At 68.3% G+C, this 56,973-nt stretch carries 52 protein-coding genes and 3 pseudogenes (1 of these 55 only partly in view); 38 read left to right on the forward strand and 17 right to left on the reverse strand.

Annotated features, from left to right (window positions below; translation table 11 throughout):
* The 7 genes from DZA62_RS26315 to DZA62_RS26345 form a co-directional block, all read left to right on the forward strand.
* Window positions 1–1,537 (forward strand): LamG domain-containing protein (locus DZA62_RS26315; RefSeq protein ID WP_198664212.1); only part of this gene is annotated, 1,537 nt, incomplete at its 5' end.
* A 166-nt stretch (window positions 1,538–1,703) separates the two neighbouring features.
* The gene (locus DZA62_RS26320) at window positions 1,704–2,741 is read left to right on the forward strand and encodes a LacI family DNA-binding transcriptional regulator (protein WP_198664213.1); all 1,038 of its coding nucleotides are present in this window, start codon (window positions 1,704–1,706) and stop codon (window positions 2,739–2,741) included.
* 248 nt (window positions 2,742–2,989) lie between these two features.
* Entirely contained in the window at window positions 2,990–5,056 is a 2,067-nt protein-coding gene (locus tag DZA62_RS37005) for an alpha-galactosidase (RefSeq protein ID WP_408619708.1), read from the forward strand.
* On the forward strand, window positions 5,056–5,964 hold the full coding sequence (locus DZA62_RS26330) for a carbohydrate ABC transporter permease (protein WP_116951932.1): 909 nt from the start codon (window positions 5,056–5,058) through the stop codon (window positions 5,962–5,964). Before DZA62_RS37005 ends, DZA62_RS26330 begins: the two co-directional genes overlap by 1 nt.
* Before the next feature lie 10 nt (window positions 5,965–5,974).
* Window positions 5,975–6,928, forward strand: a complete 954-nt coding sequence (locus DZA62_RS26335; protein ID WP_116951933.1) for a carbohydrate ABC transporter permease — start codon at window positions 5,975–5,977, stop codon at window positions 6,926–6,928.
* A gap of 106 nt (window positions 6,929–7,034) precedes the next feature.
* Entirely contained in the window at window positions 7,035–8,360 is a 1,326-nt protein-coding gene (locus tag DZA62_RS26340; protein WP_116952063.1) for an ABC transporter substrate-binding protein, read from the forward strand.
* A gap of 212 nt (window positions 8,361–8,572) precedes the next feature.
* On the forward strand, window positions 8,573–11,938 hold the full coding sequence (locus DZA62_RS26345) for an OmpL47-type beta-barrel domain-containing protein (protein WP_116951934.1): 3,366 nt from the start codon (window positions 8,573–8,575) through the stop codon (window positions 11,936–11,938).
* A gap of 125 nt (window positions 11,939–12,063) precedes the next feature.
* Here DZA62_RS26345 and DZA62_RS26350 read toward each other — a convergent pair whose 3' ends face one another.
* The 6 genes from DZA62_RS26350 to DZA62_RS26375 form a co-directional block, all read right to left on the reverse strand.
* A complete protein-coding gene (locus DZA62_RS26350; protein ID WP_198664215.1) occupies window positions 12,064–13,644 on the reverse strand; it encodes an ABC transporter ATP-binding protein in 1,581 nt (526 codons plus the stop codon).
* A 2-nt stretch (window positions 13,645–13,646) separates the two neighbouring features.
* Window positions 13,647–14,456, reverse strand: a complete 810-nt coding sequence (locus DZA62_RS26355) for an ABC transporter permease (RefSeq protein ID WP_116951936.1) — start codon at window positions 14,454–14,456, stop codon at window positions 13,647–13,649.
* Window positions 14,453–15,460, reverse strand: a complete 1,008-nt coding sequence (locus DZA62_RS26360) for an ABC transporter permease (RefSeq protein ID WP_116951937.1) — start codon at window positions 15,458–15,460, stop codon at window positions 14,453–14,455. Before DZA62_RS26360 ends, DZA62_RS26355 begins: the two co-directional genes overlap by 4 nt.
* Window positions 15,461–15,487: 27 nt before the next feature.
* Window positions 15,488–17,080 (reverse strand): ABC transporter substrate-binding protein, encoded by a 1,593-nt coding sequence (locus DZA62_RS26365; RefSeq protein WP_116951938.1) that lies wholly within the window; start codon window positions 17,078–17,080, stop codon window positions 15,488–15,490.
* Between the two features lie 69 nt (window positions 17,081–17,149).
* A complete protein-coding gene (locus DZA62_RS26370; RefSeq protein ID WP_116951939.1) occupies window positions 17,150–17,578 on the reverse strand; it encodes a hypothetical protein in 429 nt (142 codons plus the stop codon).
* A gap of 33 nt (window positions 17,579–17,611) precedes the next feature.
* Window positions 17,612–18,151 (reverse strand): cucumopine synthase-related protein, encoded by a 540-nt coding sequence (locus DZA62_RS26375; RefSeq protein ID WP_116951940.1) that lies wholly within the window; start codon window positions 18,149–18,151, stop codon window positions 17,612–17,614.
* 258 nt (window positions 18,152–18,409) lie between these two features.
* Between DZA62_RS26375 and DZA62_RS26380 the strand changes: the two genes are divergently transcribed.
* Entirely contained in the window at window positions 18,410–19,105 is a 696-nt protein-coding gene (locus DZA62_RS26380; protein WP_198664216.1) for an IclR family transcriptional regulator, read from the forward strand.
* Window positions 19,106–19,119: 14 nt separating this feature from the next.
* Here the strand turns inward: DZA62_RS26380 and DZA62_RS26385 are convergent, their stop codons facing one another.
* On the reverse strand, window positions 19,120–19,602 hold the full coding sequence (locus tag DZA62_RS26385; RefSeq protein WP_269813934.1) for a Scr1 family TA system antitoxin-like transcriptional regulator: 483 nt from the start codon (window positions 19,600–19,602) through the stop codon (window positions 19,120–19,122).
* On the opposite strand from DZA62_RS26385, the gene DZA62_RS37335 reads away from it, so the two are divergent.
* Window positions 19,568–19,693 (forward strand): hypothetical protein, encoded by a 126-nt coding sequence (locus DZA62_RS37335; protein ID WP_269813937.1) that lies wholly within the window; start codon window positions 19,568–19,570, stop codon window positions 19,691–19,693. The two genes, DZA62_RS26385 and DZA62_RS37335, sit on opposite strands and share 35 nt — an antisense overlap.
* Before the next feature lie 25 nt (window positions 19,694–19,718).
* On the opposite strand, the gene DZA62_RS26390 is transcribed toward DZA62_RS37335, so the two are convergent.
* On the reverse strand, window positions 19,719–20,633 hold the full coding sequence (locus tag DZA62_RS26390; RefSeq protein WP_116951943.1) for an MmyB family transcriptional regulator: 915 nt from the start codon (window positions 20,631–20,633) through the stop codon (window positions 19,719–19,721).
* A gap of 132 nt (window positions 20,634–20,765) precedes the next feature.
* Here DZA62_RS26390 and DZA62_RS26395 point away from each other — a divergent pair, with 132 nt between their 5' ends.
* Together DZA62_RS26395 and DZA62_RS26405 are read left to right on the forward strand one after the other, a co-directional pair.
* Window positions 20,766–21,962, forward strand: a complete 1,197-nt coding sequence (locus DZA62_RS26395; RefSeq protein WP_116951944.1) for an MFS transporter — start codon at window positions 20,766–20,768, stop codon at window positions 21,960–21,962.
* Between the two features lie 843 nt (window positions 21,963–22,805).
* The gene (locus DZA62_RS26405) at window positions 22,806–23,192 is read left to right on the forward strand and encodes a hypothetical protein (RefSeq protein WP_157987924.1); all 387 of its coding nucleotides are present in this window, start codon (window positions 22,806–22,808) and stop codon (window positions 23,190–23,192) included.
* A gap of 1,005 nt (window positions 23,193–24,197) precedes the next feature.
* Here the strand turns inward: DZA62_RS26405 and DZA62_RS26410 are convergent.
* Window positions 24,198–26,162: a PAS domain S-box protein gene (locus tag DZA62_RS26410; RefSeq protein WP_116951947.1), complete on the reverse strand. Its 1,965-nt coding sequence runs from the start codon at window positions 26,160–26,162 to the stop codon at window positions 24,198–24,200.
* A 73-nt stretch (window positions 26,163–26,235) separates the two neighbouring features.
* Window positions 26,236–26,460 (reverse strand): DUF7218 family protein, encoded by a 225-nt coding sequence (locus tag DZA62_RS26415; RefSeq protein ID WP_116952064.1) that lies wholly within the window; start codon window positions 26,458–26,460, stop codon window positions 26,236–26,238.
* Between the two features lie 185 nt (window positions 26,461–26,645).
* Between DZA62_RS26415 and DZA62_RS26420 the strand changes: the two genes are divergently transcribed.
* Together DZA62_RS26420 and DZA62_RS26425 are read left to right on the forward strand one after the other, a co-directional pair.
* Window positions 26,646–27,458 (forward strand): SigB/SigF/SigG family RNA polymerase sigma factor, encoded by an 813-nt coding sequence (locus DZA62_RS26420; RefSeq protein WP_116952065.1) that lies wholly within the window; start codon window positions 26,646–26,648, stop codon window positions 27,456–27,458.
* A gap of 97 nt (window positions 27,459–27,555) precedes the next feature.
* A complete protein-coding gene (locus tag DZA62_RS26425; RefSeq protein ID WP_116951948.1) occupies window positions 27,556–27,816 on the forward strand; it encodes a GlsB/YeaQ/YmgE family stress response membrane protein in 261 nt (86 codons plus the stop codon).
* 566 nt (window positions 27,817–28,382) lie between these two features.
* Here DZA62_RS26425 and DZA62_RS37700 read toward each other — a convergent pair.
* The gene (locus DZA62_RS37700) at window positions 28,383–28,553 is read right to left on the reverse strand and encodes a CsbD family protein (RefSeq protein ID WP_116952066.1); all 171 of its coding nucleotides are present in this window, start codon (window positions 28,551–28,553) and stop codon (window positions 28,383–28,385) included.
* Between the two features lie 913 nt (window positions 28,554–29,466).
* On the opposite strand from DZA62_RS37700, the gene DZA62_RS26435 reads away from it, so the two are divergent.
* Window positions 29,467–30,333: a sigma-70 family RNA polymerase sigma factor gene (locus DZA62_RS26435; protein ID WP_198664217.1), complete on the forward strand. Its 867-nt coding sequence runs from the start codon at window positions 29,467–29,469 to the stop codon at window positions 30,331–30,333.
* A gap of 6 nt (window positions 30,334–30,339) precedes the next feature.
* On the opposite strand, the gene DZA62_RS26440 is transcribed toward DZA62_RS26435, so the two are convergent.
* A complete protein-coding gene (locus DZA62_RS26440) occupies window positions 30,340–30,798 on the reverse strand; it encodes a hypothetical protein (protein WP_157987925.1) in 459 nt (152 codons plus the stop codon).
* Window positions 30,795–33,254 carry a molybdopterin oxidoreductase family protein gene (locus DZA62_RS26445; RefSeq protein WP_116951951.1) on the reverse strand — a complete coding sequence of 820 codons (2,460 nt, stop codon included), beginning with the start codon at window positions 33,252–33,254 and terminating at the stop codon, window positions 30,795–30,797. The genes DZA62_RS26440 and DZA62_RS26445 overlap by 4 nt, the downstream gene beginning before the upstream one ends.
* A gap of 84 nt (window positions 33,255–33,338) precedes the next feature.
* Between DZA62_RS26445 and DZA62_RS26450 the strand changes: the two genes are divergently transcribed.
* The 13 genes from DZA62_RS26450 (at window position 33,339) to DZA62_RS26510 (ending at window position 40,228) form a co-directional block, all read left to right on the forward strand.
* Window positions 33,339–34,547 carry a cytochrome P450 gene (locus tag DZA62_RS26450; RefSeq protein WP_157987926.1) on the forward strand — a complete coding sequence of 403 codons (1,209 nt, stop codon included), beginning with the start codon at window positions 33,339–33,341 and terminating at the stop codon, window positions 34,545–34,547.
* Window positions 34,547–34,969 carry a DUF6098 family protein gene (locus DZA62_RS26455; RefSeq protein ID WP_116951953.1) on the forward strand — a complete coding sequence of 141 codons (423 nt, stop codon included), beginning with the start codon at window positions 34,547–34,549 and terminating at the stop codon, window positions 34,967–34,969. Before DZA62_RS26450 ends, DZA62_RS26455 begins: the two co-directional genes overlap by 1 nt.
* A gap of 92 nt (window positions 34,970–35,061) precedes the next feature.
* The gene (locus tag DZA62_RS26460; protein WP_116951954.1) at window positions 35,062–35,283 is read left to right on the forward strand and encodes a hypothetical protein; all 222 of its coding nucleotides are present in this window, start codon (window positions 35,062–35,064) and stop codon (window positions 35,281–35,283) included.
* 103 nt (window positions 35,284–35,386) lie between these two features.
* Entirely contained in the window at window positions 35,387–35,941 is a 555-nt protein-coding gene (locus DZA62_RS26465) for a hypothetical protein (protein ID WP_116951955.1), read from the forward strand.
* Window positions 35,942–35,946: 5 nt separating this feature from the next.
* Window positions 35,947–37,017 carry an SRPBCC family protein gene (locus DZA62_RS26470; protein WP_116951956.1) on the forward strand — a complete coding sequence of 357 codons (1,071 nt, stop codon included), beginning with the start codon at window positions 35,947–35,949 and terminating at the stop codon, window positions 37,015–37,017.
* Window positions 37,014–37,433, forward strand: coding sequence for a gas vesicle protein GvpJ (gene gvpJ / locus DZA62_RS26475; RefSeq protein WP_116951957.1), 420 nt, complete (start codon window positions 37,014–37,016; stop codon window positions 37,431–37,433). Before DZA62_RS26470 ends, gvpJ begins: the two co-directional genes overlap by 4 nt.
* Window positions 37,430–38,224 (forward strand): GvpL/GvpF family gas vesicle protein, encoded by a 795-nt coding sequence (locus DZA62_RS26480; RefSeq protein ID WP_116951958.1) that lies wholly within the window; start codon window positions 37,430–37,432, stop codon window positions 38,222–38,224. Before gvpJ ends, DZA62_RS26480 begins: the two co-directional genes overlap by 4 nt.
* The gene (locus DZA62_RS26485; RefSeq protein ID WP_116951959.1) at window positions 38,212–38,430 is read left to right on the forward strand and encodes a gas vesicle protein GvpG; all 219 of its coding nucleotides are present in this window, start codon (window positions 38,212–38,214) and stop codon (window positions 38,428–38,430) included. Before DZA62_RS26480 ends, DZA62_RS26485 begins: the two co-directional genes overlap by 13 nt.
* A gap of 11 nt (window positions 38,431–38,441) precedes the next feature.
* The gene (gvpO, locus tag DZA62_RS26490; RefSeq protein ID WP_198664219.1) at window positions 38,442–38,681 is read left to right on the forward strand and encodes a gas vesicle protein GvpO; all 240 of its coding nucleotides are present in this window, start codon (window positions 38,442–38,444) and stop codon (window positions 38,679–38,681) included.
* 3 nt (window positions 38,682–38,684) lie between these two features.
* Window positions 38,685–38,978 carry a gas vesicle protein gene (locus tag DZA62_RS37015; protein ID WP_232827607.1) on the forward strand — a complete coding sequence of 98 codons (294 nt, stop codon included), beginning with the start codon at window positions 38,685–38,687 and terminating at the stop codon, window positions 38,976–38,978.
* Window positions 38,971–39,756 carry a GvpL/GvpF family gas vesicle protein gene (locus DZA62_RS26500; RefSeq protein ID WP_116951961.1) on the forward strand — a complete coding sequence of 262 codons (786 nt, stop codon included), beginning with the start codon at window positions 38,971–38,973 and terminating at the stop codon, window positions 39,754–39,756. The genes DZA62_RS37015 and DZA62_RS26500 overlap by 8 nt, the downstream gene beginning before the upstream one ends.
* On the forward strand, window positions 39,753–39,938 hold the full coding sequence (locus DZA62_RS26505) for a gas vesicle protein (protein ID WP_198664220.1): 186 nt from the start codon (window positions 39,753–39,755) through the stop codon (window positions 39,936–39,938). The genes DZA62_RS26500 and DZA62_RS26505 overlap by 4 nt, the downstream gene beginning before the upstream one ends.
* Window positions 39,935–40,228, forward strand: a complete 294-nt coding sequence (locus DZA62_RS26510; RefSeq protein WP_232827608.1) for a gas vesicle protein K — start codon at window positions 39,935–39,937, stop codon at window positions 40,226–40,228. The genes DZA62_RS26505 and DZA62_RS26510 overlap by 4 nt, the downstream gene beginning before the upstream one ends.
* 39 nt (window positions 40,229–40,267) lie before the next feature.
* Here the strand turns inward: DZA62_RS26510 and DZA62_RS37705 are convergent.
* Together DZA62_RS37705 and DZA62_RS26520 are read right to left on the reverse strand one after the other, a co-directional pair.
* Window positions 40,268–40,609 (reverse strand): annotated as a pseudogene (locus DZA62_RS37705) (VOC family protein); the annotation flags it as partial.
* Between the two features lie 21 nt (window positions 40,610–40,630).
* Window positions 40,631–40,855 (reverse strand): DUF7218 family protein, encoded by a 225-nt coding sequence (locus tag DZA62_RS26520; protein WP_116951962.1) that lies wholly within the window; start codon window positions 40,853–40,855, stop codon window positions 40,631–40,633.
* A 128-nt stretch (window positions 40,856–40,983) separates the two neighbouring features.
* On the opposite strand from DZA62_RS26520, the pseudogene DZA62_RS37710 reads away from it, so the two are divergent.
* From DZA62_RS37710 to DZA62_RS37715, 5 genes and pseudogenes are all read left to right on the forward strand, one after another.
* Window positions 40,984–41,328, forward strand: a pseudogene (locus DZA62_RS37710) (hemerythrin domain-containing protein); the annotation flags it as partial.
* A gap of 321 nt (window positions 41,329–41,649) precedes the next feature.
* Window positions 41,650–42,108, forward strand: a complete 459-nt coding sequence (locus DZA62_RS37020; protein ID WP_232827609.1) for an SRPBCC family protein — start codon at window positions 41,650–41,652, stop codon at window positions 42,106–42,108.
* 319 nt (window positions 42,109–42,427) lie between these two features.
* Entirely contained in the window at window positions 42,428–42,808 is a 381-nt protein-coding gene (locus DZA62_RS35960) for a hypothetical protein (RefSeq protein WP_157987928.1), read from the forward strand.
* A 255-nt stretch (window positions 42,809–43,063) separates the two neighbouring features.
* On the forward strand, window positions 43,064–44,563 hold the full coding sequence (locus DZA62_RS26530; protein WP_116951964.1) for a lanthionine synthetase LanC family protein: 1,500 nt from the start codon (window positions 43,064–43,066) through the stop codon (window positions 44,561–44,563).
* 438 nt (window positions 44,564–45,001) lie between these two features.
* Window positions 45,002–45,256, forward strand: a pseudogene (locus DZA62_RS37715) (transposase); the annotation flags it as partial.
* A 522-nt stretch (window positions 45,257–45,778) separates the two neighbouring features.
* Here DZA62_RS37715 and DZA62_RS35965 read toward each other — a convergent pair.
* Window positions 45,779–46,597, reverse strand: coding sequence for a chymotrypsin family serine protease (locus tag DZA62_RS35965; protein WP_157987929.1), 819 nt, complete (start codon window positions 46,595–46,597; stop codon window positions 45,779–45,781).
* Between the two features lie 254 nt (window positions 46,598–46,851).
* Here DZA62_RS35965 and DZA62_RS26540 point away from each other — a divergent pair, with 254 nt between their 5' ends.
* Window positions 46,852–47,406: a hypothetical protein gene (locus DZA62_RS26540; protein WP_198664221.1), complete on the forward strand. Its 555-nt coding sequence runs from the start codon at window positions 46,852–46,854 to the stop codon at window positions 47,404–47,406.
* A 2,111-nt stretch (window positions 47,407–49,517) separates the two neighbouring features.
* On the opposite strand, the gene DZA62_RS26555 is transcribed toward DZA62_RS26540, so the two are convergent.
* Window positions 49,518–50,933 (reverse strand): hypothetical protein, encoded by a 1,416-nt coding sequence (locus DZA62_RS26555; protein ID WP_116951968.1) that lies wholly within the window; start codon window positions 50,931–50,933, stop codon window positions 49,518–49,520.
* A gap of 272 nt (window positions 50,934–51,205) precedes the next feature.
* Between DZA62_RS26555 and DZA62_RS26560 the strand changes: the two genes are divergently transcribed.
* The 5 genes from DZA62_RS26560 to DZA62_RS26580 form a co-directional block, all read left to right on the forward strand.
* Complete coding sequence (locus DZA62_RS26560) at window positions 51,206–52,273, forward strand: LacI family DNA-binding transcriptional regulator (RefSeq protein WP_198664222.1); 1,068 nt, start codon at window positions 51,206–51,208, stop codon at window positions 52,271–52,273.
* Between the two features lie 68 nt (window positions 52,274–52,341).
* Window positions 52,342–53,667 (forward strand): ABC transporter substrate-binding protein, encoded by a 1,326-nt coding sequence (locus tag DZA62_RS26565; protein WP_116951970.1) that lies wholly within the window; start codon window positions 52,342–52,344, stop codon window positions 53,665–53,667.
* Between the two features lie 129 nt (window positions 53,668–53,796).
* A complete protein-coding gene (locus tag DZA62_RS26570) occupies window positions 53,797–54,627 on the forward strand; it encodes a carbohydrate ABC transporter permease (protein WP_157987931.1) in 831 nt (276 codons plus the stop codon).
* A 59-nt stretch (window positions 54,628–54,686) separates the two neighbouring features.
* Window positions 54,687–55,535, forward strand: a complete 849-nt coding sequence (locus tag DZA62_RS26575) for a carbohydrate ABC transporter permease (RefSeq protein ID WP_157987932.1) — start codon at window positions 54,687–54,689, stop codon at window positions 55,533–55,535.
* A gap of 27 nt (window positions 55,536–55,562) precedes the next feature.
* Window positions 55,563–56,973: the 5' portion of an FAD-dependent oxidoreductase gene (locus DZA62_RS26580; RefSeq protein WP_116952070.1), read on the forward strand. 209 nt of this gene lie beyond the right edge of the window; only the first 1,411 of its 1,620 coding nucleotides appear in the window; the start codon lies at window positions 55,563–55,565; its stop codon lies off the right edge, out of view.

Below are 56,973 nucleotides of genomic sequence, written 5' to 3' on the forward strand. Positions count from 1 at the left end.
CTTCGGCAACGCCGTCCAGTTCAACTCCGGCACGGCGAGCCAGTACGCCGCGCTGCCGACCGGCGTGGTCAGCGACCTGACCGGCGACTTCACCATCGCCACCTGGATCAACCGGCCCGCCACCGGCCAGGAGTGGTCGCGGATCTTCGACTTCGGTTCGGGAACGGGCGTCAACATGTTCCTGACACCGAACGCAGGCGGGGCTCCGGGCCTGCGCTACGCCATCAAGCCACAGGGCGCCTCCGAACAGCAGGTCAGCTACAACCAGGAGGTCCCCGCCGGGTGGCACCACGTGGCGGTGACGCAGTCCGGCAACACTGCGACACTGTGGCTCGATGGCGCCGCGGTCGCGACGAACACGAACATGACGTTCAAGCCGTCCGCACTCGGCGAGACGACCCAGAACTGGCTGATTCGGTCGCAGTACGCCTCGGATCCGTACCTGAACGCGACGCTGGACGAGTTCCACATCTACAACAGCGCTCTCGGCCAGGCTCAGATCCAGGAACTCATGGCCGGGCCGGCCGGTGAAGCCGGCGGCAACGTCGTCGCCTACGACTTCGACGAGACCGGTGGCGCCACCATCGTGGACTCGTCGGGTCAGGGCAACGACGCGGCCATCGCGGTGAACAACTCGGTCGCGAACTGGACCGACGTCACCGTCGACCTCGAACCGTCCGAGGGCAGCACCCAGCTCTACCTGGTGTTCCCCGGCGCCGAGGCCAACGTGAACTGGCTGCACTTCAACGCCGGCCCCGGCGTCCAGGTGCCGACAGTGTCGGCGAGTGTGGCGCCGGCTGAGCCGGATGGTCTGGACGGCTGGTACGTGACGGCGCCGGCGGTGACGTTGTCCGCGGATGATTCCGGGGCCGACATCGAGTATCGCGTGGGCGAGGGGGAGTGGTCGGCCTATGCCGGGCCGGTGACCCTCGATCAGGACGGTACGTACTCGGTCGAGTACCGCGCGACCAATGCGGCCGGGACGTCGGAGACCGGCACGGTCGAGGTGGCGGTCGACCTGACTGCGCCGGAGACCGCGACATCGGTCGAGGGTGATCTCGACGGCGACGTCTACCTGGGGTCGGCGACGCTGACGCTCGCCGCCACGGACGCGGCGTCGGGTGCGGTCGAGACGCATTACCGGCTGGCCGGCGACGCCGAGCACACGGTGTACTCGGGCCCGGTCACGTTCGATCCGGCTGAGGTGTATGAGGTCGAGTATCGGTCTGTGGACGCGGCGGGCAATATCGGCGAGTGGGAGCAGCTGACGATCGTGGTTGCCGACACGACGGTGATCATCGGCGGCATCGACTCCGGTGTCGCGAACCGGGCGGTGTCGAGTGGCACGACGATCAATGACCTCATCCTCGACGAGCAGCCGTGGAGCAGCCGCGGCGCGTTCCTGCGGCATGTCGACGAGGTCGTTTCTCAGCTGCGGGCCGACGGCGTCATCACGGCGCGTGAGGCGAGCAGCATCCGGCGGGCCGCCGCACAGAGCGACGTCGGAAGGAGTGGCTCGGGCTTCTTCCTCGAGTGATGAGGAGCTGACCGGGCCGGCTGAGCCGGCTCGCTGACCAGATCCAGGGTGGCCCGGGGGGACTCTCCTCGCCCCGGGCCACCCTGCTGGTGCGTTCACGAGCGGGTGAGTCCGGTCCTGCCGCATGGCGCCGTCGCGGCGCTACGGCCGGGATACCCTTCTGCGCATGGTGCAGCAGGGGACGCCGTCTTCCATGCCCGCTCATCAGCCGCCTGTGCTCGCCGACGTGGCCGCGGATGCCGGCGTCAGCGTGTCGACGGTGTCCCGGGTGCTCACCGGTCGTACCCCCGTGAGCGAGAAGCTCAAAGCGCGGGTCGAGGCCGCGGTCGAGCGGCTCGGCTATCGGCCGAACGCCGCGGCGCAGACGCTCGTGAGCGGCCGCCGGTCGACGGTCGCGGTGCTGGCTCGCAACACGCTGCGCTTCGGCTACGCCGCGACGATCCAGGGCATCGAGGAGGCCGCGCGCACCGCCGGGATGGTCGTCAACATCGCCGTCGTCGAGTCCGACGACTCCGCCGAGATCCGGCGCACCATCGATCTCGTGCTGACCCAGGCGCTCGCGGGCGCCATCGTCATCGAGTTCGACTCGGTCGGCATCAAGACCCTGGAGGCGCTGCCGTCGTCGGTCCCGGTCGTCGCGGCCGCCGGTGCGCGACGCAGTGGTAGCGGTCGTCCCCATGCCTTCCTCGACGACGCCGAGGGCGGTCGCCTGGCGACGGAGTACCTGCTCGGTCTCGGGCACCGGACGGTGCACCACATCGCGATCCCGACGACGCGGGTGCGAAGTGGCCGGACGGAGGGCTGGCGCCAGGCTCTCGCCGCGGTCGGCGCGCCCGTGCCCGAACTCGTCCAGGCCGACTACTCGCCGGCCTCTGGATATCGTGCCGCCCAGCGGCTGATCGGCCGCACCGACGTCACGGCGATCCTGTGCGGCAACGACGAGCTCGCCATCGGTGTGGCGCGCGCGTTTCAGGAGAGGGGGGTCGGCATCCCCGACGAGGTGAGCCTGGTGGGCTTCGACGACCAGCCGTTCGCCGAGATGTGGATGCCGGCGCTCACGACGGTCGCACAGGACTTCACCGATCTCGGCCGCCGCACCTTCGCTCTCCTCGACGAGTGGATACAGACGGGCAGCCGTCCCGCGGACTCTGCCGTGATGCCCGATCTCGTCATCCGGGACAGCGCGGCACCTCCTCGCGGCTGACTCGGACAGGGCCGGCCGCGAATCCCTTCACGGAGTCTTGACCAACGTTTGCAGAGCCGCCTATGGTTTGACCAACGTTTGCAGGCTCTCGAAGTGGCGAGCAGGAGGCAGGGTCCCGAGTGAGCACGACTCTTCCCGATGAGGACACCAGAGGCTCACGTGACGGCGCCACTCGGCCCGAACGCGTGCAGCTCTCCGCCAGTGGTGTCGCCCTGATCCTGGCGTTGCCCGCGGACTCCCTCCCGATTGTGGTCCATTGGGGAGCGGACCCGGGCCACCTGGACGACGGGAGGCTCGCTTCGGTGGAGCAGGCGTCCTTGGCGCCGCTCGCCACGAACGGCGTCGACTCCCGGGTGTCCGTCTCGATCCTGCCGGAAGGTGCCCGCGGGTGGACGGGGACGCCGGGGCTGGTCGGCCATCGCGCCGACGGCAGCGGCTGGTCCCCACGCTTCCGAACCACCTCCGTCGACTGGGAGAGCCGCCCCGGACAGGGCGGTCACGTCGAGGTCAACGGATCCGACCCGGTCGCCGGGCTCACGGTCCGCGTGTACATCGAACTCGTGCCCGCCGGTCTGGTGCGGGCGCGGGCCGAAGTCACGAATGTGGGACCGAACCCCTACACGCTCGAGGCGTTCCAACTGGCCCTCCCGGTTCCGACGCGGGCGGCGGAGGTCGTCGACCTGGCCGGCCGGTGGGCCAAGGAGCGGGTCCCGCAACGGCGTCCGTTCACGGTGGGTGCGCACACCCGTGAGGGCCGGCACGGCCGCACGGGCGCGGACGCTCCGACGCTGCTCCTCGCGGCCGAGGACGGCGTCGACTTCGACCGTGGGGACGCCTGGGGTCTGCACGTCGCTTTCAGTGGCAACCATCGCCACAGTGCGGAACGCGGGTTCAGCGGCGAGCGCCTGCTCTTCGGCGGTGAGCTCCTGCTTCCGGGCGAGATCGTGCTCGACCAGGGCGGCTCGTATCGAACGCCTTGGTTGTTCGGCTCGTACGGTCATGGCCTCGACGAGGTCGCGGCACGGTTCCACCGTCATCTCCGCGCCCGGCCCCATCACCCGCGCGGACCACGGCCGGTCGTGATGAACGTCTGGGAAGCCGTCTACTTCGACCACGACCTCGCGCGGGTTCTCCCGCTCGTCGATCTCGCCGCTCGTGTCGGCGTCGAGCGGTTCGTACTCGACGACGGATGGTTCGGTTCGCGGCGAGACGACCGTAGCGGTCTCGGTGACTGGGCCGTGGCCGACTCGGTGTGGGGCGGCGGCCGATTCAGCGAGTTGATCGCCGCGGTGAAGTCGCGGGGCATGGAGTTCGGGCTGTGGTTCGAGCCCGAGATGGTGAATCTCGACTCCGACCTGGCCCGTGCGCACCCGGAATGGGTGCTCCAGGTCCCCGGCCGGCTTCCAGTTGAGGCGCGGCATCAGCAGGTGCTCGATCTCACCTACCCGGGGGCGTTCGCGCACGTGCGCGACAGCATCGTGTCACTGGTCCAGATGCACGGGATCGACTACATCAAGTGGGACCACAACCGCGATCTCGTCGATGCGGGATCGACCCGCAGCGGTCGTGCGAACGTGCACGAGCAGACACTCGCCGCCTACCGGCTCCTCGACGAGATCAGATCGGCATGTCCGAGTCTCGAGATCGAATCGTGTTCGTCCGGTGGCGGCCGGGTCGATCTGGAGATCCTCGAACACACCGACCGGGTGTGGGCGTCGGACTGCATCGACCCGCACGAGCGTCAGCAAATCCAGCGCTGGACGGCGCAGCTGCTGCCGTGGGAGCTGATCGGCAGTCACATCGGAGCCGAACAGGCTCACACGACGCGCCGGAAGAACGACCTCGGCTTCCGTGCAGCGACGGCGATCTTCGGCAGTCTGGGAATCGAGTGGGACCTGAGCGAAGCCTCGGAGGACGAGCTCGATCGGGTCGCCGCCTGGGTGTCGTTCTACAAGTCGGTTCGGCATCTGGTCCACACGGGCACGACGATCCGTCGTTCTCTCGAGGACGGCGATCTGTGGCTCACCGGCGCGGTCTCGCCGAACCGCGAACGCGCGCTCTACCAGGTGGTCCTGCGGCAGCGTCACGTCACGTGGCCGGTGGGTGCGGTGCGCCTGCCCGGGCTCGATCCGGACCGCTCGTACGCCGTACGCGCGGTGGGACCGGACGCCGACGTCCCGTTCGATCCGCGCATCCACCCGGAGTGGTGGGGGAGCGGCATCGAGCTGAGCGGTTCCGTGCTTGGCGCGATAGGCATTCAGATCCCCGCGCTGGATCCCGATCACGCCGTCACGTTCTCCGTGGAGGCGGTGTGATGGCGGCCGCGCCGGGCACGGCGCCACGTACCCGCGGGCGTCCACGCTCCGATCTGAGGATCGCGCTGCTGTTCATCGCCCCGGCATCCGTGGGGTATGTGGCCTTCTATCTGATGCCGGCGTTGCGGGGTTTGTGGTTCAGCTTCACCGACCAGAACCTCATCGGCACGGGCGACTTCATCGGGACCGCGAACTACGAGCGCATGTTCGGCGACGATCTGTTCTGGAACGCGCTCTGGGTCACGGTCCAGTACGTGCTGATCAACATCGGCGTCCAGATGGTGCTCGCCATCGCCGTCGCCGTGCTGCTGCACCGGCTCACGAGGTCGGTCGTGATCCGCGGCATCGTGTTGTTGCCGTACCTGGTGGCGAACGTCGTGGTCGCCCTGGTGTGGTTCTGGATGAGCGACTACTCGATCGGCATCGTCAACGTGGTGCTCGAGGAGATCGGCCTCGATCGGGTGGCCTTCTTCGGCAACCCGGCCACCGCCATCGCGACCATCGCGCTCATCAACGTGTGGCGTTTCCTCGGCTACACAGCGCTGCTGCTCTTCGCGGGGCTCCAGATGATCCCTCAGCAGTACTACGAGGCGGCGGCGCTCGACGGCGCATCGGAGTGGCGCATGTTCTGGAGGATCACGCTGCCGCTCCTGCGGCCGGTTCTGGCGCTGGTGCTCGTGATCAGCGTGGTGGGGAGCTTCCAGATCTTCGACACGGTGGCGGTCACGACCGAAGGCGGGCCCGTCAACGCCACCCGGGTCATCTACTACTACATCTACCAGCAGGCATTCGAACGGTTCGACCTGGGCTATGCGAGTGCGATCGCGGTCTTCCTCGTGGTGCTGCTCGCCGGGATCGCCTACTTCCAGCTCAAGATCATGCGCTCCGACCGTTCGGACCTGGCGTGAAGGGCTCAGGATGAGCACCACTCACCTCGTCGACGTCGAACCGACGTCCAGCGACCGGCCGAACGGCGAGCCGACGCCGCGCGCGCGACGCCGTCCCAGCTGGGGTCGCGTTCTCGCCTGGGCGGTGCTCATCGCCGTGATGATCGTGACGCTGTTCCCGTTCTACTGGATGTTGCGCACCGCGTTGTCCAACAACAACGCCCTCTACGCCGATCCCGGGAGCCTGCTCCCCGTCGACCCGACCTGGGGCGGCTTCCGCCGGGTCTTCGGGTTGGCCAGTGCGGAGGAGGCGGCGGCCGAGGGCGGGACGACCGGATCGATCCACTTCTGGTTGTACCTGCGCAACTCGGTGATCGTCGCGACGGTGATCACCGCGGGTCAGGTCCTGTTCTCCTCCATGGCCGCCTACGCCTTCGCGCGGCTGCACTGGAAGGGCAGGGACACGGTCTTCTTCCTCTTCCTCACCGCGCTGATGATCCCACCAATCTTCGTTCAGTTGCCGAACTTCATTCTCATCCGTGATCTCGGCCTCCTGAACACGCTGGCGGGCGTCATTCTGCCCTTCTTCTTCATGACGCCGTTCGCGGTCTTCTTCATGCGCCAGTTCCTGCTCGGAATTCCGCGAGAAATCGAGGAAGCCGCCATGATCGACGGCGCGGGACATGGGCGCATCTTCTTCGGAGTCCTGCTGCCGATGTCGTCGACCCCGCTGGTGACCCTCTCGCTGCTGACCTACATCACGGCCTGGGGTGAGTATTTCTGGCCGCTGCTGGTCGGGCGCGCCGACGAAGCGCGGGTCCTGACCGTCGCGCTCGGTGTCTTTCGTGCACAGACGCCACAGACCGGGCCGGACTGGGCCGGTCTCATGGCGGGCGCGCTCATCGCGGCACTCCCGGTTCTCATCCTCTTCGTCGTCTTCGGGCGGAGATTCGTGCAGAACCTCGGTTATTCCGGCATCAAGTGATTCAGGCGCCGAGCCCGAAGATCAGCTCGCGCCGACCCATCTGGGAAAGGAACGAACTGCAATGTCGCACTCCCATCCTCTCCTCGCGCGAACCGGCCGCGGAATCATGTTGGCGTCGGCCGCCGCTCTCGTCCTGGCGTCGTGCTCGAACGAATCCGATTCGTCCGAGCCCGCGGCGGAAGGCGCCGAGATCACTTACTGGCTCTGGGACTCGAACCAGCAGCCCGCGTACCAGCTGTGCGCCGACCAGTTTGAGTCCGAGACGGGGATCTCGGTCACCATCGAACAGTACGGGTGGGCGGACTACTGGCAGGGCCTCACCACCGGGTTCGCCTCCGGTACCGCGCCCGACGTCTTCGCGGACCACCTGTCCTACTATCCGGAGTTCGTCGCGCAGGGCCAGCTGCTCGACATCTCCGACCGTGTCGAGGCGGACGGCGTCGACCTGTCCATCTACCAGGACGGCCTGGCCGACCTCTGGGTGGACCAGGACGGCGGCCGGTACGGTCTTCCGAAGGACTTCGACACCGTCGCGCTCTTCTACAACGAGCAGCTGGTGACCGAGGCCGGCTACACCGCCGACCAGTTGGCCGAGCTGACCTGGAGCCCCGATGGTTCGGGCAGCTACGACGAGCTCATCGCGGCCCTGACCGTGGACGCCAACGGCGTCCGGGGGAACGAGGCGGGCTTCGACCCGGACAACGTCGCCGTGTACGGCCTGGCGCTCAGCGGGAACGGGCTCAACGCGTCCGGTCAGCAGACGTGGGCGCCGTACGCGCTCGGCAACGACTGGTACTTCGGCGACACGACGCCGTGGACGACGCAGTGGAACTTCGACAGCCCGGAGTTCGCGGAGACCATCGAGTGGTACAAGAGCCTCCAGGACCGTGGTTTCATGCCGTCGGTCGACATCGCCCTCTCCGAGCTCGACCCGCTCAACGGGTACCTCGCCGGGCGCTATGCGCTCGTCACCGACGGCAGCTGGATGAACACGTCGTACCTCGGCCAGACCGACGTCCCGACCCTTGTCGCGCCGAGCCCCATCGGCCCGAGCGGCGAGCGGGCTAGCGTCTTCAACGGCCTGTCGGACGCGATCTGGGCGGGCACGGATGAGCCCGACGCCGCGTGGGAGTGGGTCAAGTACCTCGGATCGGCGGCATGCCAGGACGTCGTGGCCGAGAGCGCGGTCGTCTTCCCGGCCGTGAAGACCTCGACCGAGATCGCCACTCAGGCATTCGCGGACAAGGGCTGGGACGTGACTGGTTTCACGGTCCAGGTCGATGAGGGGACGACCGCCCTCCTCCCGATCGCCGACCACTGGTCCGAGATCAACGACACCGTCTCGGCCGCGGTCGAGTCCTACCTTCAGGGCAGCGCCGACGCGTCCGCCTTCACGCAGGCGAACGACCAGGTGAACGCGCTGTTCGAGTGAGCCGGTGGTGGCCGGAAGCGCGCCCGGCCACCACCTCCGGAGGCCTGTGGGTGTCCGGCAGGTCCGCAGCCATCGGGACGGGTGCCGCAGCGCTCGTCCCGAGGCTGCTGGACGCTGCCTGCTCGCCGGCCGACGGGGACGCATGAAGGAAACCCCAACCCCAAAGGAGTGGAATCCCAATGCCACCAAGTACCGGAAGACGCGCAGGAGGGATGCTGGCGGCCGCGCTCGTGGCGGCAGGAAGCCTCACCTTGGCGCCGCCCGCCTCGGCGGCGGCTGAGACGATCGCCGTCGACTTCGCCGACTCGACGGGGGCGCTGCACGGAGGCGCGGCCGGTTACCTCTACGGTCTCGGCGACCCGGGCGTGCCCACCACGTCCGTCGTCGCGGGCGCGGGCGTCAAGCACGTGACCCAGATGCCCGAGGGCGGTCTGCAGCACCCCAACGGAGGCGCGCTCACGAACGCGCCGGACTTCTTCCGCTCCGGCGGCGAAGAGATCTACATCAACATCCAGGACGACTACGCCCAGTGGCCTTACAACGGGAACACCCATCCCGGCCAGGCCGCCTACCTCGAGGTCGTGGAGAAGGTCGTCCAGCGGGTCGCCGACGCGACCGACCCCGACGACTACGACCGGTACGTGTTCACGCCGTTCAACGAGCCGGACTGGATCTGGTATGGAAACTGGGCGGCCACGCGTGCGCAGTTCCTGTCCGACTGGGAGGCGTCCTACCACCTGATCCAGGAGATCATGCCCGGCGTCCGCGTCGCCGGAATCGGGCTGGCCGGCTGGAACGCCCAGCGCATGCAGGACTGGCTCACCTTCGCCCGGGACCGGAACGTGCTTCCGGACATTGTGACCTGGCACGAGCTGGACGATCCGGACCTGCGCGACTTCCCCGCGCACCTTGCGCAGTACCGCGGCATCGAGGATTCCCTCGGTATCGACGACATCCCGATCAACATCAACGAGTACGCGGGTCAGCGCGACACCGGCGTCCCCGGCCGCATGATCCAGTGGCTGTCGATGTTCGAGGGCGCGAAGGTCGATGCGCAGGTCGCCTACTGGTCGCAGTCGGGCAACCTCGACGACCACGTCGCCGAGGTCAACGGCGGTAACGGAGCCTGGTGGCTGCTGAAGTGGTACGCGGATCTCACCGGCGACACCGTCCGTCTCACCCCGCCCGTCGCGCATCAACCCGGCACCCTGCAGGGGATCGCGACGTCCGACGAGGACGCGCAGATCGCCACCGTGCTGCTGGGCGGCGGCAGCACCGATGTCCAACTGGACTTCACCGGCCTCGACGCCGCCGTCTTCGGCACCGAGGTCGACCTTCAGGTCCAGCGGACCCAGTTCTCCGGCCAGGAAGGCTTCGCCGAGCAGCCGCCGGTGATCCAGTCCGAGCGCATCACGCTCGACGGTGACGGCGGTGGCAGCGTGACGGTCCCCAACAGCGACCGCATGGACGCCTACCGCGTGCTGATCACGCCAGCAAGGGGCGCGGCTCCCCTGGTCGACGCGGCGTGGCAGATCCGCACGGAAGCCGAGGCGACCGCCCTGGCGGGAGGCGCCACGGTGACCACCCTGGCGGCGAACGCCCAGGCGACCTCCGGCCAGGCCGACGTCCGTGGCTTCACGAACGCCGGCGCCTCCGCGACCTGGACGGTCGAGGTTCCGCGCGACGGCACGTACCTGCTCGGCATCCAGTACGGGACGAACGACCGCCCCGACGGGACGAACATGAAGTCCGGGCGGCACGCCCTCTTCGTCGACGGAGCGTTCGGGCAGATCGTCCAGTACACCTCGACCCTGCGCGTCACCTACAAGGGGCGCGTCGAAGTGCCCGTCGAACTCACGGCGGGTACGCACACGCTGTCGCTGCGGGCCGGCCAGGACGGCGTGACCGCACTCCCGGGCAGCAACATCGCGCTCGACCGGTTCGACCTCACCGAGGCCACCGCTCCGGAGTCCGCTAGCTACCCGGGACCGCTCGCACGGCTCTCCGGCGACACCACCGTGACCTGGGGAGACGGTCCCTTCGGGGGCGACGTCAGGTTCGGCGCCGACGGCGAGGCGGCGTTCTACCTCGGTGCGGCGGACGACGGCTACTACGACGTGACGCTCGAGTACACGACGGACGGTGCGCAGGACCTGAGCGTCGCACTCAACGGCCGCACGATCGACGGCGTGGCCGCCACGGCCGCAGGGACCTGGCAGAGCACGCTCACGGTGCATGCCGCCAAGGGCATCCAGGAACTGACGGTCGCCGGCGAGGGCGTGCGCGTCCGTGGTGTCTCCGTCGTTCGCAACGATGTGGCGGACGAGAACGTCACGACGATCCAGGCCGAGGATGCCTCCGTCGTGAAGTCGGCTGGTGTCACGATCGAGAACCCGGCGACGTCGTATGCCACCTACGGATCGAACGCCCAGGGACAGTTCGTCGGCTGGTTGTCGGCGGGACGGACGCTGACCATCCCGCGGCCCGCCACGGCGGACGCCGGGCAGTACAACTTCCTGGTGCACTTCGCCAACGCGACGCGCAACACGTCGCACCCCTATAACACCGACGGCATCAGCCGGCAGGCCGACATCACCGAGGTCGGCGGCGAGACGACCGCCACGGGGTACTTCCGGTACAACTACAGCTACTACAACTTCTGGTGGCAGAACGTGCCGCTCGACCTCGTGACCGACGACGGCGCTATCGTCGTCGGCAATCCTCGAGGCGACGCCCCGAACATCGACGCGTTTCAGTTGGCTCCTCTCGTGGTGGCTCTGACGAATGAGCCGCTCGACGAGGTCGAGATCCCGGCGGTGTCGGCCGCTGTGGCACCGGCGGAGCCGGACGGTCTGGACGGCTGGTATGTGACGGCGCCGGCGGTGACGGTATCCGCCGACGATCCTGGCGCCGACATCGAGTACCGGGTCGGCGGCGGGGAGTGGACGGTCTACAGCGGGCCGGTCACGCTGGACGAGGACGGCACGCACACGGTCGAGTACCGCGCGACGAACGAGGCGGGCACGTCGGAGGTCGGCACGGTCGAGGTGGCGGTCGATCTGACTGCTCCGGAGACCGCTGCGACGCTGGATGGCGAGCTCGATAGTGACGTCTACCTGGGGCCGGCGACGCTGACGCTCGCCACCTCGGATGTGGCGTCGGGTGTGGTCGAGACGCAGTACCGGCTGGCCGGCGGAGCCGAGCACACGGTGTACTCCGGTCCGGTGACGTTGGATCCGGCGACGGTGTACGAGGTCGAGTACCGTTCCGTCGACGCTGCGGGCAACGTCGGCGACTGGCAACAGCTGACGATCGCGGTCGCGGAGACCATGGTGATCGTGGGAGGCGTCGACTCAGGTGTGGCGAACCGGACGGTGTCGAGCAGAGTGACGATCAACGATCTCATCCTGGACGAACAGCCGTGGAGCAGCCGGGGCGCGTTCCACCGCCACGTCACCGAGGTGACCGGCCAGCTGCGCGCCGACGGCGTCATCACCGCACGCGAGGCGAGCAGCATCCAGCGCGCCGCCACCCAGAGCGACGTCGGGAGGTCAGGGCCTCGCGTCCCCCTCGAGTGACGGCGAGGTGACCGAGACGGCTGCTCGCTGACCAGAACCAGGGTGGCTCGGGGGACTCTCCTCGCCCGAGCCACCCTGCTGGCGCGATCGACGACACCGCTGGACGGCTGACCCGGCGGCGAGGTTCAGCCTGTGACGGTGAGCAGCCGGCGGGTGTACTCGTGCTGGGGTGTGGCGAGCACATCGGGGGTGGGGCCGGCCTCGACCACTGCGCCGTCGCGCAGGACGAGGGTGCGCTGGGCGATCGTGCTAACGAGTGGCAGATCGTGGGTGATGAACAGCATGGTCAGGCCGTCGGACTGCAGGCCGGTCAGCAGCTGGACGATCTCGGCCTGGACGGAGAGGTCCAGCGAGGACGTCACCTCGTCGCAGATGAGGATCCGGGGGCGGCAGATCAACGCCCGGGCAAGTGCGACCCGTTGGCGTTCGCCGCCGCTGAGCGCGTGCGGCTGTGACCGTAGGTGGCGGGTGGACAGTCCCACGCGTTCCAGCGCGGCCGCGGCGGCGTCGGCCGCCTCCGGGCGCGACATGCCCAGCACCAGTTCGGCGGCCAGGGCGACCGAGCGGCCGGCGGTCCGGCGCGGGTTGAGCGAGCCGAACGGGTTCTGGAAGACGTACTGCAGCGCGCGCAGCTGGGTGAGGTTCCGTCGGGACACTGACCGCGCCAGCACCTCGCCGTCGAGGCGCACTGTGCCGTCGTAGGAGGTGTGCAGGCCGGCGACGGTGCGGGCGATGGTCGTCTTGCCGCTGCCGGACTCGCCGACGAGCGCCACGCACTCGCCGGCATCGACCGTGAAGCCGACGTCGGAGGTCACCGCGACGCCGGCGTGCCGGGCGGTGAGCGCGTCGACCGCGAGCACCGGGCCAGTGGCCGCGTCTCCCGGCGACGGGCCGGGCCAGTGGCGCGCGAGAGCGGCGCCGACCGGTGCCGGCACGGCCGCGAGCAGTGTCCGCGTGTACTCGTGCCGCGGCTCGGCCGCCACCCGCGCCGTCGGGCCGTCGTCGACGATAGCGCCGCGGTAGACGACGATCAGCCGGTCCGCCGTCTCCATCAGCAGCCGCAGGTCGTGGCTGATGAACAGCACGCTCGCACCGGCCGAACGGCTCAGATCGTGCACCAGCCGGACCACGGCGGCCTTGGTGGCGGCGTCCAGACCGGTCGTCGGCTCGTCGAGGACGACGACGGCGGGGCGCAGCACGAACGCGGTGGCGATGGACACCCGCTGCTGCTGGCCGCCGGAGAGCTGGTTGGGGTAGCGGCGCAGGAACGCGTCGTCGTGCGGGAGGCCGACGGCGCCGAACGCGGCGGCGATGCGGCGGCGTTGCTCGTCACGATCCCCGATGCCGTGCGCGCGCAGTACTTCGCGCAGGCCGGCGCCGACGCGCAGCCCCGGGTTGAGCGCGGTGGCCGGGTCCTGGGGGACGTAGCCGACGACATCGCCGCGCAGCCGGCGCAGTTCCTCGCGGCCCGCGCCGATCAGCTGGTGGTCGCCGACGGCGACGCTTCCGGCGGTGACGGAGAGGCCGGGGCGGGCGAACCCGAGCGCCGACAGGCCGAGGGTCGTCTTGCCGCTGCCGGTCTCGCCCGCGATGCCGACGAACTCGCCGGGGCCGACGGTGAGGTCGACGCCGTGCAGGACCTCGCGCCGGTCGTCGGTCGCGTGGATGCGCAGCCCGCTGATCGCGATCCCGGACGCCTCGCTCACCGTCACCTCACCGCCAGTGCGCGGACGGTGCCGCCGCGCAGGAGATTGACGCCGATCAGGAACACGCCGGTGCAGATCACCGGCGCGAGCACGGCCCATGGCTGGATGGTGAGGCCGCCCTGGTTCTCGTGGATCATCCGGCCCCACTGGGTGTCGGTGGAGCCGAATCCCAGGTAGCTCAGCGAGGCGAGGACGACGACGGAGATGGCGAGCCGGATGCTCAGCTCGAGTAGCACCACGCCCGCGATGTTCGGTAGCACCTCGCCGGTGAACAGCCGCCGCCGGGACGCGCCCAGGGTGCGGGCGGAGTCGTAGTAGTCCTGGGTGACGACGCGTTGGGTCGCGGCCCGGACCACCCGGGCCGACTGCGGGACGTGCACGATGCCGACCACCAGGACGAGCGTCAGCGGCGTCGCGCCGAGCCGGGTCAGCACCAGCAGGGCGATGACGATCTGCGGCAGGACGATCACCGTGTCATTCAGCGACAGCACCAGGTCGGCGACCCGCCGGGACGCGCTGGCCAGCGCCACGCCGAGGAGCACGCCGGCGCCGACGCCGAGCGCCGCGGCGAGGATGCCCTGGAGCAGGAAATCACGCCCGCCGGCGAGCAGCCGCGCGAGCACACTGCGGCCCATGACGTCGGTGCCCAGCGGCGCATCACCGCCCGGGCCCTGGAACGGTGCGCCGACGAACTCGTCCGGGCTCCCGGCCAGCGCGGGGCCGGCGAACGCGACGAACAGCGTGGCGGCGGTCATCAGCGTCCCCGCGACGACGCTCGGTCGCCGGACCAGCTGCGTGGCGACGGCGCTCACGTCAGTGCCGTCCGCAGCCGCGGGGTGAGCAGGATCCCCAGCACGTCCGCGACCAGGTAGACGACCAGCGCCACCGTCGCCAGCAGCATGGCGATGGCCTGGACGACGGGGATGTCGCGGTTCGCGACGGCGGCCGTGAGTGCGGACCCGACGCCCGGGAAGGCGAAGACGTTCTCGACGGCCACGATCCCTCCGGTCAGGTAGATCAGGGTGGTGCCGGCGACCTGGAGGCCCGGGCCGACGGCGTTGGGCAGCGCATGCCGCCACAAGATCCGCCGCTCCGCGACCCCGCACAGCCGGGCCCAGGTGACGTGCTCGCTGGTGAGCTCGTCGGTCATGGTGGTGCGGATCGACTCGGTGAAGTAAGGCAGCGAGCCGATGACGAGGGCCAGGACCGGCAGGACCAGCAGGTCCGGCTGCTCCCAGGCCGGTACGGCGGGGTCCAGGATGGACGTGGGGGCGAACAGCCGCCAGACGTTCGTGGCCAGCAGCACGACCACGAGGATGGCGATGATGAACTCCGGCAACGCCAGGATGAGCAGCACCGAGCCCGACACCACGCCGTCGACGACACCACCGGGACTGCGGGCGGCCGCCACCCCGAGGGCGACCGCCAGCGGAATGAGGATCACGGCGGTGAGCACCACGATGGTCGCCGAGTTCGCGACCCGGGTGCCGACCAGATCGGCGACCGGCGTGCCGGACGTGAGCGAGGTGCCCAGGTCGAACGTCACCAGGCCGCCGATCCAGTCGAGGTACTGGGCCACCACGCCGCGGTCCAGGCCCAGCTGCTCGCGCAGCCGAGCCACCTGGTCGTCGGTGGCGGTCTGGCCGAGCACCTGCCGGGCGACGTCGCCCGGCAGCGCCTGGGTAAAGAAGAAGACCACCACCGAGACCACGAACAGCATGGCGACGCCGAGCAGCAGCCGCCGCAGCACGTACCGCGCCACAGGCGAGAGCGCCAGCGTGATCGCCGTGCCCCGCCGCAGGCTCGTCGTCGTCATGCTCACCACCGTTCCGAGTGGGATCCGTCAGCCGTCGAACCGGAGCGAGGAGAAGTTGTAACCCACGGGCCCGTCGGAGTTCGGGTAGGCCTCGAACCCGGTGACGGTTGTGCTGTGCGCCGTGATCGAGTTGAGGAAGACGGCGACGACGTAGGCGCCGCGGTCGTACTCGATCGCCTGCATCTGGTGCACCAGCTCGGTCCGTTCGGCGTCGTCGACGGTGCGGACGGCCTGCTGGTACAGGGCGTTGTACTCGTCGTCCTGCCAGTGCGTCGCGTTGTACGGAGCGTTGTCGACGATGGTGAAGGCCGCCTGGTCGAAGATGCTGAGGAAGCCCCAGAAGGACAGCGAGAGCGGGTAGGTGCCGTAGGCGTCGCCGTAGTACGTGGCCGAGTCGACCTCGTTGAACGTGATGCGGAAGCCGGCTTCGGCCGCCTGCTGGACGAGCACCTCGTTCTGCCGCGTGGCCGTCGGCTGGATCGGCGCCGCGGTCAGCTCCACGTCCACGCCGTCCGGGTAGCCGGCCTCGGCGAGCAGTGCGCGTGCCTTGTCGAGGTCCTGTTCGCGCTGCGCCAGGGTGTCGTCGTACGCCGGATCGGTGGGGCCGAAGACGTCGTTGCCGACGCTGGCGTGGCCGGCGTAGACCTGCTCGACGATCTGGTCGCGGTCGACGGCCAGCCGGAGTGCCTGACGCACCCGGGGGTCGTCGAACGGCTCCTGCTCGACGTTCATCTGCCAGGTGAGAGTCCCGGTCGTGGCGTACTCGAAGACGTCGAACCCGTCGCCGCCGGACTCGACGATCGGGATGAGCGTCGGGTCGATCGCCGACGCGACGTCGATCTGCCCGCCGATCAGCGCGTTCGCCTCGGAGGTGCTGTCCGGGAAGCTGATCACCTCCAGGGTGTCGACGTACGGCTCGTCCTCGACGAAGTAGTCGTCGTTGGCGGTGAACGTGACGCGGGTGCCCGGCTCCATGGCGCCGAGCTTGAACGGGCCCGACCCGATCGGGGTGGCGGGATCGAAGCTCGCGGGGACGATCGCGGTGGTGGGCGAGGTCAGAGCGTCGGGGAAGGTCATGGTCGGGTAGCCGAGTTGGAAGTGCACGGTCTTCTCGTCGACGACCGTGACCCGCGCGGGGTCGATGAACGGCAGCGAGCTGGCCGGCGGCAGCTGCTCGCTGAACCAGCGCTGGACGGTGGCGACGACGTCGTCGGCGGTCACCGGGGTGCCGTCGTGCCAGACCGCGTCGCGCAGGACGACCGTCCACGACGATGCGTCTGCGGGGTCGGGCTCCATCGACTCGGCCAGCCGCATCGCGACCTGGCCGCCGGTGCCGTACTCGACGAGCGTGTCGAACAGCTGGCGGGCGATGACGTAGCCGCCGGTCGTCGTCGCGGCCGCCGGATCGAGCGAGTCCGACGTGGACAGCGACGGGACGCCGACGCGCAGGGTGCCGCCCTCGGCGGCAGCGGTTCCGGACGACGATTCCTGGCCGGTCGGGCCGGTCGAGTCCGAACCTCCGCCGCAGGCGGCGGCCAGGACCAGCGTGAGAGCGGCGGCGAGGGCGGCGCGGGCGGCCGAGGCGCGACGGCGCGCTCGGCGAGGGTGTGGTGCTCGCATGGGCAGCTCCTTGACGAGACCGTGGGCCTGCCTGGCAGGCCCACGGTGGAGTCCGCGGTGCGTGGAGACTCAGTTCTCCACGAGTGACAGCCAGACCCGGGCGCCGGGCTCAAGCCAGGTCTTGATTCCGATGAGTTCGAGCTGGTCGGCACCCTCGACGACCCGGCCGATCCCGGAGACGGGCAGCGGCTCCGGCGGGATGTCGGTGCCGTACATGATGGAGATCTGCTGGCGCGGGCCGTAGTACGAGACCATGCCGCGCACGTCGGTCTCGCCGGCGTTCGCCTGCTCGACGAGGTCGTCGGGGTAGAACATGTTCTCCCAGTCGGCCAGGATCTTCGTCTGCATCAGAAGCAGGTCACCGGTGAGCTTGCCGTGCTGCAGGTAGGTCGCGAACGGCAGCGCCTCGCGGATCGCGGCGGCCAGCTGCGGGACCTTGTCGCCCCAGATCTCGATGACGGCCACGTCCTCGCCGGCGAGATTGAAATTGATCTTCATGGAGTGCTGCTCCAGTGCTCGGGGTGGGCCGGGTCAGGCGGTCGCGGTGTCGGCGACCCGCTGGAGCGGGTTGACCCGCTTGAAGCCGTTGATGAGGCCCCAGGGGAAGGCGATGTCGACCCAGCCGTGGATGCGGTTGAAGTACGTCATGGCCGCGCGCGTCAGCTCGGCGAACTCGTCCAGCGTGGTCGCGGCGAGGATGCCGCCCACGTAGAGCTTCATGACCGAGCCGGCCTCGGGCAGCCCGACGTAGTCGAACATGTTGCCCTTGTACTGGCAGATCTCGTCCATGTAGGAGACGAGCGTGGCCAGGTCGGTCTCCGGCTTGGTGGTGGCGGTCCGCCACGCGAACCAGAGCACCTCGTCGGTGACCGTGCGCAGTTCGTTCTCGGCGAAGATCAACGTCGAGAGGTAGTTGTTCTTGGCGCCCGTGCCGCGCGGCACCTCGCCGCGGCTCAGCGCGAGCACTTCCGCCGGTGGCGTCTCCCACACCCGGTCCCGTTCGGCGTCGATCTGGGCGACCGTCGCCTCGACCGATGCCACGGAGGTGCGGACCTCTGCCTGACTGACCACGTCGCCCTCTCCTCTGCTCTGGTGACTGGTGCTGCGGAACGCTACGGAGCGCCGACAAGGATTGTCAATGGATGCAAGTCGATGTCACTCTATGAAAGAGTGGCGTCGTGTGGCGCAGCGAGGCGCCGCCAGAACCCGGGGACACATGGTGGCAATCATCCGGACATCTGAAGCTCGTCGGCCGGCCTGCGGCGACACATTCGACTTTCATTCTGTGGTGGTGTGTAACATCTCGTGATCAGAACACCAGGAGGGTCTGTGGCGAAGGCAACACCGGACGACAACGCTGGCAGCTCGACCAAGACCGTCGATCGCGCCCTCACGCTCCTCGTGACCCTGCTCGAGGGCCGGTCCGGCACGACGCTCACCGAACTGGCCCGCGCGACCAACCTCTCGCCCAGCACCGCCTCGCGGCTGCTCGCCACCATGGCCGGCCACCAGCTCGTGGCCCGCGGCGTCGACGGACGGTTCCGGGCCGGCTCCCGGATGAAGCAACTGGCGGCGGCCACGCTGCGCGAGGAACCGCTCTACGAGCTGGCCGGTCCGCACCTGCACGAACTGGCCACCGAGACGGGCGAGACGTCCAGTCTCGCGGTCGCCGCCGAGGAGGACCGCGTGCTCTACCTGCGTCAGGTCGCCAGCTCGCACCGGGTGCACGCCGCCGACTGGACCGGCCGGACCATACCGCGCTCCGGCACCGCTCTCGGCGCCGCGTTGGACGGCACGTCCAGCCCCCGCGGCTACGTGACGTCGCGCCGGCCCGACAGCGACATCGTCGCCGTGGCGGCCCCGGTCATCGGGCGCGACGGGCACATCGTCGCCGGGCTGAGCATCAACGCCCCCGCCTACCGGACCTCCAACGCCGACCTCGACCGCTACGGCAAGTCGATCGCCCGCCACGCCGTCACCCTGTCCCTCGCGCTCGGTGCCCCCGCCGACATCGTCGGCCGCTGAGCGACCTCGCTGTTCTAGTCTCTCGGGGCGACCGATTCATGCGGCGGCACACTGCGGTGGTGACGTGCAATGAGCGTGGTCACGGCCCGTTCGGACGGAGGATCACCGACGGTCATCACGGTGGTGATGAGCTCCCGGTCATCTGCGCCGTTGACGGCGGCGCGTACCTGGTCGGCGACGACTTTGGCGTGGGCTCCGCAGCTTGGAGGAGTCGGTGGTGTGGAGGTGAAGGTCTCCGCACGCACCAGCTTCTCGTCGAACATCCAGAAGCCGTGCACGGGCATCACGGGATACGCGGCGTCGAGCGGGACGATGCCCAGGCGAACTCTGCGCATCGTTGACGCGGCCACCAGTCGATCGAGCTGGTCTTCCATGATCGCAGGTGGACAGAGCCGGTATCGCAGAGCGGCATCCGTCATGACGATGTGGAATCGTCGGCCGGGTGTGTGTACGCCCCACGAGGTGAGCGCCTCACTCGGCGATCTGCTGGTGCGCACGCGCGCGTCTGAGGTCCTCGCCAGCGCGAGCACCTACGATCGCGATGGTCTCCACAGCATCGACGACTTTCTCACGTCGATGCGGAAATGAGGAGCCAACTTACTCAGGGAGCGCGCTATCGCCGGAGATCGTCGATGCCCGGGTCGACTGAGTGGTCGACTCCGGGAGTCGCGGCGGAGATCCCGGCGCGAGGCACCGTCCGCAGCGCGGTGACGACCCGACCCACATGGACAGGGTCGTAGATCTCGATGCGGTGCTCGGGATTCGTCCCCTGGGCCCACACGGAGAACGTCGCCGTGAACGCGCCGGCAACGGGGTGCCGGAACTCCTTCATCCCCGATACGCACTCTCCCACGCGACCTTCGGCCCATAGCGTGGCGAAGGTCGGATCCTTCATCACCAATTCGCCGACGAGCGCCGCAAGGGCGGCGTCGTCCGGGTGCTTGCCGCTGATCATCCGGTGGTACGCGACCAGGTCGCCCGCTTCCTTCGTCCAGTTCGGATACATGGCCCTGATGTGAGGATCGAGGAAGATCATCCTTGCCATCGACGGTCGCTCGCTCACGATGCTCGGCGCTGAGAACGGCAGATGCGGGGCAATGAGCGCATGCCCGAGTTGGTTCCACGCGAGCACATCGTTGCGGCGACCCAGGAGCAGCGCGGGCCGGTCCGTGATGAAGTCGAGCATCGCGAGTGCGGCCCGGTCGGCGACCTCTGGCGCCGGTTCGGACGGTCCCCGCAGAGACGTCCGCGTCCTCGACAGATCCAGCACGTGCTCTGTCTCGGTGACGGAGAGCTGCAGCGCTGCAGCGATCGCGAGCAGCACATCGTCCGATGCGTGCCGGCTGTGCCCCTGCTCGAGACGGGTGTAGTAGCCGACGCTCACGCCCGCGAGCTGCGCGACCTCCTCCCGCCGCAGCCCCGGCACCCGCCGCCGGCGGCTGAAGCCAGGCAGCCGCGCACGATGCGGCGACAGCTCGGCGCGCTTCGCACGGAGGAAGTCGGCCAGCGGCCCGATGCTGCTGCTCATACCTCAACGCTATGTTCGCCGGCTGCGACGAGCCATCCCCGCTGATGCATAGGCAGCCCGTGAATAGGACGAGCGTGGGTGGCAAGAGGCGGGATCTGGTCACCGGGCGGGCGCGATTCGACGATCGGATGCATGGCACGTTCCCGGTCCCCTCTTCCCATCTACGCGCTTGCCCTGACCTCGTTCGCGATGGGCACCGCGGAGTTCGCTCCCAACGGTCAGCTGCTGTCGGTCTCACACGGCTTCGACATCCCGGTAGCGGACGCGGGCCTCATCACGACGGGCTTCGCGCTCGGCGCGACGGTCGGCGGTCCGCTCATCGCCGCAGCGACCCTCCGCATGCGCCACAAGTCCCTCGCGCTCGGCCTCGTCTCCGTATTCCTGATCGCGAACGTCGTCACCGCACTCGCCCCCGAGCTGAGCACGGCCGTCATCAGCCGTGCCGTCGCCGGTGCGATGCTCGGCACGTTCATGGGAGTCGCGGTGACGATCGCCAGCGATCTCGTCCCGGTCGCCAGACGCGGTCGCGCCATCGCCCTGGTCTTCTCAGGCCTGACGATCTCGAACGTCCTCGGGGTCGTCGCCGGCAACCTCGCCGGCAACGCGTGGGGGTGGCGGAGCGTCTTCTGGTTCGTGACCATCCTCGCCGTCATCGCCCTTGTTGGGCTGATCGCCGTCCTTCCGCGCCATCATGAGTCCGGGCGCACGGAGACGATCAGCGTGCGCACTGTGCTCGTGAAGGGGCGCCTTTGGTTGACCTATGCCGCCATGGCGCTCGCGTACTCGGGCCTGTTCACAATGTTCACCTACATCGAGCCCTTCCTCGAAGACCGCGCCGGGGCCGCCCCCGACGCCGTCGTCTGGCTGCTGCTCGTGTTCGGCATCGGCGTCGTGGTCGGGACGCATTGCGCGGGGGTCCTTGCAGACCGATCGATCCTCGTGACGACAGCGGGAGCGATGGTCATGTTGATGGCGACGCTGGCGCTGTTCTCGCTCGTCGAGATCGACATCGTCGCCACTGTGGCGTTGCTGCTGGTGCTCGGTGCCGCCGGCTACGGCATGGTCCCGCCGCTGCAGTCGTTCGCCGTCGAGGTCGCAGGGCTCACGTCCCCGTTCGTGTCCGCTCTCGCCGCAGCCTCCTTCATGGCTGGCGTGAGCCTGGGCTCGGCAGTCGGCGGGGAGATCCTCCGCCAGGGCGGCGGATACGAGATCCTGCCGCTCGTCGGCATCGGGCTCGCACTGCTGGGCCTGACCGTCTTCCTCATCGTCACCGCCATGCACCGACGCGCGGCCAGGGCGCATACCACATCGACGCCAGCCGCCGCGTGAGCGCACGAGCCGCAACCGAGCCTCTCGCCACCCGCACCGGGCGTGGCTGTCGATCACGGCGAGCTCTCTCAGGAGATCCTGACGACGTCGGTGGGCGAGGCCGTCTCGAGTCAAATCACGACGAATGTGGTCGTCTCCACGGAGTCGGCTCTGGGGGCGACGCCTCGGCCTACCATTACGGTGGCGAGGCAATCGTGGGGTGCACCACCGGTTTTGGGACGAGGACCTCGAACTTCACGCGCGGGATCGCCACCGCCGGGCATTGCGGTAATTCTCAGACTGATGACGGTGCGGCCCTGACGTATCAGGCTGGTCATGAGGGACTCATGGTGACTTTCAGTGGCACACCGGGCCGAGGGTCGAATCCGACGACTTCTATTCTGGATCTGCCACTGCGACGGAGGTGAACAGGCGCGACGTCTCGTCCGTACTGGCGCCCTACGTGGGGAAGCCGCTGTGCAAGAACGGCAGAGTCGGCTACCAGGACTGCCAGAAGTTGCGCAAACTCAACGTCTGCTACAGCGGCGAGTGCAATCTTGTGCAGATGGACGCGCGAATCGCGGCAGGTGGTGACAGCGGCGGGCCCGTGTACTACGGCTAGGTGGCCTGCGGATTTCACAAGGGCTGGCACTATGACCCGGCCATTCCTGCTGACCGGGATCTGTTCTCCCGAGCTGATCGCATCGACAACGCCCTGGGCGTCTTCGTCGCCACAAGTTGACTTGTGAGTCTGCATGGCAGATGCATTGCCGGGAGACAGGGGAGGCGGAGCCTGAGGTTGCGCGCAGGCCTGCAATTCGGCGGTAGAGTTGGGAGCTGAATGATGGCAGTCGGGGGTCTCACATGACCGAGGCGTCCAGTGGTCGTAAACCGCGCACCCGCCGTGTGGCGCTGTTGGTTGTGGGCTTGGCTGTGGCAGTCGCTCTGGTCGTGGGCTGGCGGCTCGTCGGAGGCCTCAGCACGCGTGGCACCGTCGAGGTCGTCGCCGCGGACCTCTTGGCGGACGACCTCGTCATGCTCTCGGTGGATTCGTGCAACGGTGAGCCAAAAATGTCGGTTCTCGAGGAGGACGGCCAACAGGTGCGGGTGGAGGTCGTCGCTTCCTCGACTCCCTTCGGGGGTGGCGATGACTGCCTCGATACCGTCGAGCTCCAGCTCCAAGCGCCGCTGGGTGACCGAGACGTCATCGATATCCACACCGACGAGTCAGTGGACGTCAACGGTCGCTGACTCTCGCACTCTCGCCGCTCATAGAGGGCCGGCGATACGCGAAGGCCCCTGACCTCAGGCTTGGGAGGTCTGAGGCCCTTCCCACTGGTCGGACGAGGGGGCCCGGCTGTGAACCACAGCAGGTGGCGGCGTGGGCTGGTCGAACTACCCGGCGTTGGTGCTGGGCGTTTCGCCGAGACCGACCAGGCGCCTGTGGCCGCGTTATCGAGAGTCCGATCTGCTCCGCTCCTATGGATTTGGTGGTCGTGCGCGATGATGCGTTCCGACCAAGACGTCGAGGCGGCGCGGGCCCCAACAGCCGCTGAGAGCGAGCACGCTGCTAAGCAACGCTCGCAGCGCTGGAGGATGAGCGGACTCTGGAACGCGTCCATCGTCACCGTGGCCCGACTACGAACTGCGCAGGTCGCAGCTTCGTAGCGCTCGGCCCGACCGAGCCCTACGACATCACCGAGGTCGACTGCTACGCCGTGTCGATGCTGGACGTGACGATAGAGCCTGGAGCCGGGCACAGTCGGCATCGCCAGGCTCGGTAGCGGGCTTGCACGGCGGCTTGTGGGCGCAGCAGGCGGTAGTGATCGGCTCGGTGCCAGCTGGGGAGATGGAGACGCCCGAGTGCGCGACGCTGGTCGCGCCCATTGAGCGCGCAGAGGCCAAGGGTGACCGCACAGCAGCCGGCCGATCTCAACCAGAACCTGGGCAAGGTGCTGGACGTGGCGAGCGATTGCTATCGGGCGTACCTGGCGGCGCCCCGCCGAGCGGCTTGCGACCAAACCTGCAGTGGTCAGTGCAACTACCGCGATCGTGAGCGCCCTCATCGCCGTCCCTTCTGGAACTCGCTTCCCGAGGAGCCATTTGGATCGAGAGGTCGTTGACCCGCAGACCTGCGTTTGGCGGGGCGTGGCCGGACGAGATCGAAGCTGCCCTTCTCGACGCGTGGCATTCGGACCGACGCCAGCGCCAACTCGGGCCGGCATCGCCCACCGGAGTCAGGAGCCGTCGTTCGCGTCATCCATCATGCGCCTGAGGGTCACTGCTGGGTGCTGCCAAGGGGATGGTGAGGACAAACGTGCCGGCCGGCCGGTCGGGCGTGCCCGGCTGGTAGGTGACGTCGCCGTTGTGAGCACGGGCGAGCTCCTTGGCGATGTACAGGCCCAAGCCGGTGCCTTGTGCGCCGTCGCCGGTGCTGAAGCGCTTGAACAGCCGCTCCCGGATGTCTGCAGGGACTCCGTGGCCGGCGTCGGTGACCTCGACCCGCGCGGCGTCGTCCGCGGTGTCGATGCGGACCTCGACCGGTGGCGCGCCGTGGTGCAGTGCGTTGCCGATGAGGTTCTCGAGGGCCTGCACCAGGCGGCCGGGGTCGGCGAGGACCTGGATGTCGGGGTGGAGGTGTGCAGTGACGGCGCCGCCGGGGTGGAGCGCGCGAACCGTCTCGATGGCCGTCGCCACCAGTACAGCCAGAGAGGTCGGTTCCGGTCGCAGCCGCAGCGAGTCGGCATCCAGTCTCGATGTGGTCTGCAGGTCGGTGACCAGCCGCTGCATTCTGGTGGCGCTGTTGGAGATGCTGTTGAGAAGGCGGGTGCGCTCCTTGTCGGCGATGTCGGCCCAGTACCGCTTGAGGGTGTCGGCCGCCCCGCCGAGGACGGAGGCGGGTGTGCGTAGCTCGTGGGCGGTCACGGCCAGGAACTGTTTTTGCTCCTCGACCGCCCATCGCAGCTGTTCGTTGGCCTCGGCAAGGGCGGCCGCGGCAGCGAGGCGCTCCTGCTCGGTGCGCCGGTGCTCGGTCATGTCGCGGGTGACCTTGGCGAATCCGATGTGCTCGCCCATCTCGTTGAAGACGGCGGTGATGAGGACGTTGGCCCAGAAGCGGGTGCCGTCCTTGCGTAGCCGCCACCCTTCCTCGCTGTACTGGCCGTTGCGCAGTGCGAGTTGCAGTTCGTGCTCGGGGTGCTGCTCCTCGCGCTTGTCCGGTGGGTAGAAGCTGCGGAAATGCTGGCCGATGATCTCCGCGGCGGCGTATCCCTTGATCCGCTCGGCGCCGGCGTTCCAGCTGGCCACCTGTCCGTGAGGGTCGAGCATGAAGATGGCGTAGTCGCGGACGGCGTCGACGAGCAGCCGGAACCGCTCCTCGCTGCGGAGCAGTTCCTCCTCCGCGGCGCGCTGCATCGAGATGTCCTGGACCTGCAGGAACACGTAGAGCGCCTGGCCGCGCGAGTCGCGGACTGGGGCCAGGGTGGCCAGCACCCTCCGCGGCTCCACGGTGCCGTCGACGTCGTGCTCAAGTTGCACGATGTCGGCGGACGTGCGCGTGATGTCGAACAGCGCGGCGTCGAGGAGATCGCCGCGGCCGCTGGTCAGCCTGCCGTAGTCGAGACCGACCAGCTCGTCCGGATTGCCACCGAGGAGATTGCTGAGGGCGCGGTTGGCTCGCACGATGCTGCCGGTCAGCGTCATCGTCGCCATGCCGATGGCGGCCTGTTCGAAGACCTCGCGGAACCGTTCGAGGTGCTCGTCGAGGACCTGCTGGTCGGGCTCTGGCCTGGGCGCGCGGGTACCGGCGTGCTGCTGTTGAGCGCGCGGGTCGGTGACGACGTGGTGCTCGGGTAGCTTCGCCAGCAACGCCTCGGCCAGGCGGTCGATGGGCAGGGACTTCTCGATGAAGCCTGCGGCGCCGAGTTCCCGCGCACTCTGCACGAGCCCGCTCTCGTCGAAGCCGCTGTAGACGACGACCCGGGTCGCGGGCGAGACGGCGAGGACGCCGGGGAGTGCCTCGAGGCCGTCCATCACCGGCATCGAGAGATCGAGGAGCAGCAGCGAGGGTTGGTGCTTGAAGGCGAGTCCCACGGCCTCGGTGCCGTCGCCGCCCTCGCCCACGACGTCGAGCAGCCTCGACAGTCGAAGCCGAGCGGTGACGACGGCCCGGACCTCGATGGAATCGTCGATGACGACGACGGTCGGGAGCTTGCTCGTCACGTGAGGAGTATGACCCTTCGTTCACGGAGCTCACGGGACGGACCGGCTGGTCGGTCACGCGTGAGCAGGCGCCTCAGCTCTTGTTCGCGGCCGCCCTGCCGCCCTTGCGGCCGGCGCGCTTCTTCTGGGCGGTGGTGCCGCCCTGTGAGCTGTCGCCCCCGGAGCCGCTCTGCTTGCCGCCGCGCTTCGATGCGCCGGGGGAGTTGGCGATGCGGGCCGCCCGCTCCTTCGACATGCCCTTGTCCTTCAAGGCTTCATACTGCTTCTCGTTCTTGACGTTCGCCGACTTACCAGGCATGTCGTCCTCCTCCACTCATTCCTGGAGGCCTCATACCCGAACCGCCCGAGCCGAACACGTCTGGCGATGAAAGGTAGACAGACCCTTCTGTCAGGGGGCTTGATAACGAACCGGCATCCGTGGTGTGGTGGAGGAACGTGGTCCAGCAACGCGCCACGTCCCTCCACATCTGGAGAGGTGCGGCCATGCAGCGCCACACATACGCGACGGACGAGCACCAGAACCATCAAGAATCTGAAAGCACTGCACGGCAGTTGCTGGAGCGCGCGGCCGGCGCCGAGGCAGACGAGCGCCGGCGGCTCATCGACGAGGTGGTTCTTCTCTATCTCGGGCTGGCCGAGTCGATCGCGCGGCGCTATGCCGGGCGCGGCGTCGAGCGCGACGATCTGCTGCAGGTGGCCAGGCTCGGTCTGGTCGCCGCTGCTCACCGGTTCGATCCGAGTCTGGGCAAGGACTTCGTCTCGTTCGCGGTCCCGACGATCAGCGGCGAGGTGAAACGATACTTCCGCGACCATGGCTGGGCGGTGCGGCCGCCGCGCCGGGTGCAGGAGCTGGCGGCGCAGGTGTCTGTCGCCACAGCGGAGGTCGCGCAGACCAGCGGCACGACGCCCACCCAGGCCGAGTTGGCCGAGCACCTCGGTGTCGAGGCCGACGAGATCCGCGAGGCCAGCGCCTCGCACGACTGCTTCACCGCCGCTTCGCTGGACTACCGGGGCTTCAATGATGAGGAGACGTCGCTCGTGGAGACCCTCGGCGATGACGAGGACGGTTATGACCGGACCGAGACCATGGTGCTCCTGGCGCCTGTCTGCCGCGAGCTCAAGCCGCGCGACCGCCACATCCTGTATCTGCGCTTCTTCAAGGGCAGGACCCAGCAGGAGATCGGCACCGAGCTCGGAGTGACGCAGATGCAGGTGTCTCGCCTGCTCACCCGCATCCTCGGGCAACTGCGTGAACGGGTCGGGAACAGGCCGCCCGCGCCGGGCCGGCCCGGCTGACGGCCGCGTACATGTCCAGGAGTGGCCCTGCCGAGGTCGGGGTACGTCAAGGGGGAATGCGGCCGCGGTGTGCCGCACCAATGACGGGAGCCCCCTCATGATCGGTTTCATCGTCGCCGGCTTGGTCATCGGTGCGCTCGCCCGGCTGATCAAACCTGGCAAGCAGAACCTCGGCTGGGTCGCCACCCTGCTGCTCGGGCTCGCCGGCTCCGTCATCGGCGGCCTGGTGGCCAACTTGCTCGGCACCGGAGGCATCTTCGAGCTCAACGTCCTCGGTTTCATCGTCGCGGTGGTCGCGGCGGTCCTGCTGATCGGAACGGCTGAGACCCTCAGCGCCCGCCGTCGCCAGGACGCGTGAACCGGTCTGAGAACGCCCAGGAACGGGGGCGGCATTCGCCTTGGCGAACGCCACGTAGAGATCGGCGAGCTACGCCAGGCCGGCGGACCGAGCATCTGCGGCGGGCAGTTCAGCGCTGGGTAAGGCGCTGCAGCGACGGCGAGGTTCCGCGGCGTCCTGGGCGCGCGGGCGGCATCAGATGTTGGCGAACTCGGGTCGGCCGGGACTGCTGACAAGCGCAGATCCGCTCGCGGACGGCGTCCACGTAGCCAAAGCCACGGCCCCGCCGAAGGACCGTCGGCTCGGCGCGGGCCCCATCACTGCTGTCCCACGGTCGCCCCGCGAGTGGCGGTCCCTACCCGGTCGTCTGGGCCGGGTTCACCTGTAACCGGTCGGGGGCGGGTTCGTCCGAGATACTGGAACCGGCGATCCGAGAGACCCATGCCTCGGCCCACGAAGTCCTTGGATGTCTCGACCACGCAGTGCCCCGCCGCCAAGAACCGCGACGAGATGATCGACCACATAGAAGGGCCGGCCGGTGCACTGGCGAGCTGTACGCGAGACACTGGCCAGTCGCGGAGGGCGAACTACTTGAACGCGTCCTTGACGTTCTCACCGGCTTGCTTCAGGTCGGACTTGGCCTGGTCGGCTTTGCCCTCGGCGCGGGTGGACTCGTCGTCCGTGGCGTCGCCGTAGGCCTCTTTGGCCTTGCCCTTCAGGTCTTCGCCGGTGTTCTTGATCTTGTGGTCGGTGCCCATGGGCGGCCTCCCTCCGTCAATCGGTGCCGAGTGCGAGTGTTCGGTCTCGGCGGCCAACTGCATCATGCGCAGGGTGAGCATGCGTTTGACGATCGGACGGTCGGCATGTGTGGCCTCGTACTCGAGAGTGGCGGCCAGCCCGACCTCGTCGAGACGCTTGATCAGCCGCGGCAGCCGCATGACGGCCACCTCGTCGTAGCCGACTACGGGTGGTTTCTGGATGAGCGCCATCTGGTCCTCCCGTCATGGCACTACCCGGCTTTCGCCGAGCCACACGGCCTCGAGAGTGGCTCATCCCGGCGCCGAGCTGCTGGAGCGCGTGGGCGTGGGTGTGCACGCTCCAGCCGCCGTGCTTCCTCAGAACAACGCGACGTTGATGTTCGGGCGGCGCCGCCGTTCACACGGCGCGGCGCTGGGGCACCCGGGGGCATTGGAGGGAGACCAGCACGCTCCCGTCACGCCGGATGGCATGACTGGGAGCGCCGCGGCTATCCGCCGAGATCGTCTTCGGGGGTGGCCGGTCTGATCGCCTGGTCCCAGGAGCCGGTGGCCTCTTGAGGCAGCGTGATCCCCGTGGAGCGGCTCGGCGCGATCTGCAGATGGTAGCTGGAATCACGTTCGACGACCGGAGCGCTGTCGATGGGTCCCACTTCGACGAGGGCCCACCGGCCGGAATCGAGCGTCGATCGGCGCCGCGACGGAGCTGCGGGTGGTGCGTACCGGGCAGAGCCCGCTCGAGAGCGTCGTCACGCGCGAGCGCAGATCGCCATGATTCTTCGTATCGATGCACGTCGAAGCTGATCGCTCCACTGCGACGGGGCTGCGCTTGTTCCGACGCCTCGTCGGGGTGGACAGACCTTTCTGTTCAGTGTGGCTTGATAACGAGCCGGTCACGTGCTTCGGTGGTTGCCACGTGGTCAAGAACCCGCCACGTCCACTCCGTCTGGAGAGGGTGCAAGCCATGCAGCGCCACGCACATGCGACGGACAGCATTCAGCACCAGAACCAGAACCAGAACCAGAACGAACGCGAGCGCCTCGCCAGGGACCTACTGGAGCGCGCAGCGGACGCCCAAGGACACGAACGACGCAGACTCATCGACGAGGTCGTTCTTCTTCATCTCGGATTGGCGGAGTCGATCGCCCGGCGGTACTACCGCCGCGGCGTCGAGCGGGACGATCTCCTGCAGGTCGCCAATCTCGGTCTGGTCAATGCCGCCCAGCGGTTCGACCCCGGCCTGGGCAAGGACTTCGTCTCCTTCGCGGTCCCGACGATCAGCGGCGAGGTGAAGCGGTACTTTCGCGACCATGGGTGGGCGGTCCGGCCGCCACGCCGGGTCCAGGACTTGGCGGCAGCGGTCACGGCCGCCACTGCGGAGGTCTCCCAGGCGAAAGGCACGGCGCCCAGCCCGGCCGAGGTGGCCGAGCACCTCGGCGTGAGCATCGACGAGGTCCGCGAGGCCGACGCCTCTCACGAGTGCTTCGCCACCGCGTCCTTCGACTATCGCGGCGACGGTGGCGAGGAGACGCCGCTGGCGGAGACGCTCGGTGAGGAGGACGACGGCTACGACCGTGCGGAGGCCGTGGCCGCGCTGGCCCCCGCCTGCCACGAGCTCAAGCCACGCGACCGGCACATCCTGTACCTGCGCTTCTTCAAAGGCTGGACCCAGGAGGAGATCGGCACCGAGCTCGGCGTGACGCAGATGCAGGTATCGCGGCTGCTGGCGCGCATTCTCGGGCAGCTCCGCGCGCGGATCGGCCCCGCGCCCGTTCGGCGCTGACTCCGTTCAGGGGACGGCAAGGAGCTGCGCGGCGTTGGCCTTGACCAGGGCCTTCGACCAGGCAAGCTGCTGCTGGGTCTGGGCATGGCACGTCCGGGCGAGCGCGAGTAGCTCGTCGTCCCTCAGCGCCTGCGCCGCCTGCGTGACGATGTCCCAGACCAGCGCGATGCCGGCGGTCCGCTCGTGGAGGCCGCGGAGTTCGGCGAGCAGCGTGAGCCCTGGGTCGCCGGCCGGTGGCGAGGCGTCTGGCGCCGAGGGCTCGGCACCGATCCGGAGGCCGTAGCGGTGCGCCGTCTCGACGAGGTCCGTGGCATGCCTGCGGGACCAGCGGGCGAGGTCGTGCCCGACGTAGGCGATCTCGGGATCGGCCGGGTGCCGGCCGGCGGTGCGCAGCAGCGCTGCGGCGAGCTCGGTCTCGTCGCGGTGCAGGTCGCTCAGGGTGCTGGCGAGACGGCCGGTCATCATCGGGAAGCTCCGTCCTGCACATCCTCGGTGGCGCGGTCGGCCTCGCCACCGAGAGTGGGGGCCGAAACGTCGAGGACCGGTCGGGACGCCGTCGTCGTCGGTGCCGGCGCCGGGGTGCCGTCGCCGGCAGCGATGCGCTCGACGGCGGCCGCGGCGGTCTTGAACAGCGGCTGTTTGGAGGCCGGGTCCCAGTCGGTCGGGGTCAGTTCGTTGGCGGCCCGGCCGGCCCCGTCCGGCCGGTGGCCGGCCGAGGTGTCCCAGTAGCCGTAGTGGAACGGCAGGAACACGACGCCGGGCCGGATCGCGCTGATCCGCAGTCGGCCCTCGACCCGGCCCCGTGGCGTCGTGACGCGCATCAGGTCGCCCTCCGCCCAGCCGTGTGCCCGCGCGTCATCGTCGGACAATTCGACCCACACGTCGGGCGCAGCGAGCTGCAGTTGCGGCGCGCGACCGGTCTTCGTGCGGGTGTGGAAGTGGTACAGCGTCCGGCCGGTAGTCAGCACGAACGGGTACGCCGCGTCGGGCGGCTCGTGCGGCGGGACGTACTCGGCCGCCTTGATCAGCGCCCGGCCGGACGGGTTCAGCGCGCGGTACGCCTGGGGCTCCACCGGCGCACCAGTGAGGAGGTCGCGGCCGTAGGTCTCGCAGTTGCCGGGGTCGGTCGGGAAGACGCCGTCGACGTACAGGCGCTCGGTTCCGTCCGGGTGCTCGGCGTCGACCGGCCACTGGATCCCGCTCCCGCCGCGGAGCTGGTCGTACGTCAGCCCGGAGTAGTCGCACGGCCGGCCGGCGCTGCACGCCGCCCATGCCGCGAACGCCCCCTCGGCGTCGGCCCACCGCACCAGCGGCGCGCCGTCGCGGTCGGTCAGCCCGAGTCGACGGGCGTAGTCGAGCAGGATGTCGAGGTCCGGACGGGCCTGACCCGGCGGGTCGACGGCCCGCTCGGACAGGTGGACGGTGCGGTCGGCGTTGGTGAACGTCCCGGTCTTCTCGCCCCAGGTCGCGGCCGGCAGCACGACGTCGGCGAGTTGCGCGGTCTCGGTCAGGAAGATGTCCTGTACAACGAGGAACAGCCGGTCCTGTGCGAGGAGCTCGCGGATGCGGGCCAGGTCCGGCAGCGACACCGCGGGGTTCGTGCCGGTCACGTACAAGAACCGGATCGAGCCCTGTTCGGCGTAGCGCAGCAGCTGCATGAGATGGGTGGGCGCGCTGTGGTGCGGGATCCGCGCCGGGTCGACGTTCCACAGCCGCGCGAGCTCGTCGACGTGCTCCGGGTTCGCCCAGTTGCGGAAGCCTGGCAGGTCGCCGTCGGCGCCGCACTCGCGGGTGTTCTGTGCGGTCGGCTGGCCGTTCATCTGCAGAACACCGCGGCCGGGCCGCCCGAGCATTCCGCGCAGCAGGTGCACGTTGTTCACCTGGACGGCGGCCGCGGTGGCCTGGTGCGACTGGTAGAAGCCCTGCAGGACGGTGGACAGGAGGCGGCCGGCGGTGCCCAGGAGGCGGGCCGCCGCGCGGATGTCGTCAGCCGGTACGTCGCAGACCTCCGCCGCGCGCTCGGGCGGGCAGCCGGCCACTTGCGTGCGCAGCTCCTCGAAGCCGGTCGTGTGCCGCGCGACGTAGTCGTGGTCGATCCAGTCATGCGCCACGATCTCGTGCAGCAGCGCGTTCATCAGCATGAGGTTCGTGCCCGGCCGCGGAGCCAGGTGCACCGTCGCGGCGTCCGCCGCCGGCGTGCGCCGCGGGTCGACGCAGAGCAGCCGCGGCGGGTCCGGTCCGGCCAGCCGGTCCAGCATGCGCGTCCACAGCACGCTCTGTGTCTCGGCGACATTGTGGCCGTAGAGCGCGATCACGTCGGCGTGGTCGACGTCGGTGTACGAGCCCGGCTGGCCGTCGCAGCCGAACGACTCCTTCAGCGCCTCGCCGGCGGTTGCCGTGCACAGCCGGGTGTTGCCGTCCAGGTGGTTGGTGCCGATGCCGCCGCGTGCCATGACCGCCAGCGTGTAGTACTCCTCGAGGAAGAGCTGCCCAGTCGTGTAGAAACCGATCGAGCCCGGCCCGAATTGGTCCAGCAGCTCACGGGTCCGGCCGGCGACGGTGTCCATCGCGGTGTCCCAGTCCGTGGCGACCAGCTCGCCGTTCCGGCGGATCAGCGGGCCGGTCAGCCGGTCGGCGGCGTGGTTGGCCTGCCAGCCGTAGAGGTCCTTCGGGTCGAGCCGCCCGTGGTTGACGCGGTCGACGGCCCGCCCGCGTACACCGACGATGTGGCCGTCCTTGACGCCGATGTCCATGGCATCGCCATTGGAGTGCAGGACAGTTGCCGACTGCACCCAGCGCTCGACCTCGGTCTCGTCCAGCCCGCCGCTCAGGTACTGGTCCACGCGGACCGGCCAGATCTCGCCCGGTCCGTACGGCGTGCGGGTCCCCCACGGTTCGGCGATCCGATCGATGCGCCTCATGTCCGCCCGCGTACCCCGGCCGCCACGTGGCATGCGCGGGCGAAGGCCGGGTACCGGGTCGGCCAGCGAAGCGAGGTGGTGACGGTGGACCAGGACGGTGTGCTGGGTCTTTGGCGACAGGGTTACGGATGGGCGAGTGGCCTGCGGGTGGGCCGGTCGGCCGCGCCGATCCGGTTCCTCGGCCGCCGCTCAGTGGTCGTCGGCGGGCCGGAGGGCGTGTCACGGTTCTACAGCCCACGGCTGCGGCGCGAGCGGGCGATCCCGGCGCCGGTCGGCGGCGTGGTCTTCGGACACGGATCGGTGCACGGGCTCGACGACGCACGACACCACCGGCACAAGGCGAGATACCTGGAACTGCTCACACCGGTCGCGGCCGAAGACCTGCGCCTGCGCACCCGTCACCGGTGGGAGCTGGCGGCCCGCACCTGGGAACCCCGCCGTCCATTCGTGCTGTTCGACGAGGCGGCCCGGGTGCTCACAGCGACGATGCTTCCGTGGGCCGGCATCCCAGCCGAACCGGACGACGTGGCACGACGCGCGCGCCAGTTGGCGCTTGTGCTCGACGGCTTCGCCAGCCCGGGACGGTCCTACGTAGGCGCCGTCGCCGCCAGGCGCGGGCTGGACCGATGGGCGGCCGGACTGATCCGCGCGGCCCGCGTCGGCCGGATCCGGGTCCAGCCCGGGACGCCGTTGGACGTCATGGCGCACGCCCGGGAGCCGGACGGCCGCCTGCTCACGCAGCGGGACGCTGGCGTCGCCCTGCTCAACGTCGTGCGGCCGGCCGTCGCCGTGGCGTGGTTCGTCACCTTCGCCGCCATCGCGCTGGCGCATCAGCCGTATTGGCGGGACCGAATCGCCGCCGGCGATGACACCGCGCTCGGGGCGTTCGCCCAGGAGGTTCGGCGCCGCTACCCGTTCGTGCCGGTGCTCATCGCCCGCGCTCGCACCGGCCAGGACGTCCTCGGCGTCGACGTCCCCGCCGGCGGCTATGTCGTGCTCGACGTCCACGGCACCGACCACGATCCGGTGCACTGGCCGGACCCGGACCGGTTCGACCCCGGCCGGTTCCTCGGGCCGCCGCCCGCGCCCGGCACACTCGTCCCGCAGGGCGGCGGCGCGGTGCGGACCGGACACCGCTGCCCGGGCGAGGACGTCACCCTCGTCCTGCTCGAGGAGGCCGTACGCCGCCTGGCACTGACCCGGTTCGACCTCCCGGAGCAGGACCTGACGGTCGATCTCGCGCGCGTCCCCACCCGGCCGCGCAGCGGGGTGCTGCTCGCCGTCGCCGCGTGATGTCCGGCGGTCTGCCGGTCCTCGACTCGCTCGACGGAGTCATGCGCGTGGTCCACGACCATCCCCGCCTGTTCGTCCGCTACTCGAAGGGGCCGGACACCGACCGGCGGGACGGGCCGAGCCGCGACTACGAGGCCGGCGTCGACCTGCCTGGCTGGTCGGTCACGACCCTGGAGCCCGAGCCGTGGTGGCCGAGACCGCCGGCCGACTGGGTGGCTCGGCGGCTGTGCAAGTACGACGAACTCGGCGAGGACGACCGTTTTCCCTGGGTGCTCACCGGCCGGATCGTCGGCCAGGGGCCGGACCATGAGCCTCTGGTCGCGGAGCCGGTCCCGGTGGCCAAGGTCGGCCGACGCGCGCTGGCCGAGGCGCGGCAACGGTACGAGGAGCGGTTCGACGTCGGTCGCGGCTCGGCAGATTGATGCCCGAAAAGTCGACTATGGCCCGTTTGTGCCGAGATGCAGGTGGTAACCGACGACCAGAGTCGAGTTGTCGCCGCGGCCTGGGAGGGGTCATGCCGAAGCAGCAGGAAGTCATCCGGAAGATCGTCCTCGACACGCTGATGCGCAAGGCCGAGGCGGACCAGTACCCGTCGCCGACGATGCTCGACTACATCGAGTCGTTGCTCACCGAGGACGACGTCTGGGACTACATCACGCTTCTGGTGGAGCGCATCGACGAGGACTACTACCCGAGCATCCCGATGCTCCAGCGGCTGCTGCGGCTCGCCGCCTGAAGCGGCGCCGGCGACTGGGCCGCCATCGTTTGCGGTGAATCCCGCCGGGTACGCCGCAGCAAATACCCACAAATCAGCACAAACCCCACAAAGGAAGTGTGTGATGAACACGGCCACACGGGTCGCCGCAGCGGCGGCCACCGGCTACATCCTCGGCCGGAGGAAGAAGCTCAAACTGGCGATCGCGGTCGGCAGCATGCTGGCCGGCAAGCGGCTGGCCACGGATCCGCGCGGCATGCTGCGGCAGGCCGGCGAGCTCGTCGAGAGCCGCCCGGAACTGGCGAAGCTCTCCGAGCAGGTTCGCACGACGCTCTACACGGCCGCCCGAGGCGCTGCCGTCGGCGTGGTCGGCCAGCGAATCGACCACCTCAGCGACTCGATCCGGGATCGCTCGGACCGGCTCACCAGCACGGTCACGGAGCGCGTCCCGGTCGGCCGTGGGAGTGAGGACGACACCGAGGCGGCGGCCGGCGAGGAACCCGCCGATGAGGCCGCCGAGGAACCCGTCGAGGAGGAGCGGCCGCGCCCGCGTAAGCGTGCCGCGAAGAAGGCTCCGGCCAAGCGGACGGCGTCCGCGCGCAAGGACGCTCCGGCCCGCAAGCGGACGGCGAAGAAGGCCGCGTCGTCCGGCCGCTCCCGCTCCGGGTCGAGGAGGTGACTCACATGGCACGCACCGACACCGTCACCGACGGCCGACCGGATCAGGGCCTGCGCGGTGTGCTCGACGAGCTGCCGTTGGGCCGGCTCAAGGACGAGGCGAAGAACGGCCTCACGTCGCTCGGCGAGTGGGCGATCCAGTCCGCCGGCGACCGCATCGGCAAAGCCACCGACAAGCTCGACGACATCGCCGGCGGTAGCCCGATCGGCGTCGCCGCACTCGCGGGTGCCGCGAAGAACGGCCTGCCCGGCGCGGTCAAGGGCGCCGTCGGCGGCGTCAAGGACAAGGTCCTCGGAGTCTTCTCCGGCGGATCGAAGGACGGCGCGGACGAGGGTAAGAAAGGCGACAAAGCCACCCGTGCGACCAACATCGTCGAGGAGATCGACATCGGCGCGCCGGTCAGCGTGGTCTACAACCAGTGGACGCAGTTCCAGGACTTCGCCGGCTTCATGAAGAAGGTCGAGAACGTCGAGCAGAAGGCCGACGAGAAGGTCGACTTCAAAGCGCAGGTGTTCTGGTCGCACCGGACGTGGTCGGCGACGATCATCGAGCAGGTCCCGGACGAGTTGATCGTCTGGCGCTCGTCCGGCGCTAAGGGCCACGTCGACGGCACCGTGACGTTCCACGAGCTGGCACCTCGGCTGACCAGGGTCGTCGTCGTGCTCGAGTACTACCCGAAGGGCCTGTTCGAGCGCACCGGGAATCTCTGGCGGGCGCAGGGCCGCCGCGCCCGGCTGGAGCTCAAGCACTTCCGCCGGCACGTGATGGTGCACCTCCTCCAGGACCCGGACGAGGTCGAGGGCTGGCGCGGCGCGATCCACGACAGCGAGGTCGAAGAGACCGACGAGGAGGCGCGCGAGCGCGAGGACGCCGAGGCCGAAGATGACGAGGAGTCGTACGAGGACGAGTACGACGACGGCTACGACGAGGAGCCGGCCGAGGACGAGGACGAAGCGGCCGAGGACGACGAGTACGCCGACGATGAGCCCCTCGACGAGGAGGAGCCCAGCGAGGAGGACGAGGACGTCGAGGAGGAGCCGGCACCCCGCCGGCGCCGGAAGGGGGCGAGCGCATGACTGTGGTCAACCAGCGACGGTCCGGAGGTGGCGGTCAGCTGCAGCGGCCATCGCCCAGCGGACTCGCCGACGTCATCGACATCATCCTGGACAAGGGCCTCGTGATCGACGCGTACGTGCGCGTCTCGCTGGTCGGCATCGAGCTGCTGACCATCGACGCCCGCATCGTCATTGCCAGCGTCGACACCTATCTCCGGTTCGCGGAGGCGACCAACCGGCTCGACCTGTACGAGCACGGCGGCAAGGACCTCACCGAGCTGATGGGCGACGGCGTACACGAGGCCGCCAAGGGCAAGACCTCCGGTGCCATCGAGGGCATCAAGGACGCCTTCACCGACGACGACGAAGACGAGGAACGCAGGCGGCGGCCGCCCAAGAAGGCCACCGCTCGCCGCCGAAGGAGCCAGAGCGAATGACCCGGACAGAAGCAGCAGCGGCGATGGACGACCACACGGTCGCCCCGATGGCCCAGTACGTCTACGCCATCGTGCCCGCCGGCACGTCCGCTCCCGACGATCTCACCGGCATCGACGGCGGCGCGATCGAGATGGTCGCGTATGGTCCGGTGGCCGCCGTGGTCGGCAAGGTCGGCACCGATCGCGCCTTCGGCCGGCGCGATGACCTGCTCGCGCACAGCCGGGTGACCGACACGCTGGCGCCGCACTGCGCCGTGATCCCCATGCGGTTCGGTTCCGTGGTGGCTGACACCGACGCGGTCGTGGCCGAGCTGCTGGAGCCCAACGCCGAGTACTTCAGTTCGGTACTCGACGAACTGGCCGGACACCGGCAGTTCGTCGTCCGGGCTCGCTACAACGAGGAGGCCGTGCTGGCCGAGATCGTCACGGAGAACCCGGACATCGCCGAGCTGCGCGAGCGGACCCGCGGCCACACCGTCGAGGCCAGCTGGACCGAGCGGATCCGGCTGGGCGAGCTCGTCGCGCAGGCCTTGGAGGTCAAGCGCGACGTCGACAGCGGCACCCTGCTGGATCTGCTCGTCCCGGCCGCCGCCGACTGGAACATCCGTGCCTCGGGCGAGGTCGACTACCTGATCGACGTCGCACTCCTGGTCGCGGACGACCGGCTGGAGGAGTTCGAACGGGCTGCCGAAGAGGCGGCGCGGGATCTGGCCGGGCGCGGCCGAGTCCGGCTGGTCGGACCGATGGCGCCGTACGACTTCGTGCCGGGCGATGACCCATGGGTCTCCTGACCGGGCTGCTGACCTTGCCGCTGGCGCCGGTCCGCGGCGTGGCCGGGATCGCCCGGCTGATCGGCGACGAGGCCGAGCGGCAGTACCGCGACCCCGCGGCCGTCCGCCTGGCTCTGGACCAGGTGGAGCAGGACCGGGTCGCCGGGCTGCTCTCCGATGAGGAGGCCGCGGCGATGGAGGACGAGTTGATCGGGCGGTTGCTGTGAAGGCGTCGGAAGTGGCCGCTCGGGCGGCCGAGGAATTGGCCGCGCTCAGCGGGCGCACGGCGGAGGCCGTCACCGGCATCCACCGGACCGACGACGGCTGGCGGGTGCGGGTCGAGGTGCTCGAATTGGAGCGCGTCCCGCGTTCCACCGACGTGCTGGCCGAGTACGCCGTCGACCTCGACGGAGACGGCGACCTGACCGGCTACCGGCGCGCACGGCGCTACTCGCGCGGCGCGTCGAGGGAGGACTGAACCATGACGCAGGCCAGAGAGCGCGCCCCGCTCACCCGGCCCTACGGATCGGCACTGGCTGCGCCGCCGCAACCGGCGAACCTCGCCGACATCCTGGAACGGGTCCTGGACAAGGGGATCGTGATCGCCGGCGACATCCGGGTCAACCTGCTCGACATCGAGTTGCTCACGATCAAGATCCGGTTGCTGGTGGCGTCGGTCGACAAGGCCCAGGAGATGGGCATCGACTGGTGGCGCCGCGACCCCATGCTGTCGGGCGGCGGCAACGGCGACGACGACAGGGCGCGCGATGAGTGAGACCGCCAGCTACCTCTACGCGATCGCGGCGCCGGTCGGCGACGACGTCCTCGACGGCCTGCGGGGGGTGGCGGACGAGCCGGTGCGGGTCGTCCGCCACCGCGACTTGGTCGCCGTCGTCGGCACCGTCGACGTCAGCGCGGGCGGCGCGTTCGGAGAGGAGGCGCTGGCGCGCAACCTCGACGACCTCGGCTGGCTGAAGGCCGCCGCGCAGGCTCACCACGGCGTCGTCGACGGCGTCGCACGGGCGGTGCCGGCAGCACCATTGCGACTGGCCACCATCGTCGCCGACGACGACGGTGTCCGAGAACGCCTGGACCGCTGGCACGACGGCTTCCGCCGTGCACTCGACGAGGTCGCCGGGCGGGCGGAGTGGAGCGTCAAGGTGTACGCGCCGGAGGTTTCACCGCCGGACACCGACGCGGAGCCGGCTCGCGCGCCGGGCACTCCGGGCACAGGAGCGGCCTACCTGATCCGCCGCAAGGCCGCCGCTACCGCGCGCGACGACGCATTCGCCCGCGCGACGGCCGTCGCGGGGCAGGTGCACGAGGAACTGACCCGGTACGCCGTCGACGCCCGCCGGCTCGCCGTGCAGGACCAGCGGCTCACCGGCCACGACACCCCGATGAGCCTCAACGGTGCCTACCTGGTCCCGGTCGACGGGGCCGATACCTTCGCGGCGGTCGTCGAGAGTCTGCGGGAGCGGCACGAGGACTGCAGGTTCCAGCTGGCTGGCCCCTGGCCGGCGTACTCCTTCGTCACGGTGGAGGAGCCGTGACCGTCGCCCCGGCTGCGCGGCCCGAGGGCGTGCAGATAGCGCTGGTCGACCTGCTCGACCGGCTGCTCGGCGCCGGCGTGGTGGTGTCCGGCGACATCACCATCTCCCTGGCCGGTGTCGATCTGGTAGAGGTCCGCCTGCGTGCGCTGATCCGGTCGATCCGAGCCGAGGAGGCGCGGTGACCCGGCCGATGCATGTCCTGCCGAACCGGATCGACTCCGATGCGGACTCCGTCGAGCGGGACCTGTTCAAACTCGTCCTCACCGTCATCGAGCTGATCCGGCAGCTGATGGAGCGGCAGGCACTGCGCCGGGTCGACGAGGGCGACCTCGACGACGTCCAGGTCGAAGCGCTCGGTCAGGCGCTGCTCCAGCTGGACACCGCGATGGCCGAACTGCGCGGCCGGTATGGACTGACGATCCGCGACCTCAACCTGGACCTCGGCCCGCTCGGCACATTGCTGGGCGACTGAGCCGTGCCGTTCAGGACGACCGGCGGTGCAGCAGAACTCGTTGCCCTCCGGATCGGCCAGCACGGTGAACCCCTCCCTGCCGGTCTGCCCGACGTCGGCGCGGGTGGCACCGAGTCCGAGCAAACGCTCCACCTCCGTGTCCGCCGTCCCGGCCGCCGCGACGAGGTCGGGGTGGTCGCGGCTCTTCTCGTGCTTTGGCCCGGCGCAGGGCTGCAGCCAGACGGAGAGCGTTCCGGCCGGTGCGCCGACGGGCGGGTGCAGGTGGGCGCCGTCGCCGTCGCCGTCGGGCTCGATCCGGTAGCCGAGCGCCGCGGACCAGAACCGCGCCATCAGCTCGACATCCCCCACGTCCAACGTCCATTGCGCGAACGTACTGGTCATCGTTGCCCTTTCGCATCGGGTTCAGCTCTTGCGGTGGGCCGCCTTGCCGCCCTTGCGGCTGGCCTCCTTCTTCTGTGTGGTCGTACGGCCCTGGGAGCTGTCGCCGACGGAGCCGCTCTGCTTGCCGCCGCGCTGTGAGGCGCCGGGGGAGTTGGCGATGCGCGCGGCCCGCTCCTTCGACATGCCCTTGTCCTTCAAGGCTTCGTACTGCTTCTCGTTCTTCACGTTCGCCGACCTGCTGGGCATGGCCGCCTCCTTGGTCCGTTCTTGGCGGTCCGTACCCCGCTGCGCACGACCGATGCCCAGCGCATGCGGCAGCAGGCGCCCGGTAAGGGTCGGCCAGGTCGCGACGGGCGACCGGAGGGGTGAGGACGATGGCTGAGAGCCGTGACGTGGTGGATCTGATCGAGAGGGACCACAGGGAGATCGAGCGGCTCTTCGAGTTGCTGCGTAGTGATCCTGGGCGGCGGGATCTGGCGGTGACCGAGGTGACGGCGCTGCTGGTCGCGCACAGCCGGGCCGAGGAGGCTGCGGTGTATCCCGTCGCGCGGGACGAGGCCGGCGAGACTGACGAGGTCGCGCACAGCCAGGAAGAGCATGCCGAGGCCGAGGCGATCCTCGAACGGCTCGCCGCGATGGACGCGCACGATCCCCGGTACGAGGCGGTGCTGCGCGAGCTCGTCGAGTCCGTCGGTCATCACGTCGAGGAGGAGGAGAACACCGTTCTGCCCGGTATGTGGCAGCGGCTCAGCGGCGAGCGACGGGCGGAGCTGGGGGGAGGCGTCGTGCGGAGCTCCGTCGTCGGCGTCCACGTAGCCGAAGCCACGGCCCCTGCGCTGGCGCAGGATCGCCGGCCCGGTGGATCCCACGTCGCTGTCGCAGGATCGCCGGCCCGGTGGATCCCACGTCGCTGTCGCAGCGTTACCCCTCCGTGGGGGGCGTTCGTACCCGATCGGGGGCAGGTTCACGCGTCGTTACCGGGCGGCAGACCCGGGTACGGGCCGAGAGACCGACGAACCGACGATCCGAGAGGAGCATTCATGTCCACGGCCACGAAGTCCGTCGACGTGCACGTCCCGATCACGACCGCGTACAACCAGTGGACCCAGTTCGAGGAGTTCCCGAAGTTCATGGACGGCGTCGAGACGGTCAGTCAGCTCGACGACCGGCACCTGCACTGGACGGTGAAGATCGCTGGCGTGCAGCGTGAGTTCGACGCGGAGATCACCGAACAACACGCCGACGAGCGGATCGCGTGGCGCTCCACCGGCGGCGTCGACCAGGCCGGCGTGGTGACGTTCCATCGGCTCGACGCGGAGAACACGCGTGTCACGCTGCAGCTGGAGATGGAGCCTGAGGGCATGGCCGAGACCGTCGGTGAGAAGACCGGCATGGTCTCCATGGCCGCCGAGCGAGATATGGCGAACTTCAAGGAGTTCATCGAATCGCGTGGCCTCGCCTCCGGTGCCTGGCGCGGCGACGTCCCGCGCGACGACTAGGCGGCCGCGGCCGGGGTGGTGGTGGTTCGTAGTCAGCGGCACAAGGGGAGACATCGGCGCCGACGATCGCGGACGTCGTGAGGCATGGGTTTCGGGGCTCGGGCCGAGGACGCGTCGGCCCAACGTGAGCCGCGCCCCTGAGCGACTATTCAGAAGCGCGGCCCACCTGCTATTTGGGTACGATCTGTCTCGCGTTGCCTATACCGGCGTGCAGCTTGGAGTCGTTGAGAGAATCTAGCACGGTTGGCTAAGTTTGATTTAGTTTTTTCGTTGGTTGACGCGGGCTGGAGTGGCTAGCTGATGCGCATAGGCGGGGGATATGGAAGCTCGGCCGCTGGAGTTCCGCGACTTCGCTCTGGGCATTTTTGCAGCCTATGTTTGCGCGTGCGCCCTGATGATCGCCCTCGGATCCTTCGTAATCGATGACTCGTTTTCTGCTGGATTGTTCCTTGGCGGCCTAGTTGCAATTTTTGCGATTCCTTTGATTGCACTAATCGCAGTACCGGGCTCGATGTACATCGAGCGCCGACTAAACGGTGCTGGTGATGCTCCTGTTGGTAGGCTCGCCTATTGGTACCTGGTTCTGGGTGCACTGGCCGGAGTGCCGCTTTCCTTCCTCTCCTGGCACGTCATGAGTGTGAGTATCGTCTCGTCCTTGGTTGGCAGATTTGTGGCGGCGGTGAGTGCGCGGAAAGGTTAGCCGGGATCATTCTCGGGCTGGCGAAGTACCCCACAGCCAGGGCGCTAGCGGGGTAGACGCGGACGTCTGGCGCTTGAGAGCCTGGCCAGAGTCATCGCGACGGCCCCATCGGCGCGTGTTGTCCCTCGTCGGAAAGTGCGTACGACCTCGGGCGTCGGCCACGCACCGGAGGTGCAATGAGGCGCGCGCCCAGGCCGGAGAAGTGCGGATCACGTTGTCTGAGTTCCGGCATCGCCATCGTCACCGACGGAGTCGATGCTCCGGATCGTCCTTCCGGGCCTCGCGACGCTCGACGCCGCGGGCCTCAAGACCCGCACGACGAGATCGGCCCTCACAGCGGCCGACACGACCGTGATCTACGTGTCCGCCGCGGACGTGTCCGCGGTCGTCTCATGGCTGCGCCCCTTCGCCGGAGGACTGTGCGGCCCGGTTCCTGCCTGCACCGATGCCGTCGCGGACGGGGTCGCCCTCGCGCCGGGTCACGGAGCCGAGAGCTACGGTGCGCGTGTCTGCGCGCGGCTCGCGGCCATGTGGGTCGACGGGATCACCGATCACCATGCCCTCGATCGAGGCCTGACGGAGAGCATCCCCCGCCTCGCGCCGTCCGTGGTCCGGGACGCCAGGCGGGCCTGGCGCGCGCCCGGCCCGGCCGCGAACGACCACCCGCATCGTGTGCCGTCGCCGCCACGGTCTGTCAGTTCGTCGCTCAAGGACACCCTTGCGGCCGTCGTCGCGGACCTCACCGGGACCGCGATCTGGCGCGACGGCGCGTGCTCGTGGCTCGTGCGCACCCACCCGGACCAGGACCGGCACGGTCTGGCCGGGCCGTACCTGTACGACGGCACGGCGGGGATCGCGGTCGCCCTGACCCATGCCGCTCGTGCCCTCGGCTGCGAGCAGACGATCGAGACCGCCGCCGGCGCGGCGACCCACGCCGCGCGCACCGTCGGCACCGATCCGACTGGCTACGATCTCGGCCTCTTCACCGGCGGCGCCGGCGCGTGGCACGCCGTCCGCATCGTGGCGGCCCACTGCGGGCGCCCTGACCTCCACCGGCAGGCATCCGAACGGCTCGCAGGCCTGACAGTGCCGCGGGGCCGGGGTCCCTGGGATCTCATCGACGGCCTCGCCGGCTACGCCTATCAGGCGAGCCTGCTGGACCCGCCCGCCCGGCCGGCCGCGGAGTCGCTGGGGCGGGTCGCGCGACGGCTCGACTCGCTCCGATCCCGGCAGCTCGGCTTAGCCCACGGGGTCCTCGGCCGAGATCTCGCTCTCGCAGCACTCGCCCCGGGTGGCACCGGCGCGACAGCCGGTCCGGCCTCCGTCGATCCCGTGGTGCTGCGGCGGCGTGGCGGCACGAGCTGGTGCCGTGGCACGGCCGGGCTGGTCGAGGCCGACCGGCTCGTGCGCTTACTGCGCGGCGACGGTTACCGCGAGGGACGGGTGGACGAGGCGCTGCGGACACTCCTCGAACGGCACGCCGCTGTCGCCGAGCGCACCGTCCCTACCGGCAACCTGTGCCACGGCCCGCTGGGCGCGGTACTGATCCTTCTGCTCCGCGACCACGAGATCAGCCCGCCGCCGTCACTCACCACCGACTGGTACGGGCACGAGTACCGGTCCGCCGAACCTGGCCTCATGACGGGCAAAGCAGGCGTCGCGCATACCCTCGCCGTCGCACTCGCCACGATGGACTCCCTCACCCGCCCGACGACACTGCTGGCACTCCTCGTGTCCGGCTCGTGCAGGGCGTGATGGCTTCCGCCTTGGGTGCCGAGGCGTGAACCGGTGGAACGCGTATGTCCTGTCGATGAACAGACCCCGCTTGTTGATCTTTCGAAAGGTTTCAGGGGTCGTCGGCCTGGGTGTCGTCCTCGTGCCGCCGCTCGGCCGGCGCACGACGTATCAGCGGGATTGCGTCCGTGGTGACGATCACCGATTTCGGTAACCGACAATGTCTGTTGGCACGTGTTCATGATCTACAGGGGGTTTGATCGGCCGGGACGAATGCAAGCGTGTGCGGAGCAGTCGCACGCAGTCTCGCCCTGGGTCTGATGGGGGCTCTCAGTCCCAGGGAGGGATGGGAGTCATGGTGGCACCGAGGGAGTATCCGGAGGAGCTTCGAGAGCGGGCGATCCGGATGCGGTCGAGGCGCGGCGTGATCCGGCGACGCGGCCTGGCGCGGTCCGGCGGGTCGGTGAGCAGCTCGGGATCAATCCCGAGGCATTGCGCGGGTGGGTCAATCAGGCCCTGATCGACGCTGGCGACCGGCCCGGGACCACCACGCCGGACGCACAGCGCCTGGCCGAGTTGGAGCGAGAGAACCGTCGACTCCGAGCAACGCCGCGCAGGCGAGACTCAGAGAGCAGGATAGCGGCAACTGGGCGGGGAGACCTCAGGCTACCCGTCCGACAGCCAGAACCGCCGGTCACCGAACCACACAAATAAGATCACGATGAGCTGCGCTGGGTCTCCCATGTCAGCCTGTGAGCGGCCTCATATTGTATAGCGAGGCGACCGTATGAATGGACGTGAACCACGCAGCACACGGCCCGACAGTCGAATTGGCGTTCGTAGCGCCACTCTGTATTCCTACCGCCCGGGGGCCGCTCGAAACAACTTGAATCCATGGGCCGCCGCTGTCACCTTGATAAATGCACGGACCGTAGGACTTGTAAGCCCGCACCATAGGGTACATGGTCCAACCGTTGGAATACGTCACGGAAACATGCGTATCGGTAATATCCCAACCGCATGATGTTCCACCCAGTGCACCGCTCATGCACAGGCTGCCGCCGCTAACATCGACTGGCCAACTAGTATTGTAGGAATTTATCGTAGTGTATGTTGTTGTTCTCCTTGCTCCCCAGAAGACGCTAGGGCTACCTCCTGTGATGGGCCAAACAGTTAGGTCGCCGTAGCGAATATCACCAATAAGTCTTGAGTCTCCGCTGGAATTGAGAGTGTTCGTCATTCCGCTAACGGTTCCAAGAAGGTTCGTCCATGTCGAGCCATCCCCACAAGACTGTTGGCAGCATTATAGGTGGATACTGCAACCGTGCCGATGCAGTGGCCTGCTGTCACCATGAACTGGCGAGCATCAGTAGCTCGCCGGACAGCGAAACCACCGGTGCAAACGGGCGAATGCACGTGCCAGTTGGTCGGAGCATAACCTGCGCCGCCGCTGTACGGGTAGCGGTCCTTCCACCGGTCGGGGCCGGCAGTCGCCACTGCTATGTCCTCTTGCCGAAATAGAGTGTCAGTCCCAAAAACGGCTTGTGCGGCCAGGACTGTCGACTCGTTGAGCACGGACAGGCCGATGACGAGCTTGTTGTCTTCGGGATCGACAGTCGCGGTGACCATGGAGGCTCCGGCGTAATCGGCCTCGTTGAGACTCGGATCGAGCGCCGGCTCCATGAGTTCCTCGAGGCTGTGATCCACCTCCCGGATCTCAACTGGCGTAGGCGCCGTCGCCACCAAATGCTCTAGCTCATCGCCAACGACCGCTTCCCACCCAGGAGTGACGTTCACGATCACGCTGCCATCGCGGTAATGATTCTTGGCCCAGATGTCTTCATGGCCACCCAGAACCGCATTGGCCGCGTTGAATGCGGATTCCTCTTGAGGTGTCAGATCAAGATCATACGCTCGTTCGGGCGCGATATACGACTCCCAGTCGCGCTCTGTGCGCGTATCTGCACCCGCTGCGTGACGTGCGGCAAGTGCGGTCGCCAACAGAACTAGAAGTGCAGTCCCCGCCTTCACGGGTGTCTGACGAGTCAATGTCATGAGCCCCCCCAGCTGTCGATCGTCGCAAGTTGGATGATCGTTTCACCTGATTGAGATTGTGTCAATGTATGGTGTAAACTAGTGGCGAGTTTTTCCGACTTGATCAGCCCACATGGAACTTTGCGCTGGCTGGGAACGTCTACTGAATAGGCGCTCGGGTGCGGGGTCACCGGCAAGGGGCGAGGGAGGCGGTCAAGATGAGACGACGGTTGGCAACGCAGGCGGGCCGGGCCCACGGTGTGCTGCAGTCTGCGATGGGACTGCTTGTCGTAGGTGCGGGCGTCGGCGCCGTGACTGCGTGCGGCGCCAGCGACGAGGCCACTACTTCGGAGCATGATGTGACCAACTGGCAAGACAGAGTGCTCACGTCACAACCTGTCGAACTCCCGTCACCTGAGGCAACGGCGACGCTTGAGCTCGCCAATGCGGTTCTGGATGGTCATGAAGACATCTGGGCCAAGAATCATTACCGCGATGGCAGCGTGATCGTGAACGTCACTCCTGGGTGGGAAGCGGTCGTTGGCGATGAGCTAGAGCATTTGGTGGCGACGGCGCCTACGCCAGTTGAGATCCGGGAGGTGGATCACAGCCTCGAGGAACTCATGGAGCCGGCGCTCGATCCGAGTCTCAACGAGGCCGATTACGCCGGAGCCTCCATGGTCACCGCGACTGTCGATCCCGAGCGGAACGCCCTCGTGGTCGGATTGACCGAGGTTGACGAAGACTCTGTCAGTGCTGCAGCTGAGGCATTCGGGTCAGATGCATTGTTCGTGCGCGAGGATCCTGCTAGCCCGACAGTCAATCGTTGATCTTGCGGATCGGAACCACAAACACCTAGCGACGGTGTTCTCGCGGCGCCGCAGCGGGGTGCTGGCGGGGCGTGCGGAAGAGGTGCCTCGAGCCGCGCGGATCCGGCCGGGTCGCCGGATGATCGACGTCCTCGGCACCCCGCTGTACTGCTGCCAGGCGATGGAGCCGAATGTCAGATGCATGGTGAGGCTCGCGACGGCGAACCCCGTTCGTAGGTTCGATGCCCGCGGCACCGCAGTCGTCGCGAGCCAACTCACAGGCACGGGCGCGCGAGCCGTTGTCGTCGAGGACGGCCTCGACATCGAGACCTGCGAGGGTTCAGCGACGATCGGCCTAGAACTGGGCCGGCGCCCTCCCGTCGCTCGATGCCGTCCTGATCGCTCTCCGTGGCGGAGTGATGGCCACCAGGGCGGGTCGCGTGCTGAAGACAGCGGCGTACGGCGTCGAGGTGACCTGCGTTCAACCGGCGGGCGCACTGGCCATCCGGTGTCACCGTCGACGGGCGCCGCGAGGTGCTCGGGTTCGATGTCGGCGACAGCCGGCGCTCCGGTTCGGGTGGTCCGGCAGCCTGCCAGATCTGATCCGCTCGCTGTCGGCGATGGCTTCACCATGTCCGACCGTAAGCGATCACGTCCGGCCACCTACGACCGTAGTTTGGCGAATACGTGTCCAAGTTCGCCTTCCTGCCGCAGCCTCGCGCGTGTTACAGCAGGTCAGCGCAGGTGGTGATGCTGCCGGTGCACCGCCCTCTCAAGGCGGTAGCGCGGGTTCGAATCCCGTCGGGGCTACAGATAGGCGCCCCTCACCTGCGGAAACGCAAGGTGAGGGGCGCTTTTGTGTCCAGCCGTCGACGGTCGTAGACGGCTCGCTACGGGCGTCCTCGCCAGGTGCGCGCCCAAGGTTCTCGGCTGGTGGTGGCGCTTCAGCGCTGCGACGATCCTGGCTCGGTACAGCTCGTCGTCGCCGTCGACGCACGTGGCGTAGATCTTGAGCAGGACGTCGACGGAATGTCCGGCCCAGGCCGCGACCTTGGTCGCTGGGACGCCGGAGTTGAGCCAGGTGGAGACGGCGGCGTGGCGCCGGTCGTAGGGGCGCAGCGCGACCAGCAGACGTTCGCATCGACGTCGAAGACTGCCTCGCGGGCGCGGTTCCAGACTCGGAACACGGTGAAGGCGGGGAGGTGGTCGGAGCTGCGTTCGCCGACGAACAGGCGCCCGTCGGGTGTGGTGCCGAAGGTGTCGAGGTGGTGGTGCAGCAGGGCGGTGAGTCAGGTGGTGACGGGACCTTGCGTACCTCGCCTGGCTCGCGCTGTTTGAGTGGCCGGTCATCTCGCGCATTGCCTGTGTTGGTCCATTCGCCGCCGGCGTGGGGCTCGGCTGCTTCCAGGTAGATCCAGCCCCAGCCCTTGCCGGGGAGATCGAGGTTGTCGCGGCGTAGTTCGGCGGCTTCGGGGCGGAGCGCGGCGTAGTAGAGGCAGCCGAAGTAGGCCTCGAGACGCTGCCCCGTGAAGCTCTGGGCGGCGACGGCGGCGAGCAGGTCGCGCGCCTGGCTCGGGTTGGCGACGCAGCGCCGGTCGACCTCGGCGATGCGGTGCGCCGGCTGCTTGACGGTGGGGAGCGGGTTGGTGACGAGAACCTTCCGCTTGATCGCGTACTCGGCCAGGTTGTACAGGATCTTCCGCCACCGTGAGATGGCGCTGGTCGCCCTGGCACCACCGTCGAGGCGCACCGCGAGGCCGTCGACGAGGTGGCGCAGCACGTCGGTATCGGCGAGATCCGAGGCCGGTCTGCTGTGGCTGGCGGCCCATCGCAAGGCGTCGCTCACCCAGGCCGGCTGATTCGGGTCCTCGCGCCGGTTGGTGTTGAACGCCCACCGTTTCAGCGCCGCGCGCAGCTGAACACCGTTTCCGTGCCATCACCATCGCCCTCAAGACGATGTCTCCCCGCTACGAGGGGACCCCGGCTGGGGTCGACGAGAGGCTGGCTAGATCGGCTGCTCCCGTCGGGGCCCGGGAATCATGTGGCGGTAGGGCCCCGACGAGATCAAAGTACCGCTCGACGAGCGGCATCCGCCCACTTCAGCGGCCCGTGGGAAGGGATGCCGCGGGTGGTCACGGCCCGTCGGGGATGGCGCAGAAGTGGCTGTGCTTCTCGAGGCCCGTGGCAGCGATCCACCCCGCCGGATCCTCGATCGTCCAGGGCTGCCCGTACTGGAGGGGCGTCGCCCGCTGCAAACGTATGGTGTTTCGATCCGATACGAAGCCTGTCGGGACGCCAGCACCGAAGTAGGCGTAGTTCATGGTGGAGTTGAAGAAGAAGTTGTCCTCGATAGGGAAGTCGATCGGGAGCTCGTTCAGGTAGATCAGCAGGTGCGTGCTCTTGCCTGCCTTGTCTGGGCGGACGGCCGCGCCCCAGCTCTTGCCGGCGTCGATGCAGGTATTCCGGGTGAAGGAGCAGTTCACGAATCCAGTGCCCGGGCCGCGATTCGTCCCCTTCGACCATGTTTCAAGGGACTGGGTGCAGTTCTGCACGAGATTATCCCGGATGATCACATCGGTCCAGCCGAGATTCGCTCCCTCCTGACTTCCCTGGCACGTGATTGCGACGTCGTAGACCTGGCTGATCGAGTTGTTCTCGATGGTGATCCCTCTAGAGCCGATCCACAACTGGACGCCGTTGCCGTACCGAGTGGTGTTGGCAGCCGGACCTAGCTGGGAACCTCCGATTTCTCGGATGATGTTGCTTCCGAAGTAGACGTTCGCCATCCCTGCGGCCCCGCTGAAGCCGTGCCCGCCCGCTCCGAGGAGATCCAGCTCGGTGACGTTGAGGGAGGACTGCCCCACGATGATGCTGTCATCGACGGCAATGCGTACGCTGCGCCCGTTGGCTGCAGGGTTGGAGTACGCCCGGACGTAGACGTACTGGTCGTCCGAGTAGAAGTCCCACTCCGAGGCGAGCGCGGCCAGAGACCACCGCTTGACTCCCCGGATGACACCGTCCACATTGAGGAACCCCACCTCGGTACTGGCGGAGCTGGTGTTCCCCGTGTACGAGCCGGACGCCGCCGTGATGTCTATCCGCCACACGCCCGAACTGTGCTCGATCCAGGCTCCCGGGATCTTGCAGATCTTGTAGCAGGAGATCTGAGGTCGAGCACCTGTCCCGTAGGCACCGATCGACAGGGACGGCTCGGTTCCCACTGCTCGCGGGATCGCTGTGACCGCTCCGTAGAAGGTGTCGCCCCGGCGTAGCAGAACGACGTCGCCGCGGTTGATCGTCCCATCAGCCAAGGCTGCGTTGAGTTTCACGATCGAGGCCCAGGCGTTGGCGTCGCTCAGGCCGCTCTTGGAATCGTCGCCATTCGAGCGAAGGTAGAAGGTCTTGCCGCCCGGAGCGGGCTCCATCGCCCGGGCGGCGTGGGTCGACGGGGCGAGCGCCGCGAGCGCCCCTCCCGCCAAGGCAGCCGAAAGGAGCGTCCGCCTTCTCAGGGCGAAGCTCGACGAATGGTCTTCGGAGGATGGGTTCATGACAGCCTTTCGCCCGCGAAGGGGTCGCGATTAGGTCGTCAACAGTGCTCGTCTGAGGGAGGAGCGGGCCCACGTTTTCGACGTTGAACGGGTACCCGCCCGCGATATCACGGGCGATGGGGAAAGTAATGCTGACCCGTGCACGGGAAATTGTCAACGCTCGATCGCAGGCGCCTTGACAAGAGCCCTTCGTGCGGTAGGCTGACTCCCGAGCTGGACTAATGCGTATTAGTAATCATTGGCCGCGCGGAGTCTCGACGAGGAGGCGATCGGTGTCCCGCTTTGCGAAGCCGAGCCAGCGCGATATCGCGAGGCTCGCTCAGGTGTCGCAAACAACGGTCTCCATGGTGATCACGGGTAAAGCGGAAGCGATCGGGATCTCATACGACACCCAGGAACGCATCCGGCAGGCGATGCGAGAACTCGGCTACACGCCGAACGTTGCAGCTCGGTCGCTGCAGGGCGGGCGAAACGGTCTCATCGGCGTCCACACGTTCGAGCCGGTGTTCCCCGTGAGCGCCGACGACTACTTCCACCAGTTCCTGGTGGGCATCGAACAGATGGCGGTCGAGCTCGGGCAGGACCTGGTGCTCTTCGCATCCACCCAGGGCGCGGATGGAACCCGATCGATCTATAGGACCGGCGTGAATCGGCTCAACCTGGCCGATGGCGTGATCATGCTCGGCATCGAGAAGAACGACAGTGAAGTGGCCCGGCTCCGCGCAGAGGGGTATCCCTTCGTGCTCATCGGCCGGCGCGATGTTGCAGGGGTGCCGTTCGTGACCACCGACTATGTGGAAGCGGCAGGGGCGGTGGTGGACCAACTGGTCTCTCGGGGGCATCGCTCGATCGGATATCTTGCGCGACCGCTCGACACGAGTCCTCAGAACGAACGCCGAGAGGGCTTCCGTGAGCGCATGTCCGCGAGGGGAGCGATCACGGTGTTCGAGAGATTTGTCGAACCCGCAGATCTCGTCTCGTCGTGGCTGCGCGATGCTATGGCGTCGGGAACCACGGCCATCGTGGTCGAGAACTACGAGCTCATCGCAGCCCTTGACTCGGCGGCCTCCGACGTGGGGGTCGCGATCCCGGAACACCTGTCGGTCGTGTGCCTGGATTGGGGAGCCCATGACCTCAACGGGGCGGCATGGAGTCATCTCTCGGTTCCTCGCCGCGAACTCGGACGCCGCTCGGTTGCCGTGTTGATGGCTCTGCTCGAAGGCGAGATCGGACCCGATCACGCGGAGGTAGTCCCCTGTGAACTACCGGGATCTGCGACGATCGCCGCGCCCAGATCCGGCCTGGGCGCGGACTCGGGATCGCGGCTCGGTCCGAGGTAGCGCATCACCTTCCCGCGCTCCGGGGGCACCTCTCTTCGGTTGGGATCTAATACGATTTAGGAGATGACATGGTCGTCGTCATAAGACCCAGACGCGTCGCCACATCGGCTGTCGTCGTCGCATCCGCGCTCGCGCTGTCCGCCTGCGGTTCCGCCGGACCGGAACCATCGGGCGGCGAATCGTCCGGGGAACTGAGCGTGTGGTTCCCCGGAACCAACCAGACGGAGATCGATCTCGTCACCGAGCAGATCGTCCCCGCCTTCGAGGAGGAGACCGGCGCGACGGTGGAGGTCACGTTTCTCGACTGGGGCGACATGTCCACCAAGCTCAACGCCGCGTTCGCCGGCGGAACCGCTCCGGACGTCTTCGGGCACGGGCCTGCGGCGCTAGCCGACTTCGTGGCGAACGAGCGTGTTGAGCCGCTCACCGAGTATGTCGATCGGCTCAGTGCGGAGGACCAGGACGATCTGGCGGATGCCATGTCGGGTGGCCAGGTCAACGGCACCCAGTTCCTGATACCGCTCTCTCTGCAGGGGTCGCTCCTGGTGTACAACGCCGACGACTTCGTCGAGGCAGGCCTGGATCCCGCCAATCCGCCGGCCACCTGGGAAGACGTCTACGATGTTGCCTCCGACCTCACCGTCCGAGATGCGTCGGGCACGATCGTCAGATCCGGACTCCTGCTCCCCAGCCAGCCGATCGGCCGGCAGCAGACCTTCGCGTTCCTGCTGCATTCGGCAGGCGGTCAGCAGCTGACAGACGACGGCGCCGAGGCGGCCTTCGCGTCAGACGAAGGTCAGCGCGCACTCGACTACTTCACCCAGCTCTTCAGCGGGAGCGACGCCGTCTCCGCGGGTCTCGGCGCGGATTACAGCAATGCCCCGACTGCTCAGCAGCCTCTCGTACTCGGGACAGCCTCGATCACGCTGCTGAGTCCGAACTCGATGCAGCAGGTCGTCACTGCTTACCCGGAGCTGGATCTGCGCGTGATGATGCCGCCGAAGTTCGAGGGAGCCGACGACGGGCATGCCCTCGGAGGGGCTGGCCCAGGCCTCATGATCAATGCCGACAGCGCGGAGAAGGACCTTGCCTGGCAGTTCATCCAGTACATGATCTCGCCGGACACGGGAGCCGAGTACACCCAGGGCATCGGAGCGATCCCGGCCCGCGCATCGGCGGCATCGACGCCGTACGTCCAAGACAACCCGGTCCTGCAGGCCTTCGTCGAGGCTGCCCCGCTCTACGTCACCAACCCCAACGTGCCTGGATGGGTTCAGGTGCGCGACACCATGGACAAGTACATCGAACAAGCGCTCAACGAGACGACCTCGGCTAGAGATGCGCTGGACCGGGCGGCCGCGGACGTCGACAAGATCCTCGAAGCCAACAGGTAGGGATCTCAGCACATGACACCTCCAATCTCCCCGGCGGGCGCGTTGAGGGACGCGCCCGCCGGGGTCGCCCCGGCGGACACGAGAAGGCGCCGACCCCGATCGAGAATCGGACTGATCGGACTGACGTTCGTGGCGCCGGCCGCGGTCTACGTGATCGTCTTCCACTTCGTTCCGGTGGTCTACGGGTTCGTCCTGAGTTTCACCTCCTACAGTCCGCTCAGCCGATCCGGACCCGAGTTCGTCGGTGGTGACCACTACACGAGCCTGCTCTCGGATCCAGACTTCGGCCGAGCGCTGCTCATCACGGGCCGGTACGTGCTGCAGGTGCTTCCACTGACGGTCGCGATCGCACTCGTCCTCGCAATGCTCGTGAATCGGCCCTTCAAAGGCGTGGGCTTCTTCAGATCGGCCCTCTATATTCCGCACATCGTCTCGCTGACCGCCGTCAGCATGATCTGGTTATGGATGTACTCGCAGAACGGACTGTTCAACGAGGTCCTGTCCTTCTTCGGCCTGCCGGGTCAGGCCTGGCTGTTGGATGAGCAGACCGCCCTCAACGCGGCGTCCGCGATGCGGATCTGGAAGGCGCTGGGCAGCAACATGGTCCTTCTGCTCGCGGGCCTTCAGTCCATCCCCAAGGAGCTCTACGAGGCCGCTCGAGTCGATGGGGCGGGGCGGTGGAATCTCTTCCGCTACGTGACGCTGCCCGGACTACGCCCGATCCTCGTCTACGTCGTCGCGATGGACATCATCTTCCTCGCGCAGGGCTTCGCCGAGATCTTCGTGCTGACGCAAGGTGGGCCCCTGGGAAGCACGACGACGGTGAACTACCTCATCTACACCGAAGCGTTCCAGTACAACCAGTTCGGCTCGGCATCCGCCATGGCGTTCGTACTTTTTGCGCTCATCATCGGTTTCTCGTACCTCTCGATGCGAGGCATCTCCGGGAGGCGAAATTGAGGTCGCCAGCCAGGACGGACCCCGGGGACCGCATGCGTGGGCGTCAGGGGAGGCCCGCCATGCGACGCGCGTCGTTCGTCGCTGCGCTGATCGCGATGTCCCTCATCGTGCTCCTCCCGTTCGTTTGGATGGTCAGTCTTGCCTTCACCCCACAGGAACAGGCCTTCGGCTCGTTGAGCGTCATCCCGGCGCAGCCGACGCTCGACAACTTCGTCACCGCGTTCGTCGATGCGAACCTGCTCCGCGCCCTGGCGAACTCCGCGATCGTCGCGTCCGTGGCCGTGACTGCGAACTGCGTTATCGCGGTGCTGGCCGGATACGCGTTCGCGATGCTTCCGTTCCGCGGCGCGACTCCGATGTTCTACGCGCTCGTCGCGACCGCCGCCGTTCCCGTCTCGGTCACCCTGATCCCGCTCTTCCTGATGATCCGCGGCATTCCGCTGACCGGCGGAAACGACCTCTTCGGCGCAGGAGGAAGCGGCCTGCTCGACACACTCGCGGGCGTGGTCCTGCCTTATCTAGTCATGCCGATGAACATCTTCCTGGCGCGACAGTTCTTCAGCACCGCGCCCGTCGAGCTTGCTGAGGCAGCACGGATCGATGGCGCCGGCGAGTGGCGGATATTCACGCAGATCTATCTGCCCTTGGCTCGTCCGCTCGTCGCGGTGGTCGCGGTCTTCTCGTTCACAGGCGTGTGGGACGACTTCCTCTGGCCGTTGGTGTCGACGACGTCGGCTGATACTCAGACGGTCCAGCTCGCGTTGGCGCGATTCCTGGCGAGCGGGAACGTGCAATACGGACCGCTGATGGCGGGAGCCGTCCTCGTCACCATCCCCGTTCTCATCGTCTTCCTGTTCAACCAGCGGAGCTTCATCTCCGGTCTTTCGGACGGAAGCCTCAAAGGCTGAGTCGAAATGCTCTTCGAGAGGATTTGTATGCCGCCAGCGCATCGCGCAGCAACGCTCGTCGTCATCGGAGGTGGGGTGGGCGGGGTCGCCGCGGCGATCACAGCTGCTCGTCTCGGCCACAGTGTGATCCTCACAGAAAGCGGTGACTGGCTCGGCGGCCAGTTGACCAGCCAGGGGGTGCCACCCGACGAACACGAGTGGATCGATACGCGACGCATCTCGCCCAGCTACTCCGAGCTGCGTACCCGGATCCGCAATCACTATCGGAGCAACTATCCGCTCTCGGAGGAGTCGCTGGGAACCGTCGCACTCAACCCCGGGGGTGGATTCGTATCGCGACTCTGTCACGAGCCCCGCGTGGCGGCGCTCGCCATCGAGGAGATGCTCTCGCCACTTGTCGCCTCCGGGCTGGTGACCGTGTTGAAGCACACGAAGCCGATCGGAGTCGAGCGGGTCGGCTCTCGGGTCGAGGCTGTTCTGGTCCGCGATGTCCGCGACGGCACCGAGACGCGGTTGGCTGCGAGCTTCGTGGCGGACGCCACCGAGCTCGGCGATCTGCTGCCCCTGGCCGACATCGACCACGTCATCGGGGCGGAGTCCTCAGCAGAGACGGGGGAGCTCCATGCGCTGGAGATCGCCGATCCGTTGGACCAGCAGGCGGTCACCTGGTGTGCCGCGCTGGAATACAGAGCCGGCGAGCGGAATGTCATCGACAAGCCATCCGGTTACGAGCACTGGGCAACAGCTGTGGCGCCATTCTGGCCGGGACCGCAGTTGTCATGGCAGGACGTCCATCCGGTGACCCTGGTGCCGCGGGTGAGGCCGCTGTTCGCCGGCGCTCCCAGTGACGCGGAGACCTCGGACGACCGAGACCTGTGGCACTATCGACGGATCCTCTCCCGGAACGCGATGCTGCCCGGCTGGTCGAGCGGCGACGTCACCCTGATGAACTGGCCTCAAGCGGACTACTGGGAGAAGCCCCTACTCGGCGTCACGGACTCCGCACGCGCAGAGGCGCTGTCAGGAGCACGGGAGCTCACTCTGTCGTTCATCTATTGGATGCAGACCGAGGCCCCGAGATCCGACGGCGGTGTGGGGTATCCGGAGCTGCGTCTCCGCGGCGACGTGCTTGGCACGACGGACGGCCTGGCGAAGGAGGTCTATGTCCGGGAGTCGCGCCGCATCCGCGCCAGGTTCACCATCACAGAGGGACATATCGGGCGGGAGATGCGTGAGTGCGGCGCCGGGGCCGAACGCTTTCCGGACGCCGTAGGCATCGGCTACTACCGCATCGATCTGCACCCGAGTTCGTCAAGGACCTACGTAGACATCGACTGCTTCCCGTTCCAGATCCCACTCGGGGCCCTTCTTCCCCGTGACGTCGAGAACCTGTTCGCTGCCAGCAAGAACATCGGGACGACTCACATCACGAATGGCG

It is taken from the genome of Jiangella endophytica, from assembly GCF_003427025.1.
Classification (GTDB): Bacteria; Actinomycetota; Actinomycetes; order Jiangellales; family Jiangellaceae; genus Jiangella; species Jiangella endophytica.

What these genes read in the sequence shown, in the direction of transcription:
- DZA62_RS26360 (WP_116951937.1), bottom strand. Translation starts at nt 15,460, where the DNA reads ATGACGACGACGAGCCTGCGGCGGGGCACGGCGATCACGCTGGCGCTC.
- DZA62_RS26575 (WP_157987932.1), top strand. Translation starts at nt 54,687, where the DNA reads ATGCGACGCGCGTCGTTCGTCGCTGCGCTGATCGCGATGTCCCTCATC.
- DZA62_RS26445 (WP_116951951.1), bottom strand. Translation starts at nt 33,254, where the DNA reads ATGAGGCGCATCGATCGGATCGCCGAACCGTGGGGGACCCGCACGCCG.
- DZA62_RS26395 (WP_116951944.1), top strand. Translation starts at nt 20,766, where the DNA reads ATGGCACGTTCCCGGTCCCCTCTTCCCATCTACGCGCTTGCCCTGACC.
- DZA62_RS35965 (WP_157987929.1), bottom strand. Translation starts at nt 46,597, where the DNA reads ATGACATTGACTCGTCAGACACCCGTGAAGGCGGGGACTGCACTTCTA.
- DZA62_RS37020 (WP_232827609.1), top strand. Translation starts at nt 41,650, where the DNA reads ATGTCCACGGCCACGAAGTCCGTCGACGTGCACGTCCCGATCACGACC.
- DZA62_RS37700 (WP_116952066.1), bottom strand. Translation starts at nt 28,553, where the DNA reads ATGGGCACCGACCACAAGATCAAGAACACCGGCGAAGACCTGAAGGGC.
- DZA62_RS26320 (WP_198664213.1), top strand. Translation starts at nt 1,704, where the DNA reads ATGGTGCAGCAGGGGACGCCGTCTTCCATGCCCGCTCATCAGCCGCCT.
- DZA62_RS26480 (WP_116951958.1), top strand. Translation starts at nt 37,430, where the DNA reads ATGACCCGGACAGAAGCAGCAGCGGCGATGGACGACCACACGGTCGCC.
- DZA62_RS26520 (WP_116951962.1), bottom strand. Translation starts at nt 40,855, where the DNA reads ATGCCCAGCAGGTCGGCGAACGTGAAGAACGAGAAGCAGTACGAAGCC.
- DZA62_RS26415 (WP_116952064.1), bottom strand. Translation starts at nt 26,460, where the DNA reads ATGCCTGGTAAGTCGGCGAACGTCAAGAACGAGAAGCAGTATGAAGCC.
- DZA62_RS26540 (WP_198664221.1), top strand. Translation starts at nt 46,852, where the DNA reads ATGGGACTGCTTGTCGTAGGTGCGGGCGTCGGCGCCGTGACTGCGTGC.
- DZA62_RS26530 (WP_116951964.1), top strand. Translation starts at nt 43,064, where the DNA reads ATGCTCCGGATCGTCCTTCCGGGCCTCGCGACGCTCGACGCCGCGGGC.
- gvpJ (WP_116951957.1), top strand. Translation starts at nt 37,014, where the DNA reads ATGACTGTGGTCAACCAGCGACGGTCCGGAGGTGGCGGTCAGCTGCAG.
- DZA62_RS26555 (WP_116951968.1), bottom strand. Translation starts at nt 50,933, where the DNA reads ATGAACCCATCCTCCGAAGACCATTCGTCGAGCTTCGCCCTGAGAAGG.
- DZA62_RS26500 (WP_116951961.1), top strand. Translation starts at nt 38,971, where the DNA reads ATGAGTGAGACCGCCAGCTACCTCTACGCGATCGCGGCGCCGGTCGGC.
- DZA62_RS35960 (WP_157987928.1), top strand. Translation starts at nt 42,428, where the DNA reads ATGGAAGCTCGGCCGCTGGAGTTCCGCGACTTCGCTCTGGGCATTTTT.
- DZA62_RS26365 (WP_116951938.1), bottom strand. Translation starts at nt 17,080, where the DNA reads ATGCGAGCACCACACCCTCGCCGAGCGCGCCGTCGCGCCTCGGCCGCC.
- DZA62_RS26425 (WP_116951948.1), top strand. Translation starts at nt 27,556, where the DNA reads ATGATCGGTTTCATCGTCGCCGGCTTGGTCATCGGTGCGCTCGCCCGG.
- DZA62_RS26455 (WP_116951953.1), top strand. Translation starts at nt 34,547, where the DNA reads ATGTCCGGCGGTCTGCCGGTCCTCGACTCGCTCGACGGAGTCATGCGC.
- DZA62_RS26420 (WP_116952065.1), top strand. Translation starts at nt 26,646, where the DNA reads ATGCAGCGCCACACATACGCGACGGACGAGCACCAGAACCATCAAGAA.
- DZA62_RS26470 (WP_116951956.1), top strand. Translation starts at nt 35,947, where the DNA reads ATGGCACGCACCGACACCGTCACCGACGGCCGACCGGATCAGGGCCTG.
- DZA62_RS26565 (WP_116951970.1), top strand. Translation starts at nt 52,342, where the DNA reads ATGGTCGTCGTCATAAGACCCAGACGCGTCGCCACATCGGCTGTCGTC.
- DZA62_RS26460 (WP_116951954.1), top strand. Translation starts at nt 35,062, where the DNA reads ATGCCGAAGCAGCAGGAAGTCATCCGGAAGATCGTCCTCGACACGCTG.
- DZA62_RS26440 (WP_157987925.1), bottom strand. Translation starts at nt 30,798, where the DNA reads ATGATGACCGGCCGTCTCGCCAGCACCCTGAGCGACCTGCACCGCGAC.
- DZA62_RS26485 (WP_116951959.1), top strand. Translation starts at nt 38,212, where the DNA reads ATGGGTCTCCTGACCGGGCTGCTGACCTTGCCGCTGGCGCCGGTCCGC.
- DZA62_RS26345 (WP_116951934.1), top strand. Translation starts at nt 8,573, where the DNA reads ATGCTGGCGGCCGCGCTCGTGGCGGCAGGAAGCCTCACCTTGGCGCCG.
- DZA62_RS26465 (WP_116951955.1), top strand. Translation starts at nt 35,387, where the DNA reads ATGAACACGGCCACACGGGTCGCCGCAGCGGCGGCCACCGGCTACATC.
- DZA62_RS26335 (WP_116951933.1), top strand. Translation starts at nt 5,975, where the DNA reads ATGAGCACCACTCACCTCGTCGACGTCGAACCGACGTCCAGCGACCGG.
- DZA62_RS26370 (WP_116951939.1), bottom strand. Translation starts at nt 17,578, where the DNA reads ATGAAGATCAATTTCAATCTCGCCGGCGAGGACGTGGCCGTCATCGAG.
- DZA62_RS26330 (WP_116951932.1), top strand. Translation starts at nt 5,056, where the DNA reads ATGGCGGCCGCGCCGGGCACGGCGCCACGTACCCGCGGGCGTCCACGC.
- DZA62_RS37015 (WP_232827607.1), top strand. Translation starts at nt 38,685, where the DNA reads ATGACGCAGGCCAGAGAGCGCGCCCCGCTCACCCGGCCCTACGGATCG.
- DZA62_RS26405 (WP_157987924.1), top strand. Translation starts at nt 22,806, where the DNA reads ATGACCGAGGCGTCCAGTGGTCGTAAACCGCGCACCCGCCGTGTGGCG.
- DZA62_RS26390 (WP_116951943.1), bottom strand. Translation starts at nt 20,633, where the DNA reads ATGAGCAGCAGCATCGGGCCGCTGGCCGACTTCCTCCGTGCGAAGCGC.
- DZA62_RS26340 (WP_116952063.1), top strand. Translation starts at nt 7,035, where the DNA reads ATGTTGGCGTCGGCCGCCGCTCTCGTCCTGGCGTCGTGCTCGAACGAA.